The organism is Anabaena lutea FACHB-196 (assembly GCF_014698305.1).
Classification (GTDB): domain Bacteria; phylum Cyanobacteriota; class Cyanobacteriia; order Cyanobacteriales; family Nostocaceae; genus Anabaena; species Anabaena lutea.
Genome location: NZ_JACJST010000002.1, coordinates 1 through 57,671, shown reverse-complemented (window position 1 = coordinate 57,671; position 57,671 = coordinate 1). Strand labels below are relative to the sequence as shown.

General features: G+C 38.8%; 56 protein-coding genes (1 of these 56 running past the window's edge). 29 read left to right on the top strand and 27 right to left on the bottom strand.

Annotation, left to right across the window (positions count from 1 at the left end; translation table 11 throughout):
* The 10 genes from H6G59_RS02510 to H6G59_RS02470 form a co-directional block, all read left to right on the top strand.
* Nucleotides 1-538, top strand: partial view of a DUF3611 family protein gene (locus H6G59_RS02510; protein ID WP_190711603.1) — the 3' portion only. The gene continues 35 nt to the left of window position 1, outside the view; only the last 538 of its 573 coding nucleotides appear in the window; the start codon falls outside the window, past its left edge; the stop codon is at nt 536-538.
* A gap of 83 nt (nt 539-621) precedes the next feature.
* Nucleotides 622-1,902 (top strand): serine--tRNA ligase, encoded by a 1,281-nt coding sequence (serS, locus tag H6G59_RS02505; protein ID WP_190711602.1) that lies wholly within the window; start codon nt 622-624, stop codon nt 1,900-1,902.
* Between the two features lie 170 nt (nt 1,903-2,072).
* A complete protein-coding gene (locus tag H6G59_RS27565; protein ID WP_277924616.1) occupies nt 2,073-2,198 on the top strand; it encodes a hypothetical protein in 126 nt (41 codons plus the stop codon).
* Between the two features lie 9 nt (nt 2,199-2,207).
* Nucleotides 2,208-2,405: a cyclin family protein gene (locus H6G59_RS02500; protein WP_190711601.1), complete on the top strand. Its 198-nt coding sequence runs from the start codon at nt 2,208-2,210 to the stop codon at nt 2,403-2,405.
* 355 nt (nt 2,406-2,760) lie between these two features.
* Complete coding sequence (locus H6G59_RS27200; RefSeq protein ID WP_190711600.1) at nt 2,761-2,970, top strand: DUF2281 domain-containing protein; 210 nt, start codon at nt 2,761-2,763, stop codon at nt 2,968-2,970.
* Entirely contained in the window at nt 2,958-3,359 is a 402-nt protein-coding gene (locus tag H6G59_RS02490; protein ID WP_190711599.1) for a type II toxin-antitoxin system VapC family toxin, read from the top strand. The genes H6G59_RS27200 and H6G59_RS02490 overlap by 13 nt, the downstream gene beginning before the upstream one ends.
* Nucleotides 3,360-3,620: 261 nt before the next feature.
* The gene (locus H6G59_RS02485) at nt 3,621-3,863 is read left to right on the top strand and encodes a hypothetical protein (RefSeq protein WP_190711598.1); all 243 of its coding nucleotides are present in this window, start codon (nt 3,621-3,623) and stop codon (nt 3,861-3,863) included.
* Complete coding sequence (locus H6G59_RS02480; protein WP_071188385.1) at nt 3,856-4,239, top strand: PIN domain-containing protein; 384 nt, start codon at nt 3,856-3,858, stop codon at nt 4,237-4,239. The genes H6G59_RS02485 and H6G59_RS02480 overlap by 8 nt, the downstream gene beginning before the upstream one ends.
* Before the next feature lie 472 nt (nt 4,240-4,711).
* The gene (locus H6G59_RS02475) at nt 4,712-5,149 is read left to right on the top strand and encodes a DUF29 domain-containing protein (RefSeq protein WP_190711597.1); all 438 of its coding nucleotides are present in this window, start codon (nt 4,712-4,714) and stop codon (nt 5,147-5,149) included.
* 264 nt (nt 5,150-5,413) lie between these two features.
* Entirely contained in the window at nt 5,414-6,328 is a 915-nt protein-coding gene (locus tag H6G59_RS02470; RefSeq protein ID WP_190711596.1) for a polysaccharide pyruvyl transferase family protein, read from the top strand.
* A gap of 49 nt (nt 6,329-6,377) precedes the next feature.
* On the opposite strand, the gene H6G59_RS02465 is transcribed toward H6G59_RS02470, so the two are convergent.
* On the bottom strand, nt 6,378-8,474 hold the full coding sequence (locus H6G59_RS02465; RefSeq protein ID WP_190711595.1) for an amylo-alpha-1,6-glucosidase: 2,097 nt from the start codon (nt 8,472-8,474) through the stop codon (nt 6,378-6,380).
* A gap of 138 nt (nt 8,475-8,612) precedes the next feature.
* Between H6G59_RS02465 and H6G59_RS02460 the strand changes: the two genes are divergently transcribed.
* Nucleotides 8,613-9,224: a peroxiredoxin gene (locus H6G59_RS02460; protein ID WP_190711594.1), complete on the top strand. Its 612-nt coding sequence runs from the start codon at nt 8,613-8,615 to the stop codon at nt 9,222-9,224.
* Nucleotides 9,225-9,383: 159 nt separating this feature from the next.
* On the top strand, nt 9,384-9,920 hold the full coding sequence (locus tag H6G59_RS02455) for a peroxiredoxin family protein (RefSeq protein WP_190711593.1): 537 nt from the start codon (nt 9,384-9,386) through the stop codon (nt 9,918-9,920).
* Between the two features lie 96 nt (nt 9,921-10,016).
* On the opposite strand, the gene H6G59_RS02450 is transcribed toward H6G59_RS02455, so the two are convergent.
* From H6G59_RS02450 to H6G59_RS02415, 8 genes are all read right to left on the bottom strand, one after another.
* The gene (locus H6G59_RS02450) at nt 10,017-11,606 is read right to left on the bottom strand and encodes a beta-barrel domain-containing protein (protein ID WP_190711592.1); all 1,590 of its coding nucleotides are present in this window, start codon (nt 11,604-11,606) and stop codon (nt 10,017-10,019) included.
* Between the two features lie 98 nt (nt 11,607-11,704).
* Nucleotides 11,705-14,710, bottom strand: a complete 3,006-nt coding sequence (locus H6G59_RS02445) for a peptidase domain-containing ABC transporter (RefSeq protein WP_190711591.1) — start codon at nt 14,708-14,710, stop codon at nt 11,705-11,707.
* A 42-nt stretch (nt 14,711-14,752) separates the two neighbouring features.
* The gene (locus tag H6G59_RS02440; RefSeq protein WP_190711590.1) at nt 14,753-15,463 is read right to left on the bottom strand and encodes a peptidylprolyl isomerase; all 711 of its coding nucleotides are present in this window, start codon (nt 15,461-15,463) and stop codon (nt 14,753-14,755) included.
* Between the two features lie 547 nt (nt 15,464-16,010).
* On the bottom strand, nt 16,011-17,930 hold the full coding sequence (locus tag H6G59_RS02435; protein WP_190711589.1) for an FG-GAP-like repeat-containing protein: 1,920 nt from the start codon (nt 17,928-17,930) through the stop codon (nt 16,011-16,013).
* A gap of 325 nt (nt 17,931-18,255) precedes the next feature.
* Entirely contained in the window at nt 18,256-19,020 is a 765-nt protein-coding gene (locus H6G59_RS02430) for a COP23 domain-containing protein (RefSeq protein ID WP_190711588.1), read from the bottom strand.
* A 220-nt stretch (nt 19,021-19,240) separates the two neighbouring features.
* Entirely contained in the window at nt 19,241-20,287 is a 1,047-nt protein-coding gene (locus H6G59_RS02425; RefSeq protein ID WP_190711587.1) for a DUF1611 domain-containing protein, read from the bottom strand.
* Nucleotides 20,271-21,323 carry a dipeptide epimerase gene (locus H6G59_RS02420; protein ID WP_190711586.1) on the bottom strand — a complete coding sequence of 351 codons (1,053 nt, stop codon included), beginning with the start codon at nt 21,321-21,323 and terminating at the stop codon, nt 20,271-20,273. The genes H6G59_RS02425 and H6G59_RS02420 overlap by 17 nt, the downstream gene beginning before the upstream one ends.
* Nucleotides 21,324-21,509: 186 nt before the next feature.
* The gene (locus tag H6G59_RS02415; protein ID WP_199331910.1) at nt 21,510-21,767 is read right to left on the bottom strand and encodes a BsuBI/PstI family type II restriction endonuclease; all 258 of its coding nucleotides are present in this window, start codon (nt 21,765-21,767) and stop codon (nt 21,510-21,512) included.
* Between the two features lie 838 nt (nt 21,768-22,605).
* Between H6G59_RS02415 and H6G59_RS02410 the strand changes: the two genes are divergently transcribed.
* From H6G59_RS02410 to H6G59_RS02400, 3 genes are all read left to right on the top strand, one after another.
* Entirely contained in the window at nt 22,606-25,119 is a 2,514-nt protein-coding gene (locus tag H6G59_RS02410) for a U32 family peptidase (RefSeq protein ID WP_190711585.1), read from the top strand.
* Between the two features lie 111 nt (nt 25,120-25,230).
* Entirely contained in the window at nt 25,231-25,605 is a 375-nt protein-coding gene (locus H6G59_RS02405) for a KGK domain-containing protein (RefSeq protein ID WP_190711584.1), read from the top strand.
* 50 nt (nt 25,606-25,655) lie between these two features.
* Nucleotides 25,656-25,901, top strand: coding sequence for an HNH endonuclease (locus H6G59_RS02400; RefSeq protein ID WP_190711583.1), 246 nt, complete (start codon nt 25,656-25,658; stop codon nt 25,899-25,901).
* Here H6G59_RS02400 and H6G59_RS02395 read toward each other — a convergent pair.
* Nucleotides 25,898-27,343 (bottom strand): glycoside hydrolase family 13 protein, encoded by a 1,446-nt coding sequence (locus tag H6G59_RS02395; RefSeq protein ID WP_190711582.1) that lies wholly within the window; start codon nt 27,341-27,343, stop codon nt 25,898-25,900. The genes H6G59_RS02400 and H6G59_RS02395 overlap by 4 nt on opposite strands.
* A gap of 160 nt (nt 27,344-27,503) precedes the next feature.
* Here H6G59_RS02395 and H6G59_RS02390 point away from each other — a divergent pair, with 160 nt between their 5' ends.
* Both H6G59_RS02390 and H6G59_RS02385 read left to right on the top strand, forming a co-directional pair.
* A complete protein-coding gene (locus H6G59_RS02390) occupies nt 27,504-27,827 on the top strand; it encodes a CU044_2847 family protein (protein ID WP_190711581.1) in 324 nt (107 codons plus the stop codon).
* 6 nt (nt 27,828-27,833) lie between these two features.
* The gene (locus tag H6G59_RS02385; protein WP_190711580.1) at nt 27,834-29,666 is read left to right on the top strand and encodes a tetratricopeptide repeat-containing S1 family peptidase; all 1,833 of its coding nucleotides are present in this window, start codon (nt 27,834-27,836) and stop codon (nt 29,664-29,666) included.
* 32 nt (nt 29,667-29,698) lie between these two features.
* On the opposite strand, the gene H6G59_RS02380 is transcribed toward H6G59_RS02385, so the two are convergent.
* Nucleotides 29,699-30,370 carry a hypothetical protein gene (locus tag H6G59_RS02380; protein ID WP_190711579.1) on the bottom strand — a complete coding sequence of 224 codons (672 nt, stop codon included), beginning with the start codon at nt 30,368-30,370 and terminating at the stop codon, nt 29,699-29,701.
* A gap of 382 nt (nt 30,371-30,752) precedes the next feature.
* Between H6G59_RS02380 and H6G59_RS02375 the strand changes: the two genes are divergently transcribed.
* From H6G59_RS02375 to H6G59_RS02340, 8 genes are all read left to right on the top strand, one after another.
* Nucleotides 30,753-32,042, top strand: coding sequence for a glucose-1-phosphate adenylyltransferase (locus tag H6G59_RS02375; protein ID WP_190711578.1), 1,290 nt, complete (start codon nt 30,753-30,755; stop codon nt 32,040-32,042).
* Between the two features lie 54 nt (nt 32,043-32,096).
* Nucleotides 32,097-32,636: an AAA family ATPase gene (locus tag H6G59_RS02370; protein WP_190711577.1), complete on the top strand. Its 540-nt coding sequence runs from the start codon at nt 32,097-32,099 to the stop codon at nt 32,634-32,636.
* Nucleotides 32,637-32,810: 174 nt separating this feature from the next.
* A complete protein-coding gene (locus tag H6G59_RS02365) occupies nt 32,811-33,800 on the top strand; it encodes a DnaJ C-terminal domain-containing protein (RefSeq protein ID WP_190711576.1) in 990 nt (329 codons plus the stop codon).
* 158 nt (nt 33,801-33,958) lie between these two features.
* Entirely contained in the window at nt 33,959-34,777 is an 819-nt protein-coding gene (locus H6G59_RS02360) for a glycine-rich domain-containing protein (RefSeq protein WP_190711575.1), read from the top strand.
* Between the two features lie 111 nt (nt 34,778-34,888).
* Nucleotides 34,889-35,746 (top strand): DUF2207 domain-containing protein, encoded by an 858-nt coding sequence (locus H6G59_RS02355; protein WP_190711574.1) that lies wholly within the window; start codon nt 34,889-34,891, stop codon nt 35,744-35,746.
* 83 nt (nt 35,747-35,829) lie between these two features.
* A complete protein-coding gene (locus H6G59_RS02350; protein ID WP_190711573.1) occupies nt 35,830-36,495 on the top strand; it encodes a sigma-70 family RNA polymerase sigma factor in 666 nt (221 codons plus the stop codon).
* Nucleotides 36,496-36,501: 6 nt separating this feature from the next.
* A complete protein-coding gene (locus H6G59_RS02345) occupies nt 36,502-37,623 on the top strand; it encodes a DUF1822 family protein (protein ID WP_190711572.1) in 1,122 nt (373 codons plus the stop codon).
* A 27-nt stretch (nt 37,624-37,650) separates the two neighbouring features.
* A complete protein-coding gene (locus H6G59_RS02340; RefSeq protein WP_190711571.1) occupies nt 37,651-40,092 on the top strand; it encodes an ABC transporter substrate-binding protein in 2,442 nt (813 codons plus the stop codon).
* Nucleotides 40,093-40,198: 106 nt separating this feature from the next.
* On the opposite strand, the gene H6G59_RS02335 is transcribed toward H6G59_RS02340, so the two are convergent.
* The 9 genes from H6G59_RS02335 to H6G59_RS02295 all read right to left on the bottom strand — a co-directional run bounded on the left by H6G59_RS02335 (nt 40,199) and on the right by H6G59_RS02295 (nt 46,622).
* Nucleotides 40,199-41,200: a transaldolase gene (locus tag H6G59_RS02335; protein ID WP_190711570.1), complete on the bottom strand. Its 1,002-nt coding sequence runs from the start codon at nt 41,198-41,200 to the stop codon at nt 40,199-40,201.
* Between the two features lie 169 nt (nt 41,201-41,369).
* Nucleotides 41,370-42,800: a pyruvate kinase gene (gene pyk / locus H6G59_RS02330; protein ID WP_190711569.1), complete on the bottom strand. Its 1,431-nt coding sequence runs from the start codon at nt 42,798-42,800 to the stop codon at nt 41,370-41,372.
* Between the two features lie 165 nt (nt 42,801-42,965).
* On the bottom strand, nt 42,966-43,991 hold the full coding sequence (gene gap, locus H6G59_RS02325) for a type I glyceraldehyde-3-phosphate dehydrogenase (protein WP_190711568.1): 1,026 nt from the start codon (nt 43,989-43,991) through the stop codon (nt 42,966-42,968).
* A gap of 331 nt (nt 43,992-44,322) precedes the next feature.
* Entirely contained in the window at nt 44,323-44,541 is a 219-nt protein-coding gene (locus tag H6G59_RS02320) for a toxin-antitoxin system HicB family antitoxin (protein ID WP_190711567.1), read from the bottom strand.
* 6 nt (nt 44,542-44,547) lie between these two features.
* A complete protein-coding gene (locus tag H6G59_RS02315) occupies nt 44,548-44,970 on the bottom strand; it encodes a putative toxin-antitoxin system toxin component, PIN family (RefSeq protein WP_190711566.1) in 423 nt (140 codons plus the stop codon).
* Nucleotides 44,971-45,060: 90 nt separating this feature from the next.
* Nucleotides 45,061-45,468, bottom strand: coding sequence for an HNH endonuclease (locus H6G59_RS02310; protein WP_190711565.1), 408 nt, complete (start codon nt 45,466-45,468; stop codon nt 45,061-45,063).
* A complete protein-coding gene (locus H6G59_RS02305; protein ID WP_242038759.1) occupies nt 45,465-45,824 on the bottom strand; it encodes a hypothetical protein in 360 nt (119 codons plus the stop codon). The genes H6G59_RS02310 and H6G59_RS02305 overlap by 4 nt, the downstream gene beginning before the upstream one ends.
* A 160-nt stretch (nt 45,825-45,984) precedes the next feature.
* Complete coding sequence (locus tag H6G59_RS02300) at nt 45,985-46,353, bottom strand: clan AA aspartic protease (protein ID WP_127054577.1); 369 nt, start codon at nt 46,351-46,353, stop codon at nt 45,985-45,987.
* The gene (locus H6G59_RS02295) at nt 46,350-46,622 is read right to left on the bottom strand and encodes a hypothetical protein (RefSeq protein ID WP_127054576.1); all 273 of its coding nucleotides are present in this window, start codon (nt 46,620-46,622) and stop codon (nt 46,350-46,352) included. Before H6G59_RS02295 ends, H6G59_RS02300 begins: the two co-directional genes overlap by 4 nt.
* A 212-nt stretch (nt 46,623-46,834) precedes the next feature.
* Here H6G59_RS02295 and H6G59_RS02290 point away from each other — a divergent pair, with 212 nt between their 5' ends.
* The 4 genes from H6G59_RS02290 to H6G59_RS02275 all read left to right on the top strand — a co-directional run bounded on the left by H6G59_RS02290 (nt 46,835) and on the right by H6G59_RS02275 (nt 49,391).
* Nucleotides 46,835-46,978, top strand: coding sequence for a hypothetical protein (locus H6G59_RS02290; protein ID WP_190711564.1), 144 nt, complete (start codon nt 46,835-46,837; stop codon nt 46,976-46,978).
* 298 nt (nt 46,979-47,276) lie between these two features.
* Entirely contained in the window at nt 47,277-47,738 is a 462-nt protein-coding gene (locus tag H6G59_RS02285) for a hypothetical protein (RefSeq protein ID WP_190711563.1), read from the top strand.
* Nucleotides 47,739-47,914: 176 nt separating this feature from the next.
* Complete coding sequence (locus H6G59_RS02280) at nt 47,915-48,622, top strand: hypothetical protein (protein ID WP_190711562.1); 708 nt, start codon at nt 47,915-47,917, stop codon at nt 48,620-48,622.
* 238 nt (nt 48,623-48,860) lie between these two features.
* Complete coding sequence (locus H6G59_RS02275; RefSeq protein ID WP_190711561.1) at nt 48,861-49,391, top strand: lecithin retinol acyltransferase family protein; 531 nt, start codon at nt 48,861-48,863, stop codon at nt 49,389-49,391.
* 140 nt (nt 49,392-49,531) lie between these two features.
* On the opposite strand, the gene H6G59_RS02270 is transcribed toward H6G59_RS02275, so the two are convergent.
* The 7 genes from H6G59_RS02270 to H6G59_RS02245 form a co-directional block, all read right to left on the bottom strand.
* Nucleotides 49,532-53,110 (bottom strand): WD40 domain-containing protein, encoded by a 3,579-nt coding sequence (locus H6G59_RS02270; RefSeq protein WP_190711560.1) that lies wholly within the window; start codon nt 53,108-53,110, stop codon nt 49,532-49,534.
* A 66-nt stretch (nt 53,111-53,176) separates the two neighbouring features.
* Nucleotides 53,177-53,305, bottom strand: coding sequence for a hypothetical protein (locus H6G59_RS27560; RefSeq protein ID WP_277924619.1), 129 nt, complete (start codon nt 53,303-53,305; stop codon nt 53,177-53,179).
* 6 nt (nt 53,306-53,311) lie between these two features.
* A complete protein-coding gene (locus H6G59_RS02265; RefSeq protein ID WP_190711559.1) occupies nt 53,312-53,830 on the bottom strand; it encodes a DUF29 family protein in 519 nt (172 codons plus the stop codon).
* Nucleotides 53,831-53,959: 129 nt separating this feature from the next.
* Entirely contained in the window at nt 53,960-56,341 is a 2,382-nt protein-coding gene (locus H6G59_RS02260; protein WP_190711558.1) for a phosphoketolase family protein, read from the bottom strand.
* Nucleotides 56,342-56,666: 325 nt separating this feature from the next.
* On the bottom strand, nt 56,667-56,900 hold the full coding sequence (gene brnA, locus H6G59_RS02255; RefSeq protein WP_190711557.1) for a type II toxin-antitoxin system BrnA family antitoxin: 234 nt from the start codon (nt 56,898-56,900) through the stop codon (nt 56,667-56,669).
* Nucleotides 56,890-57,150, bottom strand: coding sequence for a BrnT family toxin (locus tag H6G59_RS02250; RefSeq protein ID WP_190711556.1), 261 nt, complete (start codon nt 57,148-57,150; stop codon nt 56,890-56,892). Before H6G59_RS02250 ends, brnA begins: the two co-directional genes overlap by 11 nt.
* A 70-nt stretch (nt 57,151-57,220) precedes the next feature.
* The gene (locus H6G59_RS02245; RefSeq protein WP_190711555.1) at nt 57,221-57,550 is read right to left on the bottom strand and encodes a helix-turn-helix domain-containing protein; all 330 of its coding nucleotides are present in this window, start codon (nt 57,548-57,550) and stop codon (nt 57,221-57,223) included.
* Nucleotides 57,551-57,671: the final 121 nt, after the last annotated feature.

Sequence of the window (57,671 nt, the reverse complement as noted above, 5' to 3'; positions counted from 1 at the left end):
CCGGATCATTGCCCAAATTTTTCGCTTGGCAGGTTGGATTAGTTTTTGGATTCAACTAGTACTGGGTGTTATCTCTGGGATCATAGTTTTATTATTCGCCATATTCAGTCAAAGAGCAGGTAGTCCCAACAATAATCCAGGAACTGGATTTGGTGTATTTCTGGCAATTTGTGGAATAGTGGTGTTAGGTGGGGGCATTTACCTAGCCTATCGTTACACTAGAATTGGCAAACAACTAGAATCCCCCAATCCTAGCAACCGCCCGCGTAAACTTGAAACTATGCAGGTAATCCGCTTGGGACTATGGGTGAATTTAGGAGGAATACTAGTGACTTTGTTGGGGGCGCAAGCAATAGTCGGTACACTAGTAGCGAGGTCTATATCTCCCCAAGCTGTAACTACCCAACTATTTGACCCCACCCGGATTATTAGCGGTTTAGATATGCTGGTAGTGCAGGCAAACATAAACACTGTCTCAGCCCATTTTGCCGGACTGGTTGTGTCCCTGTTTTTACTGAATCGCATTACTAAACCATGAAAAGTATGGATTTAGCATAATAATATTCATATTTTCTCCTCACAACTGACAACTGACCACTCACAAAAGATTGAGAGAAATTTGTGCTGGATATTAAGCAAATACGGGAAAATCCGCAATCGATTCAAGAACGGTTGAGCAGTCGTAGTGGTAAGTACGACATCCAACCCATACTAGAGTTAGATCAAAAGCAACGGGAACTGGAGGGAAAACGGAATCAACTCCAAGCCCGCAGCAACGAAATTGGCAAATTAGTTGGTCAAAAGGTGAAATCTGGTGTTAATCCTCAAGATCCAGAAATTCAAGCTTTAAAGGATGAAGGTAACTCTCTCAAAGCTACATTAAGCGAATTAGAACCCCAGGAAAAAGAACTAAAAGCCCAAATTGAGCAACTGGTTTTGGCGCTTCCCAACTTACCTAGTGATTCTACACCTATTGGTAAGAGCGAAGATGATAACCAAGAAGTACGCCGTTGGGGTGATGAATATCTGCCTCAAAACCCAAATATTCTCCCACATTGGGAAATTGGCGAAAAACTAGGTATTCTCAATTTTGAAAGAGCCGTAAAAATTGCCCAAAGTCGGTTTGTCAGTCTTATCGGTGCTGGTGCAGCTTTAGAAAGGGCGTTAATTCAATTTATGCTTTCTAAGCATATTGAAAATGGGTATATTGAGGTTAGTCCACCGTTGTTAGTAAATACAGATTCTTTAACGGGAACTGGACAATTACCGAAGTTTGCGGAAGAAAGTTTTAAATGTGCAGATGATGAATTGTGGTTAATTCCCACTGCGGAAGTTCCGGTTACTAACTTTTATCGGGGCGAAATTATTAACGCAGAAGAATTACCAATTTATCACTGTGCATATACGCCTTGTTTTCGTCGGGAAGCGGGAAGTTATGGACGGGATATGCGGGGTTTAATTCGGTTGCATCAATTCAATAAAGTTGAGTTGGTGAAATTAGTAAAACCGGAAAATTCTTTTGATGAATTAGAGAAGTTAGTTGGAAGTGCAGAGAGTATTTTACAAGCTTTAAAATTGCCTTATCGGGTGATTAATTTATGTACTGCTGATTTAGGTTTTGGGGCAACAAAGACCTATGATTTAGAAGTCTGGTTGCCATCTTCTGGGAAGTATCGAGAGATTTCTAGTTGTTCTAATTGTGTTGATTTTCAAGCACGACGGGCGGATATTCGGTTTAAGGAAGCTGGTAAGAAAGGGACGCAGTTTGTGCATACTTTGAATGGTTCTGGTTTGGCTGTGGGAAGGACTATGGCGGCGATTTTGGAGAATTATCAGCAAGCTGATGGGACGATTAAAGTACCGGAGGTGTTGCGATCGTTTTTAGGGAGGGAGGTTTTGTAACTGGAAGTGGTTGAGACTGGGAATAATTCCAAATAACATTAAGGGATATACGTAAATATTCTGTGTTGAATAAGTACGGTTATCCCTATATCGCTATTACTATTACTACCACTACATCAAAATTAGCCGAGGTTTAGAATCAGGTAAATTGCGCTATACGGAGTTAAATAATGACTCAAATATTTAATTGGCCTTTGGGTAATGGTGAATCCCTGAAATTTGAAGTTGTTGCAAATACAAATAACTACAGTTTCAACTGGAATAAAGTTCCTGGATTATATATTTTTGCATATTAGCAGGGAAATATGTGGTATCCACTATACGTTGGACAAACAGATGATTTTAGTTCCCGTCTTCCAAACCATGAGAGACTTCCTCAAGCTATACAAAGAGGTGCAACTCATATTCATGTAGCTATTATTACTCAGCAACGTCAGAGAGATATCTTAGAGAAAATGTTAATACCATACCTTCAGCCTCCATTAAATGATCATTATAGATAAAGTCTGATCGCTCATCTCGTAGGGTGCGTTACATTTCATTAACGCACCTGTTTTTATTAAAATTTAACTGTCAGAATCAGGATAACCAGGATTAAAGGATTAACAGGATTATATTTGATATTGATATTCTGGGATGTTTGGATTAGTGCGATTTCTGAAGATGTAGATGAATTTTAATAAAACATCCTGTACATCCTCAAATCCTGTGCATCCTGATTCTGACAAAATGCAATTTCAGAAAATGTAGATTAATTTTCATAAAACATCCTCTACATTCTCAAATCCTGTGCATCCTGATTCTGATAAAAAGTGAAAATCTATAATATAATTACATTATAATCCTAAAGGTGAAACTATGACTATTGAACAAGCAGTTTTAGAAAACTTCCGAGAATTACCAACAGAAAAACAACAAGAAGTTTTAGATTTTATTCAATTTCTCAAACATAAATTACCAACAAAAAAACGCCGTACTCCTCCTGATGCTATCGCTGGTAAAGGTAAAACATTAGGTGATATTGTTAGTCCTATTGTCAATGAAGAAGAGTGGGAATGTCTCAAATAATAGTCCTTGATACTCATATCTGGTTCTGGTTTATTAATCAGGAATTTCAAAGATTTCCTACCCACTGGAGAGAAGTTATTGAAACGGCTGACGAGGTAGGTATTTGCGTTATTTCCTGTTATGAAATAGCACTTGCACAACAACGAGGAAGATTAGAATTACCTTGCACTGCTAATCAATGGTTTCAGGAAGCATTAGAAGCATCAGGTATTACATTATTTCCCTTGACTGCGGAAATTGCTTGTCGTGCTGTAGATTTATCTACTGTTCACAAATATCCATTTGACCGTTTAATTATTGCTACCACACTAGAGTATCAAGCAAAACTAGCCAGTATTGATGGTTTATTTTCTCAATATCCTGAACTTAATACTTATTTGATGCAATAGTTGGCTCATCTTGTAGGGTGCGTTAATGAAATGTAATGCACCGTTTTTTATTAATATTTAACTGTCAGAATCAGGATATCCAGGATTAAAGGATTAACAGGATTATATTTAAATTTGATATTATGGGATATTTGAATTACTGCGATTTCTGAAGATGTAGATTAATTTTAATAAAACATCCTGTACATCCTCAAATCCTGTACATCCTGATTCTGAAAAATTTGGTATAATTAACATAATCATTTACTAATTAAGTAAACTATGAAAACACTAGACATAAAAGTAACTATAACAAATGATGGCAAATTATTAGTCAATTCTCCTGTAGATATACCAATGGGAGAATATAACGCTGTTCTTGTATTAGAAGATAACCCAATTGATCATCATGTTCAAACTTCTGTACAAAATGCTCAGACTATTTTTAGAAAATATATTCCTGCTAATAGACAACTTTCTGAAGAATTAATTCAGGAACGGAGAGAGGAAAGTTTAAATGAGTGAAGTTGTTGTAGATGCTTCTGCTATTTTAGCTTTACTCAATCAAGAAACTGGTAGCGAAGAAGTTTTAAAATTTATTGGTAAAGCTGCAATTAGTACAGTGAATTTATCCGAAGTTATAGCAAAATTAGCCGATGCAGGAATCCCTGAAGAAGATATTAGACAGATTATTTATAATCTCAATCTTGAGGTTATTAATTTTAATGAAGAACAAGCATTAAAAGCAGGAATGTTGCGCCCAAATACTAAATCAATTGGGCTTTCATTTGGGGATAGAGCTTGTTTAGCATTAGGTATTATTCTTAATCAGCCTGTTCTCACAACTGATCGGTTGTGGGGTAGTATTAATGTGGGGGTTGAAGTTAGAGTAGTGCGTTAGGTGTTAATAAAATGTAATGCACCGTTTTTTATTAATATTTAACTGTCAGAATCAGGATATCCAGGATTAAAGGATTAACAAGATTATATTTGATATTGATATTATGGGATATTTGAATTACTGCGATTTCTGAAGATGTAGATGAATATTAAAAAAACATCCTGTACATCCTCAAATCCTGAGCATCCTAATTCTGACAAAAAAATGATTTTCAGGATTAATTTTCATATCTTTATCCTGTACATCCTCAAATCCTGAGCATCCTGATTCTGACAAAAAAGGATTTACAGGATTAATTTTCATATCTTTATCCTGAAGCTCCTCAAATCCTCATTCAGACAGTAGAAAAAATCACGAATTTTTTAGCTAAAATTAAAGGATATAAAACTACCATATTTGCTCATTACTCTAACTAATCGTGGAAAAGGATTACAGGCTACAGGTTTACTCGATACTAGAGAGGTGATAAATCATGACAGCAGCATGGAATGAACTGGTATTTCAATCGCCATACTTAGCTGTGGTAAAGGCAAAGCAATTGCTACAAGAGGGAAAAATGACAGAAGTTGATGACATTTTGGAGAATTTATTAGAGTCAATGGGGCGCTCAGAAAAAAGGGCAGTGATTAGTCAATTAACTCGACTGATGCTGCATATAATTAAATGGAAATGCCAAACTGAAAAACGTAGTCCTAGTTGGGTGATTTCTATTCGTTCAGCAAGGAGAGAAATTGCAGATAGTCAAGAGGAAATGCCAAGTCTCAATCGAGAGTTTTTAGAGTCAATTTGGGATAAGTGTTTTACATCTGCGAAACAGGATGCTAGAGATGAAATGGGTAAAAAACCAGAAATTATTGCTTTAAGTTGGGATGAGGTTTTTGAAGAAATCTATACACTTTGGGAGGATTAGAAAATTTATCTCTAGGAAAAAACGATTTTGGCAAAGAGTTGGAAAATTACTCATTACTAAAAGCGATAGCTACGCTTGCCGAAAGCATCGCTCATCTCGTAGGGTGCATTAATGAAATGTAACGCACTGTTTGCTATTAATATTTAACTGTCTGATAGCGTAGCGTGGCGCAAGCCATATCAGGATATCCAGGATTAAAAGATTAACAGGATAATGGTATTTTATGATACTATAAACAGGAAAAAATCTTCTATTCTGTTAACGATGAAACTTTACTATTGCAAGTATCCAGAGGGCAGGCAAAATTTTGGAGATGCGCTTAATCCTTGGATGTGGGAGCAGCTGCTTCCAGGGATTTTGGATGAAGATCCCAGTTCTGCTTTTATTGGTATTGGTACTCTAATTAACGACGCACTGCCAAGACGCACTCCTCAGGCAAAACATAGAGTTATCTTTAGCACTGGTGTAGGTTATGGAAAAGATTTACCTGTAATTGATGAGTCTTACCACATCTACTGTTTACGAGGACCAAACTCAGCAAAAAGCCTAAATGTAAGCAGTGATTTGGCAATTACCGATGGCGCACTCCTACTACGTAAGTTAATTGATCAAAGTTCGGTTGCTAAGAAATATAAATTCTCCTATATGCCTCACTACGATTTGGCAGGAGATGGCTGGCAAAGGGTTTGTGATCAACTGGGGTTTGGCTATATCAGTCCGTCCTGGGAAATAGAGGATATTTTGACAAAAATTCGGCAAACAGAAGTACTTATTTGTGAAGCAATGCATGGAGCGATCGTTGCAGATGCCCTAAGAACACCGTGGATTCCAGTCAAGACAAATTCCTCAATTCTGCCCCTCAAGTGGCAAGATTGGTGTGCTTCCATGCAACTTGAGTATCAGCCTTATTCCCTTGGACGCTTCTATCAACCTCGTTCTTCAACAGGTGGATGGGCTAAAGTCAATACTTCTATTCCGTGGGATCATCTCCTGACTCCAGCCCGACGAATACAAGAGTGGCTACGACAACAAAAAACAGCACAGGAACTGTCTAAGTTGGTAAAAACAGCCAAGCCCATTCTGAGTAGTGATGCTCGTATTGAGGAAATGTTGACCCGATTAGAAAGCTGTTTGGAGCAGTTTAAACTTGATTTTGCTGAAGGTAAGTTCAAGGTTTAGGTAGAGCAAGCTTGAAGAAGGCAGAAGTGCTATCGCTCATCAAATCCAATCATCTAAAATGCCGAATCACCTCAGCCACAGACCAAGCTTGAGCGATCGCACCCCTAGATATATGCGGTGCATCACCATCAAAAATTTCCGAAACTGAATTAATACAAGCACTAGAGAGAAAATGATTAATTAGCGGTTCCCAATTAAAAGGTAATTTTTCCTCTGGGTAAAAACGTTCCCACGCCCGGATATAAGCACCAATCAACCAAGTCCAGACAGTACCTTGATGATAAGAGCGATCGCGCTTTTCTGAATTCCCCTCATATATCCCTACATATTCTGGATCACCCGGATCAAGACTACGCAACCCATAGGGAGTCAACAAACAGGAAGTAGCCAAATCTAATACTTGACGACCTTGCTGCTCAGAAAAACCGCAATAGTGCAAAGATAACGCCAAAACTGCATTAGGGCGAATTTGCGAATTCCGTCCATCATCTGGATCAATAAAGTCGTAAAAATAGCCTAACTGGGGATTCCAGAACTTTTGCAACGAAGCTTTTACCTGTTCTGCTTGCTGTCCATAGCGTTGGGCTTGATTATTTAACCGTACAGAATTGTCTAAATCTATTTGGCTCAAACGTTCTGCCCATTGACTCAACCAACATAAAGCTGAATACCATAAAGCATTGATTTCTACTGGTTTACCACGACGGGGAGTAATAGGTAATCCCCCAATTACCACATCCATCCAGGTAAGAGCCACACCATTAGCATCCCAACAAATTAGCCCATCAATGGCATCCACCTGGATATTGTAGCGAGTACCACCAACAAAGGCTTTGTGAATTTGCTGCACAACTGGGAATTGCTCTACTAAAAACTGCCAATCTTCAGTAGCTTCTAAATAAAGTCCTAAAGTTTCAATCCACCACAACGCTGCATCAATACTGTTGTAAAACGGTTCGCTGTCAGCATTGGGAAAGGCATTGGGAATCAGTCCATGACGACAGTAATGCCCAAAAGTTTTTAATATACCTTTAGCTAAATCAAAGCGTTGTGTAACCAGTGTCAATCCCGGTAAAGCAATCAAGGTATCTCGTCCCCAATCATTAAACCAGTGATATCCAGCAATTACTGTCGGCCCGGCAATGGAAGCACGATAGACTATAAATTGATCACTGGCTTTAAGTAGTTTTTGCCAAATTCGGGACTGGTGATTGGTAATTGGTAATTGGTTTTTTTCCCCCTGCTCCCCTGCTCCCCCTGCTCCCCTGCCTCCCCTGCCCCCTGCTAAGAGTTCTCCTGCTTCTTCTCGTCTCCAGCCAAAAATTTGCGAAAGTCTCTCTTGTTCTGCTTCTACGGCCTCTGCAAAGCTTTCCGAGGAGAGCATCGGTTGTTGAGGATTGGGTAAACCTACGTTTGCTTCTAGGGTGATTGTATCTCCTGGTTGGAGATTAGCTATTAAATAACCGGGACTATAGAGGTCTTCTCGATCTCCTAATCCCCGTTTTGTTTCTTCTGGTAAACCATAATTCCAATACCAAACTCCATCTGCTTGATATTCTCCTTGTGTCCAACGCAAATGCCAAGGTGTACCAAATTCCCCACCAAAGTTCGCTTGTAGACAAACTAGGTGTTGACTAACCAATTGGGAAAATTGTAATTTCTCGTTTTCAGTTTGCTGATGATGAAAATTGCGATCGCCTATTAACAGTCTTAACCTTAAAATCCCTACATCCTTACCCTCATAGCGATACTGGATTAAAGTCCTTTGGGCATTGAGCATTGGTAATTTCTCCCTACCTTCCTCTACCCACCCATAAGGCATCACCAACTGTCTACTTAACTGCCAATTCTCCTCACCCCAAAGCCATTTGGGAACCGGGTTAACATCAAAATTGTGCAGCATTGTATAGCCTTTTGGCTCAATTTGACCACTACCCCAAAAATTTGTTCCCAGTGCTATAACTTTTCCTGGTATTTCTAGACTTGCTTCCAAGTGAGAAAGCAGTAATTTTCGTCCAGCAGGAGGATTTGTAGCTGCAAACAACCAACCATGATAAGTTCGTGTCCGAACATCAGAAATTGTACCACTGGCAAAACTACCCAAGCCATTGGTAAGTAACCATTCTCTTGTGTCTAAATCAGTCATTAGCTACTCAAAATCGTTATGACTATGATATAGTTGTAATAGATCGTAATTAAACTGTGATAGCTTGGCTGGGTGAGTTTTCACTGACCCAAATTACAACGCTAAAAAATGGATATAAGTTGAAGGAGAACTAGGTTAATGACCCTTACTTACGGAACAGAAGGAAGCCTCCGCGTTGGCCAACAGGCTCCAGACTTTACAGCAACAGCTGTAGTAGATCAAGAATTTAAGACCATTAAACTTTCCGACTATCGCGGCAAGTATGTCGTCCTGTTTTTTTACCCCTTAGACTTTACCTTTGTTTGCCCCACTGAAATCACAGCATTTAGCGATCGCTACGAAGAATTCAAGAAGCTTAACACGGAAGTACTTGGTGTTTCCGTTGATAGCGAGTTTTCTCACCTAGCTTGGATTCAAACAGATCGCAAATCTGGTGGTGTCGGTGACTTAAATTATCCCCTAGTTTCTGACATCAAGAAAGAAATTAGTAGCGATTACAACGTCCTCGACCCAGCAGCTGGTATTGCTTTGCGTGGTCTGTTTATCATTGATAAAGATGGTGTTCTCCAACACGCTACCATCAACAACCTAGCCTTTGGTCGCAGTGTTGATGAAACCCTGCGGACACTACAAGCACTTCAGTACGTTCAGTCTCACCCCGATGAAGTTTGCCCCGCAGGTTGGCAACCAGGTGACAAAACCATGAATCCTGATCCAGTGAAATCCAAAATTTACTTCTCTGCTGTTTAGGAAGTAGCAGGCAGCTATACTAGAGGCAGGAGTTTTTTAACTAATTACTAATTCGTAATTCGTAACTCGTAATTAAAGAGGGTACAAGCCCCCATTGATTGTAACTACGAATTACGAATTATCAATTACGAATTATGTTGACTTATTCAATTAATTTTTATGCTTACCTCAACAGATTTTACTGGTTTATTTAATGAGCGCTTCTTCCGAAATTTTTTACCAAAACCAGCATTAGATGAGATCAGACTGGGAGTAGGAACGCCAGATTTTAAATTGACAGATATTACAAATAATCGCACTTTAAAACTATCAGATTTTAAAGGCAAACAATCTGTTGTAATTGCCTTTACGCGGATTTTTACCGAAAAACAATATTGTCCATTTTGCTATCCCCACATCAAAGATTTGAATGAAAAATATGAGCAATTTCAAAATCGCGGCATAGAAGTTTTGTTGATTACTAGTACTGACAAAAAGCAAAGTCAAATAGTTGTCAAAGATTTAAACTTGAAAATGCCCCTGTTAAGTGACCCAAGCTGTTATGTATTTCGTACCTATCAAGTAGGACAAGCTTTAGGAGCGCCTTTACCAGCACAGTTTGTATTAAATCAAGAAGGAAAATTAATCTATCGACATTTATTCTCCTTCTTAGATCACAATGCTTCTGTAGAGACATTGTTAGAACAATTTAACTAATTGCAGATATATCGAAACTTGAGTCAGATACAGTCAGTAAATCGCAAAACTTGTAGGGGCGGGGTTTCCCCGCCCTTGATTGTGTTATGTACTGTATTAACGCACCTCGTTCAGACTCTCTAATTGCTTGGTAAACATTTCAGTAAACAAACTCATTACTGTTCTTTCTTCACGCACTTTAATATTGGCAGTAATGGACATACCCGACTGTAAAGAGATGTTTCTACCTTGCATTCCCAGGGATTGTTTATTCAAACTGACTTTAGCTGGAAATCTGTAAAATTGATGATTTTGATCTGGAGGTAAAGCATCTGAAGCAATATCAATTACCTTACCTTTGATATCTCCAAACTCGCTGAAAGGAAAAGAGTCAATTCTTACATCTACGTTCATACCTTTGCGTACAAACCCAATATCTTTATTGGTGATAAATACCTCAGCTACATATTTATCATTTGGCACGATTTGCAGTAGCTTTTGTGTGGGGTTAGCGACAAAGCCAGGGTTTTTAGCTTGCATATCAAATATAGTTCCCGCAACAGGAGCGCGGAGTTCTTGATATTTGACATTTAATTGTGTTTGGGAAATCTTGCTGGTGATATCTGCCAAACGCTGCTCGTTATCGAGAACAACCTTCATAAACTGACTATCAATTTCCGCAATGCGTTTTTTGTTGTCACCTATCCTATCCAAAACGTTTTTATCAGAAGCTGCTACTGTATTAGTTGCTTCCTGTTGTCCTTTCTGAATATCAAACTGGAGGCGTTTTTCTTCTTCAAATAATTGTGAAATTTCTGCCTTGAGAGTTTGTACCTGTTGTTGCTGATTCAGGTATTGAAGCTGAGAAATTCCCCCTTCTACTGCTAATATTTTGAGTTTATCTAAAATACCTTGTTGAATTACCAAACTATTTTGAGTATCTTTTCTTTTTAGGATTGTTTGAGATAGTTGTTTTCTGGTTTTTTCAACTTCTAACTTAGCTGCGGCAGACCGAGAATCTAATTCTGTTTTAGCGGTAATGAGAAGTTGTTCTTCATCGATTCCGTTTCCTGGATTAGGTACTGAATTTCTTAATTGAGCGCGCAGTAGTTCATTTGCTGCTACTAATGAAGCTCGACTTTTGAGAAGAAAAGCAGCTTCGGCTGGCAATTTACTCTGTAAAAAGTCCAATTCTGATTCTATACCTGTACTTGCTCCCATTAAGCGTCGATAAATATTATTTTCTTGAATTAAGGCACTGCGAATTTTATTTAACGAACTTAATTCAGCTAAGGTGGCAATAGAATCGAAAGTCAAGAGTAAGTCTCCTGGCTTTACTGATTGTCCATCTTTAACATAAACGGCTTTAACAACACCGCTAATAGGAGCTTGTACTTCTTTGACTGTTCCCTCTGGTTTTAATTGACCTGTTGCGGGAACTGTTTGCTCAATTTTCGCAAAATTAGCCCACACAATCCCAAAACAGGCTAACCCCATTAAGGTGATCATGATGGTACGTGACCACATGGGAGATTGACGCAAGACTACAGACTGATCAAAGCTATCCTGATAAGGATTAATTAAAGAATCTTTTTTAACCTTTTTTGGAGGTGTTAGTAGTTGTACAGTTTGCTTTTTTCCGTTGCCGTTACCGTTGCCGTTACCGTTGCCGTTACCGTTGACGTGATTACCATTAAGTTGAGTCATAACAATTTTAGATTTTAGATTTGAGGTTTGGAATTGAAAATTTAAGTCAATAGTTTAAATAAGTGATTTCCAGGGTGAGGAAACCCCACCCCTAAAAATTACAAATTGACTTCTTGCTGTTGATAAAGGTAGAAATAATGCCCTTTAGCCGCCATTAATTCTTGATGGCTACCTTGCTCCACTACCCTACCGGCATCCATGACGATAATCGCATCTGCATTACTAACAGTATTCAGACGGTGAGTAATAAAGAAGACGGTAGTACCTTGAAATGCTCTAGCTAAATTGAGTCCTATTTGTCTTTCGGTGGGATAATCTAAGGCGCTGGTGGCTTCGTCCAACACTAATAATTTGGGTTTTTGTAAAATCGAACGAGCGATCGCAATTCTTTGTCTTTGTCCACCAGAAAGGGCTGAACCTCTTTCACCTACTCGTGTGTTGTAGCCATTGGGTAAGTTCATGATAAATTCATGGGCTACAGCAATCCGCGCGGCTTCGATAATTTCCTCGGTTGTCGCTTCAGGATTTGTCAGAGCAATGTTTTCTTGAACTGTGCCATCAAACAACAACGGATCTTGAGGAACGACACCAATTTGCCGACGTAGGGAATAAAGTTCTACTTTGCTAATGTCGTAACCATCGATTAAAATTCTGCCGGACTCGATGTTATAAAGTCTCAGCAGCAACTTCATCATTGTGCTTTTACCTGAACCACTCTGTCCAACAATACCGACAAATTTACCAGCCTGGAAATCGAGGCTAACATTGTTCAGTTGCAGTGGTCCACTGGGAGCAAATCGGAAAGAAACGTTTTCATATTTAACTGCACCAGAGATTGCAGGTAAGGGAATGTTGTTTTTGTCTATTTCTGCTTCTTGTGGTGTATCAACAATGTCGCTGAGACGTTCTAAAGATAACCCAGTTTCTTGGAAGTTTTGCCAGATTTGTGCCAAACGTAATATTGGGCTAGTAACGTAACTGGAGATAATTCTAAAGGCGATTAATTCCCCTAGGGTTAACTCTCCTTGTAATACCAAATAAGCTCCTACCCACAAAACTAGTAAGCTGCTGAGTTTGTTGAGAAACTGACTAGTTGAATTAGCCAGGGTGGAAGTGATCACAGTTTTAAAGCCTGCGGCCACAAACCGAGCGTAACGTTCTTGCCAGGAAAAGCGCGATCGCAATTCGATATTTTGCGCTTTCACTGTTTGAATGCCTGACATGACTTCGACCAAATAAGATTGAGTCTCGGCGTTGCGTTCAGCTTTGGCTCGTAACTGTCTGCTGACTGTGGGGGCAGCAATTAATGTAATCACCACAAATAGGGGAATTGTTCCTAAACCGACTATGGTTAGTTGCCAACTGTAAAACAGCATGACAACGATATAAACTATCGAGAACAATGCATCTAATCCCACGGTTAACGCCGTACCTGTGAGAAACTGGCGAATATTTTCTAATTCATTGATGCGAGTAGATAGTTCACCAACTGGTCGCCGTTCAAAATAGCGGAGTGGTAATCGTAGTAAGTGGTCAATAATTTGTGACCCCAAACTCATATCAATGCGGTTGGTGGTATCTACAAATAAGTAAGTCCGCAATGTAGTTAGTATTGCTTCAAATACACCAACTGCTAGTAGTAAAACCCCTAAAACATTCAGGGTACTAATACTATTTTGGACGATGACTTTATCAATAATTAACTGAATAACTAGGGGATTGGCTAAAGCTGCTAGTTGTACGAAAAAGGAAGCAATGAAGACTTCTATGAGAACGCGACGGTATTTTGATAAATATGGTAAAAACCAGCGCAAACCAAAGCGTTCTTGGGGTGTTTCTTGGGTAGCACTGAGCAATAATACCCTGGCTTGCGGCTGCAAATTACTGTCATCAGTTTCTAATTCTTCTAGTAGTTTGCCCGGTTTGCAGCGGATAATCCCTCTAGATGGCACACCCAAAACCACTGTATTGGCATCTACTGCATAGATAACTGCATAACTATCACTATATTGAATTAGTGCTGGTGTAGGAATGCGTGTGATGGAAGCAGCGGGAACATCTACTAATTGAGATCTGAGTCCGATTAATTCGGCTAAATAAGCGCAAAGTTGAAAGGATATGCCAGTTTGGCGTTTAATTTGCTCATTTAAGATGCGACGAATTACCTCTTTCCGCAAGGGAATTTCTAAGTGCTTGGCAACCATTTGGAAGCAAGCAAGGGTAGAATTTAATTCGCCCTGTCCGCGAAAAAATGGGTAGTTTTGATGTTTTTGCTTAACTTGTGGTGTGTCGGAAGGTGATGGTAAAACTTCCTCTGTTGTGGCGTAGGGAATTTCTAACTCATCGATAATTGCTCTTTGATTGGCTGGAATTTCCGGCTCTATTTGATGATCATCCAGGAATAATAAATCTATGGGATTGATACCAACTAAACGAGCGGGAACATTCCCCGTTACTTCCAAAACATCTTTGGCGCTGGTAGATTCTAACCGAGAACCGGGGGGAAAATTAGTTACTATACCACCACCGCTAACAAACCAGATACTACCACTGTCTAGTTGGCTAAAAGGGGTTTTTCCTGGTGGGAGTTGATGTATTTTCGCGCCTAATAAAGCTTGTTGAGAGATTTCTTTGAGATTTAAACCAGCGTTAGCTTGTTGGGCTAATTGCGGGCTAATAACATCGAATAGTTCTATCAGGTGACTAGAGTTTTGACGCGCATTGGCAAATGCTGGATTCTGGGACAGAAGACGTAAATAATCTACTGTGCTGAAAGTTAAGCAGATGACTTCGGTGGATGCGATCGCTGTTTCACAAGCAATCTGCCGCAATAAACTAATCTCGCCAATGATTGCTCCGGGTTCTAGTATTTTTAAGGTAATTGGCAATTGTGTTTGGGGATCATATGCCAACAGCCTGACTCTTCCTTCGTAAAGAATTGCTATGCGATCAGGTAGTTTTTCTTTACTGATTATTTTTTGACCTATCCGGTAGCGTAAAGCTTGCTGTTGTGATAATAGATTGTTTGCTTCCGCTGCTGATAATTGCTCAAATCCTTCAACAGTGATGAGAAAGTCTTCAAAAACGTTCTTAATATAAGTCATGTTTATGAAAATTAATTTACTATGGTTAATATTTCAGCCAATTCATCCTTCTGATGGTTGAATTTGCCAGTTTTGTGCAGCTATTTGTGTTTGTAGCCAACCCTGGAAACGTTCGTTTAGCAATCGTTGACGCGTCGGTCTATCCAGTTGAGCGGGTAGTAGTCTTTCTAATCTCACAATCACGATCCGATCTCCTATTTGAGTCGGCGGAAAAACTTGCTGTGGTTGGCTAACAGATAAAATTTTGACTAGAGATTGATGAAGAGATTGTAATTCTACAGGACCGACTAAACCATCTGTTTGAGCTTCAGGGCCTTCGGCGTATTCCCGCGCTAGTTGAGCAAAGGACTGTTCTCCTTCTTGAATGCGGAAGTAGATTTCTTGGGCAATACCGATATCAGAAGTGGTAATTAAAGAATAGATAACTCGATCCAACTGCGCTTTGCGTTGGTAAAAGTAAGAGTCTAAATCTAGTCCCCAAGTCGCTTCTTTAAACTTTTCTAGTTTTAATTGGCGAATAGCGACAGTATTTAACTGTTCGGAACTTATTCCCTGTTCTTGTCGCCCTTGATATTGTTGGGCTAACTGTTCACAGGCCAGTTGCTCTTCTTGTGGCGTACACTCAATCTGTGCGATCGCTTGATCAATCACCACCTCTCTGAGCAATAGTGGCATTAACTGGTATTTTGCCAATGATTGCAGAACTTCTGAGGCTGTGAGTATGCTATCGCCAAATTGCAGTACTGAATTCATATCACTTGTAAGCAGAGTTACCACCGTTATTAATTGTTGTCCAAAAATATAGTAGAAACAGATTGCAGGCAGTTTATCTATGGGTTAAGGTTACGTAGTTATCTATAACTTCGTCCCATTTTTCTTACTACGCGCTTAGATGCTTGCTATAAATCATAGCAATAACCGAATATGCTCTTGTCAAACTTAATAACAAGGACATCCGTATTTGGATATTATCGTACCAAACTATCACAATTTTTTGAATTTGCAAGCTTAAACTGGCAGTAAATCAACAAAACTTTCAAATCTAGCCGGTAACTTCACGAAATCAATTATCTCCTAACAATACCTTCACCAAGTTCTGAAAAGCTTTACTGAATCAGCGTCTGTGGCTAGACAAACATCGGATCAGCCGGAGATGAGGCTGGTCTTATTGTGTGGCTAAAAGCCTTACAGCCAGAGGAGATTGGCTTTTTGCTTAGACCCCCACTCTGTTAAAGTGAGGGCTTGTTGGTGAAGGTTTTGTGTGTATAGCCAGGACTAATATGAAATTAGACTTCTTTCATTAGGCAATAACAAAGAAGTCACTATTACTAAGAGTAGGTAGTCCAGAGAATATGGCAATTTGAATCTTATTACCAGCGCCATTCCCGTCAGCATCAAAGAACAATGCACCATTGCTAGTGTTGTAAATAAATCTTTGTGCGCCAGTATCAGCTGTTGTTATCCCTGCACCAGAACGGAAAGCAGAAACATCAAGAACCGCATTTGCAGTCAAAACATTACCAAACCCACTAGCAGATATTTGAATAACGTCAGTACCTACTAATGAAAAGTCTTGAATTCTATCAATCCCTTCATTTGTGCTATTGAAGCGGAAAATATCATTACCGGCACCACCAAACAGGGTGTCATTACCCAAACCACCAATTAGGGTATCATCACCTGCATTACCGTAAAGATAGTCGTTGCCACCATTACCCGTTAGGATATTATTGCTAGCATTACCTGTGAGATTGTTATTTAGGACGTTACCTGTACCGTTGATATTGTCGGTTCCAGTTAAAGTTAGACGTTCTACGTTGTCGCTTAAAGTGAAGTTGACAGAGGAGTTAACTGTGTCTATGCCACCATTAATATTTTCGGTAACTGTGTCACCCACATTCTCAACAAAGTAGGTGTCATTGCCGTTACCACCAATTAGCTCATCAGCACCTTCACCACCAAAGAGGTTGTCGTTACCATCACCACCAATTAGGGTATCATCACCAGCTTCACCGTAAAGAGAATCGTTACCACCACGACCATCAAGAATATTATTGCCACTATTACCTGTGATGTTGTTATTCAGGTTGTTACCTGTACCGTTGATATTGTTGCTTCCAGCTAAAGTCAGACGTTCTACGTTGTCGTCTAAGGTGTATGTGACTGAGGCTCTAACTGTATCTGTGCCACCATTCAAACCTTCGTCAATTTCGTCACCTATATTATCAACAACATAGTAATCATCGCCGATATTCCCAACAAAATTGTCTCCGGTAGTTGTATTCAACAGCACCGAAATAGTGTCGTCGAGTTCGTTACCTACTACGAGATCAAGTTTGCCATCATCGTCAAAGTCTGCTACAGCTAAAGTGCGAGAACCATCTGCGGCTGCATAGTAGGTGGCAGCGCCGAAATTGCCTGTGCCATCGCCTAATAGTAATGAAATATTATCATCATCACTGTTTGCTACTAATATGTCGAGGAGTCCGTCACCATTGATGTCGGCTATAGCTACTGAGCGAGGTTCTGTTCCTACGGTGAATTCAGCGGGAGTACCAAAGGAAACTGGTTGACCAAAGCTACCTGTACCTGACCCTAATCGTACAAAGACTTTGCTTTGACCAGATCTGACCTGTGCCAGGTCTAAAATGCCATCATTGTTGAAGTCAGCGAGAGCGATCGCACGGGTAGTATTACCAATATTATAATCAAAAACAGTTGAAAAGTTGGATACACCATCGCCCAAGAAGATTGAGACATTATTGCTGGAAAGTGTACCTGCTGCCAGGTCTAAAATGCCATCATTGTTGAAGTCAGCAAGAGCGATCGCATTCAGTCCACTCAGTCCAGAAACATCATAGTTGGGATAGTTGGGGTCTGAGTTGAAAGCACCTGTACCATTACCAAATATGATGGAGACATCACTGTTAGCAACAGAAAGATTTGACAAGTCTAAATTTGCTGATGCTAAGTCTAGGTTGCCATCACCGTTCAAGTCTAATACAGCTATGGAAACCGGATTCCATGTAGACCCTACACTATAGCTACCGAATAAGTTGAAACTACCTGCACCATCACCCAATAAGATGGAGACAGTTTTATCACCAGTATTTGCTACTGCTACATCGAGCTTGCCGTCTTTGTTAAAATCTGCTACCGCTACAGAATAGGGGCGATCTCCAGCGGATAAATTGTTGGGTGCGCTAAATGATATTGTCATTTATTTGTTCCTTATTACAGTTTTAACACTGTATTGATTTAAACTGAAAGCAAAATTTGTCCGGATGACAGTCACTTAGACATTAATAGTCTTACTTCTGGCTCTTGACAAATCTTGCTTTTTTTTAATTTCTCATCAATTACTGTAGGATGAAAACCTTGAATAGTCGAGACATCGCATGATATTTTTACTAAAAATTTATACTAGTCAGTTTTTAAAACTAACAACAGGCAAAAGCTTCTTTATAGATACATACAAAGAAGCTAAAACTGTATTTATTAATAATTATTTCATCGCCAACAAGCTAATTAAGATACAGCATACATCAGCGGAATAACTGAGGATTGAGGATAGTACGGTTCTGTGGTGGAGACTGACGACGGATAGATACTCCATTTCTGAGATTTTTCGCTGTACCACCATCTTTGGGATCTAGGAAAGGTTTCAAATTAATGCCACTTTTGGATGAATTTACCCGGTTGTTACCACCTAGGAGGGTGCGACCTAAATTGAATAATTCGTTTGTGCCTCCTCTAGAGCGATTAGTATAAGTATTAACAGCTACGGTTTGCTGTCCGTTGTCAGCATTGGCTAAGTTGTTGAAAACACTGCTGCGAATAGCGTAGGGGTCTTTATCACGGGGGACTGTGAGCAGAATTCGACAAGCGGAGTTAGCTTCAGTAGTGACGCAGATGATGTTTTCGTTATTTTCTCTGGCTATATCTAGTTCTTGTAAGCCATCGGGGCGATATAATTCTAAGCGAGAAGCGATCGCTTCACAACGCTTTTGGGGAGTCCAACCACCACCGAGAGAAGCAGGTGCAGCCCAAGCAAAGAATTGCCCTGGTTGACTTTGTGGTTGATACATGACAGTGTACTTGCCATCGTAGAATTGGCAGCTAAATCTTGCCCCAGTAGCAGATGTGGTATCAATAGGCGTATCTGTAGATGTATCAACTGGTGTTGATGAGCCTGATGGTACTGTTGGTACAACAACACTGCCAGTTTGGGCAAAGGCTACAGAATTACCAATAAATAAGGATAAGCTCAAACTACTCAAAAATAAAACCTGACGTGGTGACAATAACATAACTCAACCTCTAAAATCTCTTCATATCTCCAGTGACGGAGAATTTTAGAATTGGTTCATTTTAGAAGTGTATTTTTTCTTCTTGTTGAGAACTTACGCAGGAGTTACGGAATAGCTAAATGCAGATAAGACAGAATAAAGGACGGAATAATGAAGAAAGGGAGAGTTTTTGCGTAAGTCCTTTTTTAATTTTTAATTCCGACAAAACGGTACTAGTGCCTTAACTCTGCATGACTGCATCTAACAACACACCACCACCATAACGCACCGGATCTGTACAAGGTAGACCGGTTTCGGCTATAGTTTGAGCGATCGCATCCTTAGACCCAGATTCATCTAAATATCTAGTATTCAAAGCTATCCCCACCACAGGAACTGTAGCAAAAGCACCCCCCGCACTAGCCACCATTTCATACATCCGAATTACTTCTGGTAAAGATGGAATGGGGACATGAGGATTATTGCGGTTATGAGTTTGTCCAGCTTGATGAACTAGTATTAAATGCGTTGGTTGAGAACCACGAATTAGAGGTAAAGTGGCAGTTGAACCAGGATGTAACAGAGAACCTTGTCCTTCAATTTGCAGAATATCGTAGTGTTTACCAAACCGCATCACCAGCTGTTCTACAGCACCAGCAGCGAAGTCTACACGTACAGCATCCAAAGCCACACCATCACCTTCTAACATTAAACCAGTTTGACCAGTTGCCAAAAACTTGGAACGCCAACCTCGCAATTTTGCAGCCCAATGTAATTCTAAACTAGTGGACATTTTGCCAATAGCCATATCTGTACCCACCGTCAATACCCGACGACAGGGAAGAGTCCGTGCTAACCCCGAAGCTACATCTAAATTAGCTGGTTCTTTTCTTACATCCCAAATGATTTGTCCTGGTTTCAGTAGGGCATTTAAATCCGGGATATTAGCTAGAGGGGTGTGTAAACCATTTACTAAAGACATTCCTGCTTTTAGAGCATCTTTAATGTCAGGCCAGTAATCGTCTGGGACTAAACCACCTTTGGGAGCGATACCAATTACCAGCACTTCTGGCTGATACTGTAACGCTGCGGCTAATGATGCCACAATCGGCACATCGCGCTTGATACCTGTTAATTCTGGTAAAGATTTACCAACAGATTCCCGATCTATGACTGCGACAACTGGGGCTTCACTGTAGCGTAAAATTGATAACCCCGTTTTACCATTAGCCCCATTCAGCCCTTCATGCAGTAAAATTGCTGTTTTTTGATTAAGCGGCAAACGCACTATATTGTACCCCCAAACCAGGTAAATCGTTCGGCAAAATTCGCCCTTCTTTGACTAATGCACCCGTAAATGGGTCATCAATTAAGTTAAGGTGACTATCTAAATCTAAATAATCAGCTAGGGGTGCAAGCTGTGATGCTGCTGTATTTGCCAGAGTACTATCAGAATAACAGCCAAACATCACTTTTAAATCATGCGCCTTTGCTGTATGTACCATTCTCATTGCTTCACTCAATCCCCCAGATTTCATCAGCTTGATGTTGATACCATCTACATAATTGGCTAATTCGGGAATATCTGCGCTAGTAAAGCAACTTTCATCGACAAAGATGGGTAAAGGTGAATGCTCCTTGAGAGTGGCTAGATGTGTTTCCTGTCCACGTGGTAATGGCTGTTCTATATATTTTATACCCAAATCAGCTAACCAAAGAGACATAGCGATCGCATCTGCTAAACTCCAACCTCCGTTAGCATCTACAAATAGCTCTTTTCCGGCAATTTCTTCACGCACAGCTAATAGCATTTGTCTATCGGCATTTATCCCTTCGCTCGAACCTAACTTGACTTTGAACAAACTCACATCCATAAATTGTAACCAGTCTCTCGCCCTAGCCGCTGCACCTGCTGGGGAATTAATGCCAATTGTTACCGAAGTGGGGACTATAGCATCTCGATTTAACCCCCAGATTTGCCACAGAGGTAAGTTTACACACTTACCCATCCAATCATACAGCGCCATATCTACAGCCGCCCTCACAGCCGAAGGAACCCGCTTTTGAGTTAATAATTCTTCAATTTCCTGCCTTTGCCAAGGGTGGAATTTTTGCAATGTCGGTGTAATCTGCCGCAAACTCTCTTGGATTATCTCAGTAGATTGTCTATGATTACCAACACCAAAGGGTGATGCTTCTCCCCAACCTGCAATTCCATCTTCGGAAATTTGCAGCCATACATTTGTCGTTTGTGCCGTTGTTCCTCGACTAATTGTTAAGGGAAACCGTTTGTTAACAGTAAATATTTTGACATTTATTTGCATAAATATACTATTGTACCGAGTTAGGGCAAGAAAACAGTTTAGTTCCTGATTGTAGATTATTTAGGGTGTCTGTTATACTTTTTTACATTTTACTATCAATTTTTTATACAACTATTGATAATTTTCTATTTTTGCTAGAGTGAGAGGTATCAGCAGTTTTGTATGATTTATAGTTAGATATTATCTCTATACTTGATCAGGTTGCAAAAGATGTTCACCATTGAAATGAATCAAATGAGTTGCATCTTCCGCTACCCATACATCAGTTTCCCAGGAAATTTCTGATAAATATTCTTTTATTGTTTTGCGGTTAAGGAAAGCTGTCACTATTACCAGCGGTATTTTAGAATTTTTGAACAAATTTTGTAGTTCATTTTTGCGCTTGACATCAATTAGACCATGTGATGTCACAGATTCAATTAAAACTGACCAGTAATGATGCAGTAAACCTTATTGAACAGGTCATTGAGAGTATTCATCAAATTTTGTAGGGTATTCAAACCAGATCCCCGACTTCTTATTTAATCATTGCAATAACCTATGAACAAAAAGTTTGGGAGATGAAACTTTCCCAGAGAAAAAACAGTCTCTATTAATATACCAAAACCACAGGAGTTTCTGATGTTGAAACTGTCAAAATTTATCGCTGGGAACTTAGCAACCCTAACCTTATGTTCTACATTTGTAGTCACTCTCTCAAAACCCGCAATATCTGGTGAACTAATTATGGATAGAAATTGTGGTTTTAATGAGAGAACCAAAGAGACTTTTACAAAACTAACTCCCCCAAATAGAGGATATATTTGGTTAACAGATCACTTTAAATCCAATAATCGGCCATACTACTTACAAGTAAATACATTTCCTGACAATACAGGAGTATTCTGTTTAGGAATTGGTAGACAGTTATCCAAAAGACTGAAAAACGCTGAAATACTGCAAAATAAATTGATTGAAAAATTTGAGCGAGACAAATCTAAACTCAACCATTATATAGTCACAGTTAAAGGGAACAAAAACGAAGATTTTTTGAGAACTACCTATAGAGTAAACCTGAGTAACCCCCAAAATCCAAAAGTAACCCCAATTCTGAGGGTATATAAGAAATGAGGTGTTTTTTCTGAAGTTAGGTATTCAATTATAAAACTCAAATCCCCGACTGCTTACACTGGTTAATCATTTATTGAAATCATTAAATGAGAAGTCAGGGATCTTAACCTTCCCCCAACCACCCCCCAACTTAGATACAATCTATAAACTGACATCACTCTGACTAAAGCAAATGACAAGCATCTCTACACCTATCCTGAAACTCCCCGAACTCCTAGCACCTGCGGGTAATTGGGAATGCGCGAAAGCCGCAGTAGAAAATGGTGCAGATGCGATTTACTTTGGTTTAGATAAGTTTAACGCCAGAATGCGGGCTGAAAATTTCACGGAAGCAGATTTACCTGAAATAATGGAATTTCTGCATCTGCGGGGAGTCAAAGGTTACGTCACCCTGAATACCCTGATTTTTCCGCAGGAACTGACGGAAGCACAGCAATACCTCAAAACTATCATTTCTGCGGGTGTTGATGCTGTCATCGTTCAAGACGTGGGTATTTGTCGTCTGATTCGTCATCTTTCTCCTGATTTTCCCATTCACGCTTCCACTCAAATGACAATTACCAGCGCTGCGGGGGTAGAATTTGCAAAATCTCTCGGTTGTCAATTGGTAGTTTTAGCGCGGGAATGTTCGATTACAGAAATTAATAAAATTCAACAACAAATTAGCCAAAAAAATACTTCTTTACCTTTAGAAGTTTTCGTCCACGGTGCTTTGTGCGTCGCATATTCAGGACAATGTTTAACCAGCGAAGCATTAGGAGGACGTTCTGCAAATCGGGGAGAATGCGCTCAAGCTTGCCGAATGCCTTATGATTTAATTGCAGATGGGGAAATTGTCAATTTAGATAATCGCAAATATTTACTTAGTCCTCAAGATTTAGCAGGGTTGGAAGTTTTACCAGAATTAGTAAAATCTGGAGTTACTTGTTTAAAAATAGAAGGACGTTTGAAAGCACCAGAATATGTTGCTAACGTTACCCAAGTTTATCGAAAAGCGTTAGATAAAATAATGAAAACGAATGTAGAGAAGTTTCATGAAACATCTCTACAACAGAAATCATCAGGGTTGCGTAAAGACCAATATAATTTAGAAATGGCATTTTCTCGCGGACTTTACACAGGTTGGTTTGAGGGAATTAATAATCAAGAACTTGTTCACGCCAGATTTGGAAAAAAACGCGGTGTTTATTTAGGAGAAGTTACCCGCATTTACAATGAACAAATTACCGTGAAACTGGAAGCACCAGTTAAACCAGGTGACGGGATTGTTTTTGATTGTGGACATCCAGAAACCAAGGAAGAAGGGGGAAGAATATATGCAGTTATCCAAAAAGGTAAAGACGCAATATTAAGTTTTGGCAAAAATAATTTGAACTTTCGACGGATAAATATAGGTGATAAAGTTTGGAAGACAAATGATCCAGAACTAGATAAACAAATCCGTCAAAGTTATGCTGGAGAAAATCCTCAATTTCCTAAACCTATTAATATAGATGTGTATGGGGAAATTGGCGAGAAATTAATAGCGATCGCTCGTGATGAATTTGGTAATATAGTTCAAGTAGAATCAGAAATATTGGTGGTAGAAGCACACACCAAACCCCTGACTACAGAGAGGATAAAAGAACAATTTGGACGTTTAGGGAATACTCCTTTCTATTTAGACACTTTCATCAATCATCTCAACGGTAATATCATGTTACCCGTGAGTGAATTAAACCGAATGCGTCGGGAAATAGTCTCCCAATTAGAAGAATTAAGAAAGAAACCCAAACTTTGGCAATTAAATCATCACGCAAAATGGCAAGATTTAATTACTTCTAAATCTACACCTATCCCAGCTTTACCTTCCCTGATTGTTTTAGTTAGAAATATCCAACAACTCAAAGCAGCATTAACAGCAGATATCAAAACAGTTTATTGTGAATTTGAAAATCCTCGCAATTATCAAGAAGCAGTAAAAATAGTGCGGGAATATGAAGAAGATGTCAGCATCTTTGTCGCACCACCCCGGATAACTAAACCTGGAGAAACTTGGATTTTAAAACAAGTTCTCGCTGCTAATGCTGATGGTTATTTAATCAGAAATTATGACCAATTAGAATATTTTGCCAATGAAAGATGTATTGCTGACTTTTCCTTAAATATTGCTAATCCCTTAACAGCAGATTATTTAAAACATCGCTTTAATTTAGAAAGATTAACAGCATCATACGACTTAAATATTAACCAACTCGAAGATTTAATTACAAATTACCCAGCACAAAATTTTGAAGTCACAATACATCAACATATACCCATGTTTCACATGGAACATTGCGTGTTTTGTGCTTTTCTCTCTACAGGAACAGATTACACCAACTGTGGTAGACCTTGCGAAAAACAAGAAGTCAAAATTAAAGACAGAGTAGGTAGTGAACACATCCTCAAAGCCGATTCAGGATGTAGAAATACAGTATATAACGGTACTGCACAAACTGGTGCAGAATATGTACAAAGATTAATAAGTTTGGGTTTACAAAATTTGAGAATTGAATTTCTCAATGAAACCCCAGAACAAGTGATCAAAACAATAGATTATTATCAACTACTTTTGCAAGGAGAAATCACAGGTTCTCAAATTTGGAGAGAGTTGAAATTGCAAAATCAATTGGGTGTAACTCGTGGTTCTATGAGGGTGATGTAGCTAAATTAAGTGGTGAAAAAGAGGTATAATATTTTGGGTTCAGGGTTTTTCTGTTTTCACCCAGGATTTATTTTTTCACGCAGAGACGCAGAGGCACAGAGAGGGAGAGATATGGAAGATAAGTTTAAGTTGATAGAGTTTAATGATGATGATGTGATTGAAAGCAATGATTGGACTTATAAATTTAGTAAATTGAAACAAGCGTTAGAAAAAGTGAGCGCTAATACTAGCTTTTTGACAGCTTTCTGGAATGTATTAAGAGAACAAAAGATTTACTATATTGAAAGGCATAACTATTATAATACCGAATGTTTTACAGAAGGTATGGATGTCAAAATACTAAACTTAGGTTCTCAATCTTGGAAGAAAGGTAAATTAAAATTTAAACTCAGCATTGAATTTTACGTTGAAGAAGAAGACACACAAATCCAAGAACCAGAATCACCTCTTGATGACTTACGACGCATGATAAATGAAACTACATAATAACTCTTATTTTCTCTCTGTGTCTCTGCGTCTCTGCGTGAAAAAACATCATGACCAAAACTCCACGAATCCCCATACCCCCAGAAGTCAGAACCTACGTTTTCCAAAGGGATAAATATCAGTGTCAAAGCTGCGGTAAAGTCTCTGGAGAAACTCATCTCAGCATTGATCATATTATCCCTTTGTCTCGTGGTGGTAAAAACGATATTAGTAATTTACAAACTCTCTGCTTAACTTGTAATCAGCAAAAAACAAATAATATCGACAATCGCTTTCACCGACATTTCGATATTTAACCCAAAATGCAACCAGTACGCGGTGGAACGGTTAAACCCATCAATTTACCATTCCATTCCACCTCTCCATTACCAAATAAAACTTGATGAGGTTGAGTTTGTAAACTACTACAATCTACATTACCCTTTGCAGTTTCTGTACCCACATTCACAGCAATAATTAATTCCTCAGTTTCTAAAGTTCGCGCAAAGATATATAATTCTCCTCGTGCATAAAGAACTTGATATTCACCAATTCGCAAAGCTTCGTATTTGTGACGTAGAGAAATTAATTGTTTGTGAAGATTGAGAATTTCTAAATTCCAATTTTCTGCTGACGGAAAACCACGACGACAATCGGGATCTAATCCACCAGGTAAACCAACTTCATCACCATAATACACACTTGGCGCACCAGGAAAAGTCAATAAAAGTAAAGTTGCTAATTCAAAACTTGCAATATCACCACCAGCAATGGTTATTAATCTGGCTGTATCATGACTTGCGAGTAAGTTGAGTTGTGTTAGCTGAATTTCCCAAGGATAAAGTTTTAATAAATCCTCAATTTTGGCGGCATATTCAGTCGCAAATAATGGTGGATGGGTTTGATAATCACGTCCTTTTACTTCTTTTACGTTTACACGATCTCCTGCTGTAAATGCAATAGTTGGACCAGTAAATAAATAATTCATTACTCCATCAAATTGCGTTCCATCTAACCACTCGCGGGAATCTCTCCACACTTCTCCGACAATATAAGCATCGGGATTTATGGCTTTGACTCTTTGCCGAAATTCTTGCCAAAAACCAGGAGTTTTGATTTCAAAAGGTACATCCAAACGCCAACCATCAATACCGAATTGAATCCAATATTCGGCAATTCCCATAATGTATTCACGTACTTCTGGGTTATTATGGTTAAATACTGGTAAAGAACGAATTCCCGCCCAACCTTCGTAGTTAGCCGGTGCATCACCTGTGTATGGTGCAAGTGGCCAACCTTGGATTTTAAACCAATCTACCCAAGGTGAATGCGGTCCATTTTCTAATATGTCGTGAAAAAAGAATATACCCCGACTCGCATGATTAAAAACGCCATCCAGAACTACTTTAATATTGCGTTTATGTGCAGCATCTAGCAATTCTTTAAATGCTTCATTTCCTCCCAAAATTGGATCTACTTGATAGTAATCATGGGTGTGATAGCGGTGATTACAAGCAGATTGAAAGATGGGGGTAAAGTAAATGGCGTTAATTCCTAAACTTTGAATATAGTCTAATTGTTCTAAAATTCCCCATAAATCCCCACCTTTATAACCTTGGAGTGTGGGTGTTGCATCCCAATCTTCCCATTTTGCATTATTTAATAATTGTTTATGTGGTTGTTGGCTTTTAGCGAATCTATCGGGGAAGATTTGGTAGAAAACTGCGTGTTTAACCCAGTCTGGTGTTTGAATCTGCATAATTAGTGGATATAAATTTACATGATTGTCACAAATTTTAACTTTTATAGAAGAAGATGAACGCCGCTGTTAAAATTTAAATTTTATTCATCTATCCTAAGATAGAGTGTGATTAAATAAAATCATCACACTTATTAAAATTTTAAGAAAGGTTAAATTCGTGAAACGCTTAATTCAATTTCCCTTAGAAGATGGTACCTACATTCTCGTAGAAATAGACGAACCCGAATCAGAAGAAGGACTGAGACGCATTGGTAGAGAAGAGGATATTCTTCGTAAGACAGAACAGACTTTTGAAGCTGCATTGGAAAGAATTAAACCCATCGCTAATACGATCATGAATAAGCTACATCAATTAAATCAGCCTGCTGACGAGGTGGAAGTTAAGTTTGGTATCAAAATGAGTGCTGAAGCGGGGGCAATTATCGCCAGTGCTAGTGTTGAAGGTAACTATGAAATTACACTTAAATGGAAGAAAAGTTAACCATTTATGAACACTTCGTTTGAGAGAGCAAAGCAAGCTGTTGTCAGGATTTTTACTTATAAAGGTACAGTAGTAGGTACTGGTTTTTTAGTCCATGAAAACTATGTCATTACCTGCGCTCATGTCGTGGCTCAAGCATTGGGAATTAATGCAGATAGTAAAACCAGACCTCATGAAGATATATTTTTAGATTTTCCTTTAATTAAGTCAGATGTTAAATTAACAGCTAATGTGGTTTTGTGGCGGCCTATTCCCCCCAAAGGTGATACTTCAGTTACAGGTAAAGAAGACATTGCTGTATTGAAATTAAATAATCCTCCACCTGCAAATGTTAAACCTGTAAAACTATTTGTAGAAACAAATTTACGAGGAGATGAATTTCTCACTTTCGGTTTTCCTTTAAACCACGATGATGGTTTAGAAGCAAGTGGAAAATTAGGAGGAAAACAAGCCGCAGGTTGGGTACAAATAGAAGGTGGAGAAGTGGGAACAAGACTAGAACCTGGTTTTAGTGGTGCGCCTGTTTGGGATGAACAACTTCAGGGTATAGTCGGAATGGCTGTTGCTGCTGATGAAAGGCGTAAAGAAGCTAAAATTGGTTTTATGATTCCTGTGGAGGAAATTGTTAGAGTTTGGCCAGCTTTAGGTAAGTTGACTCATCCTCAATTGAGTTTAGATAAAAGAAAAAACTTAAAGTTGAGGTTTTTAGTAAGTTTAGTTTTATTCCCTGTTTTCTCCATAGCAGTATTTTACTTTATATCTAACTGGGTAAGTAACCCAAACTGTTTTGAAAAAGCACATCGAGAAGGGAGAAAGGCGATTGCCATTTTTGATTTTCATACATCTTCTGGTAATTCTGCTCTTAGTCCCTTGTTAGAAAGTCAAATTCAACAAAATTTACAGTCATCCCCATTAATGAATACTAAAGTTTGTTATATTAAAACACATACATCACCACCTAATAATGCAGAAGATGCTCAAAAACAGGTTAGTCAAGCTGATGTAGTTATTTGGGGAACCCGTGGTGGTTCTACTATACAAGTATTTGTGACTACAGTTAAATTGAAACCTATTAAATATTTGTCTAAGCTTTCTTTATCAACAGCTAACTCTGATTTGCAAACGGAAGACTGGCAGTATTTGGTATCTATAATTACTGCCTATAACCTAAGTCGTATTTATGTAGATCAAGGCAATTTTTCAGAAGCGACTCAGTTACTTAGTTTAGCTCTTACTGAGCAGCAAAATATAACAGATTTTGACTTAAAAAAGCCAGAAAATCGACAATATTTAGCAGAAGCATATTACTGGTTAGGTTGGTGGTATGAACACGAGGGTAAAATCAACTGTCTGATTGATAAAGATAGTTGTCACAAAGCCTTAGCAGCTTATAAAGAAGCATCTAAATTTTCTCCCCAAGATTTTACATTTTGGATAAATCAGGCATTAATTCTTACAAATATGGAAAACTTATCTGAGGCAATCAAAATTTACACTTATATCATTACATCTAAATTTGCAGAAGAAGACAAGTTAACAGCCATGATAAATCGAGGAAATTTATATTTGCAAGAAGAGAAATTCCCACAAGCTATTTCTGATTTGACTATTGCTTGCAATCAAATGTCACCAAGTCTTAATTGTTTACGGTCTTTGGGTTTGGCTCAATTACAAGCAAAAAAATTCCCAGATGCTAATCGCACATATAAAATAATTATCGCGGAAATATCTAGTAATTCCCATAACAAGGCTGAGATAATTAATGAATTAAAAACTTTGGCTGCTAAAAAACCTCAATTGGCAATAAATATTAATCAAATTATTAATACAACCCAATAATCTGACTGAATTTAAACTCATTCTTCTCTTTTTTATCCTCTCCTCCAAGGTTTTTTATTTCCAAAAGCATCTAAAACCCAATCAGATGCGTCACCATTGCAGAACCATCTTTTATAAAGAGTACCTTCATAATAATCAGGTTTAATTACACAGCCAGAAAATAAAAAATTCCTAACTGAATTTATAGTTTCTCCTAAATCATCTAATAAAGCTAGAGAATTAATAGGAAGACTTGCTTTCTTTTGTGTCATGGAGAAAAGAATCTTAAACGACGTTATTCTTCCATCCTCAGTTAATTCGCTAAGTTCATCTAATCTATGAGAAAGTTTTTGCAAAAATTCTAATTGCAAATAACTACTTTCCTCATGAGCATCAATTTCTGCTTTATCATCTTTTTCTTGTTCATCTTGCTTATGCCATTGCAAATAATATTTTTCTTTAAAAGATTCTTTATTACCACTCAATACATATTCCAACTCAATACCAGTAATTTCTACTTCTGCATCTCCACTATCTACCAATTGTTTCATATCTATATGGTTCTTAGCCAGATACTTAATTACTTCTATAATTTTTAGTAAATCCAGTGCATTAAGCTTTTCTCCTACTTTTAGAGAATCTATTTTTAGTAAATTTTGGAAAGGTTTTTGATCTAGAAAACTCTTGTTTATATCAATTTCTGATAAATTGTTATTTGGTTTCATTTTTAGGGATTTAATTAAATTAATTCAGGTCTTCTTTGATTTTATATCAGCAAGGTTATTTGTAAATAAAGTATTTTAGATAAATACGCATAAATTTAATAATTTTAATGTAGATAATATTCTTTTATTTCAATTTAAAAAAATATATGCTAAATAAATACTTTCGCTATAGTGATCGGCTAGTTTTGAACTTTACTCCTTTACTGTGCGATCGCATCCCATTCTCCCCATCTTTCCCCATCATTAATACATCAGTTCTACTTTCCGTACCTAAGCCCCATCTCAAAAATTCCTTCCCAAGATTCTTTGATCCCCCCTTATCAGCTGCCACATACAGTCCTAAACTGTAGGTGAGAGTTGAAAGGCAGTTCGGAGAAATTTTGTGAAAAAAGTCTTAGCAATCATTCTTGGTGGGGGTGCGGGTACTCGGCTTTATCCGCTAACCAAACTCCGTGCTAAACCAGCAGTACCAGTTGCTGGGAAGTACCGCTTAATAGATATCCCTGTTAGCAACTGCATCAATTCAGAAATCTTTAAAATCTACGTTCTCACTCAATTTAACTCAGCTTCTCTAAATCGTCACATTGCCCGTGCTTACAACTTCAGTGGGTTTAGTGATGGTTTTGTGGAAGTGTTAGCAGCACAACAAACCCCAGAAAACCCGAACTGGTTCCAAGGTACGGCTGATGCTGTGCGTCAGTACATCTGGATGCTACAGGATTGGGATGTAGAAGAATTTCTGATTCTTTCTGGTGATCACCTATATCGGATGGATTACCGTCAGTTTATCCAGCGCCACAGAGATACAAATGCTGATATTACCCTTTCTGTCATCCCCATAGACGATCGCCGTGCGTCGGATTTTGGCTTGATGAAAATCAACGATTCTGGTAGGGTGATTGATTTTAGCGAAAAACCCAAAGGTGAGGCTTTAGCCCAAATGCGTGTAGATACTACCGTACTGGGGTTGACAAAAGAACAAGCCGAATTACAGCCATATATCGCCTCGATGGGGATTTATGTCTTTAAAAAAGATGTTTTGATCAAGTTATTGAAAGAATCTTTAGAACGGACTGATTTTGGCAAGGAAATTATCCCTGATGCGGCAAAAGATCACAACGTTCAAGCTTTCTTGTTTGATGATTACTGGGAAGACATTGGAACCATCGAAGCTTTTTATGAAGCGAATTTAGCTCTAACCCAGCAACCAATGCCGCCCTTTAGCTTTTACGATGAAAAAGCACCAATTTATACTCGCGCTAGGTACTTACCCCCATCGAAACTGCTAAATTGCCAAATCACAGAATCGATGATTGGCGAAGGTTGCATTTTGAAAAATTGCCGGATTCAGCATTCAGTGTTGGGAGTGCGATCGCGGATTGAGTCAGGCTGTGTGATCGAAGAATCCCTACTCATGGGTGCAGATTATTACCAACCATCTGTAGAACGCCAATGTAGCCTAGAACAAGGCGATATCCCTGTAGGCATTGGTACAGACACGATTATTCGCCGTGCCATTATTGATAAAAATGCCCGCATCGGTCATGATGTGAAAATTATCAATAAAGACAATGTGCAAGAAGCCGAACGAGAAAGTCAAGGCTTCTACATTCGCAGTGGTATTGTCGTTGTACTGAAAAATGCCGTAATTCACGACGGTACAATCATCTAAAAGTGCTGAGTCATGAGTCATGAGTAACGAGTCATGAGTAACGAGTCATGAGTTATGGATCAAATTTCTAATTATTCTTCACTCCTAACTACTCACTCAACACTCCCAAATTTGCACTCAGTACTCAGTACTCAGAACTTGGTACTCTTGTTACTGATTGGTCTTCCTGGTAGCGGTAAGTCAACGTTAGCAACACAATTACTAGCAGAATGCCCCCAGATGCAGCTAATTTCTACGGATGCTATCAGGGGGCAACTCTTTGGTTCAGAAGCGACTCAAGGGGCGTGGCTGTTGATTTGGAGAGAAATACAGCGGCAATTTCAACAAGCTATAAGCGCAAATCAAGGGGTAATTTTTGATGCTACTAACGCCAAACGATGCGATCGCCGTGAACTCATTACCCAAGCCCGTAATTTTGGTTTTACTCACATTACTGGAATTTGGGTCAAAACCCCAGTTTGGCTGTGTTTAGCACGCAATCAAAGGCGGATTCGCCAGGTTCCAGAGGAAATCATTTTCCGAATGCATCGCCAACTCCGGGATGCACCCCCCAGCGTAGAAGAAGGATTAGACAGGCTCATTTACATTCCTTAAAGCCCAGGAGTACGGGAATTGCCCTGGCAGTATGAGCGAGAACCCCACTTGAGTTTTGAGATTGTTTGCTAATTTAATATCAGAATCTTTTGCCCAGAATTATAGTAGCTGGACAACAGTAAATCTCATATCTTAGAAAAAAACATAACAGAAATTTGTATAGGAGGCTGGTAGATGGCTGCAACCGACTTTAAAGACTATTACGCAATTTTAGGAATCAGTAAGACTGCCACTCCAGAAGAAATTAAACAAGCTTTTCGTAAACTCGCCCGCAAGTTTCACCCAGATGTCAACCCTGGTAATAAACAGGCAGAGGCAAGCTTCAAAGAAGTTAACGAAGCTTACGAAGTGTTATCAGACCCAGATAAGCGCAAAAAGTACGACCAATTCGGTCAATACTGGAAACAGGCTGGCGAAGGCTTCCCCAGTGGCGGTGCTGGCGTTGATATGAACGGTTTTGACTTCAGTCAATACGGCAGTTTTAATGACTTTTTAAATGAATTATTTGGTGCTGCTGGCCCTCGCAGTGGACGACAAAGTTATTCTTATCGCACTTCTACCAGTAGACCTAGTAGTGGTGTTGGCGGTTTTAATGATTTTGGGTTTCCCGATGCTGGTGTAGGTGCTACCCAAGATACGGAAGCGGTGATCAAGTTAACTTTTGCAGAAGCATTTGCTGGAGTGCAAAAACGTTTTAACTTAGGTAACGAAACAATTGATGTCCGCATTCCCGCTGGTGCTAAATCTGGTACTCGTCTCCGGGTGCGAGGTAAGGGTCAAATCAACCCCATGACTCAACAACGAGGAGATTTATATTTAAAGGTGGAACTCCAACCCCATTCTTTTTTCCAAATTGAGGGTGATAATCTAGTTTGTGAAGTGCTAATTACACCAGATGAAGCTACATTAGGTGCGGCTATTGATGTACCCACACCCGATGGCAATGTCAATGTTAAGCTACCGGCAGGTGTGCGTTCTGGTCAATCTCTGCGCTTACGTGGTAAGGGTTGGCCTCTAGCTAAAGGTGGGCGTGGTGATCAGCTTGTAAAAGTAGCGATCGCACCTCCAAAAGACCTCAGCGCCCAAGAGCGGGAATATTATGAGAAAATCCGGGCTATCCGTACATATAACCCCCGTAGTCATTTGGAGCAAGTTAAATTATAACCACCATCAAACTGAACCATTTTCGCTAGTTCATCTTGGAGACGGGAAATTTCCCGTCTTTATATTTTTTATATTTGTAAAGTTTTGTAAAGATATAGATAACATAACTCTGCTTTGACAGAAGAACTCATAGAACCAAAAATTAATTCCCAAAATCTATGAATCTTCAACCAGCAGAATTATATCAACGCCTTCAAGAATTTTCTTTAGATGAAAAAAATGTTTCTTTCTCTTTTAGTCAGAGATTAGCAAGGGAAAATAACTGGACAATTGAATATACTCAGCGTGTAATTGATGAATATAAAAAGTTTGCAGTTATTGCTGTTTTCGCAGGACATCCAGTTACACCATCTGATCAAGTAGATCAAGTTTGGCATTTACATTTAACATATACCCAATCTTATTGGGATGATTTTTGCAGAATATTGGGTACACAACTAGATCATGGACCCACTCGTGGTGGTGACAAGGAATATAATAAATTTAATAATTGGTATCTGAAAACTGTAGCCAGTTACGAACAGTTTTTTGGAGAAACTCCACCCATAGATATTTGGCCAGCTTCTCATATTCGTTTTGATAAAGAAGCTAATTTTCAGCGTGTAGATACTCACAAAAATTGGGTTGTACCCAAACCTGTATTTAAGTTACCAAACATAAATATTTCTCGTTTTCTTCCCCAAAGATTTTATCTAGCATTTTTGTTTACCTTGACATTAATCCTCACCAATTCTCAGATTTTATTAGCATCAAATAATAACAATTCCCAAAATTCACAAACTTCTGTATTACCCTTGATTTTCTTCCTAGGTTTTGTTGGTTTATTGATATTTATCATATTTGGTTCTCGCCGTGGCGGTGGTGGTAGTGGTGGTAGTGGTGGTGGTGATTACTCTACTAGTGACTACTCTGGTGGTGGTGGCTGCGGTGGTGGTGGTTGCGGTGGTGGTGGTGGTGGCTGCGGTGGTGGTGGTTAATCGTTTTCTAGGCTATTGATTTTTGTCTCACGCAGAGGAGCCAGTGCGTTGGGCGGCTCTGCCGACTTATAGCAACTGGCGTAGCGCAAAGAACGCAGAGAAAAGGAAAATATGAATAAATTTTTGATGAGAAGAATTGGGTTTTCTTTAATAGCTGTATTAATGACAGTTCTGATTACATTTACCCATGCTGTTGCTCAGGAATTGCCATTTTATTGGGACTATATCAATGTTAACATCGACGTGCAATCGAACGGAGATATGTTAATAACAGAAACGCAAAAGTATGTATTCAAATCTGATTACTCCACCCAAAGATATCGCTATATTCGTTTGGATAAATTTGATGAAATTAAGGATGTGACGGTTGAAGAAAATAATCAAATTATTCCTAGTGAAACCGGAATTGAAAATAATCAATTTTGGATTCGTTGGCAACATCAATTAAAACCACTAGAAACACATATATTTGTTTTAAAATATCGTGTAGTTGGTGGGTTACAAATTAATAATGATAATACTCAGGTTTACTGGAAAGCGATTTTTGCAGATCGCAAAGCCCCAGTTCAAGCAGCAAATGTGCAAGTACAATTACCGGAAGCGTTATCTGGTAAAGTCTTGGAATTTAAAAATTTTGGCACTGCGGCTACAGCCCGTCAAGTAAATCCGAAAACATTCGAGTTTGTTGCTACTCAGCCTATTCAACCACAAGAAAACTTAGAAATTCAGATTACATTTCCTAGCAACATTCTCAATATCACTAAACCTAATTGGCAACAAGGTAACTTCTGGAACATTATAAGCTTTTTGTTTCGGATAATTATGATGATTTTGCTTGCGCCATTAGCCATTGTTATAGGTTTATTTATACTGATGGTTGTTGTGCAGATTGTTTTTTTCATAATACAATATATTGCTATGGTGATTGTTATGGCAATCATGATAATAAGCAGCATTATCGGTAAATGATGTACAGATGTATATGATTTCTAGATTTATAGCAATCTCAAAAAAATGGTATTATGTATCACGATTAAAAATAACCTAATCAAATGGATGAATTAGAAGCAAAAATCCTCCAACTTATTCAAGAAACCTGTCAACATCCTAGCGGTAGTCTTGCCCGTCAAAAAGGACTCAATCAGATTATTTTACTGATTCAACAAACAGGTAAATTATTGCGCGGAGTTGGTATACCTGATGCAGAAGAAGCTTTGCAGGAAACTTGGTGGTTTTTTTGCCGAAATCTTTGTGAAGCGACTACCGCAAAAGAATCTTATAATCCTGAAAAAAGTAGCATTATCACTTGGATTAATAATTACTTAAGTTATCGTTTACAAGATAAACGAATTAATTATTATGAACAAAAAAATAAATTAAATTTATTCCTAGAAGACAATGAACAACAAATAGATCCTACAAATTTAATTCCTGCACCACCCGAACCAAGACCAATATTAAATGAAATTAACGAATGGTTAAAAACAAATTCTCTAGAACTACAACGTATTCATATAAGAGATCGTCCTGATGTTAATTGTTACGTTTTAATTGCCCGTCGTTTACCACCGGAAACACCTTGGATAGATTTATCTAAAGAGTTTGCTATACCTGTAGCAACTCTGAGCAATTTCTATCAACGTCAGTGCTTTCCCCGTCTCCTCAATTTTGGTAAATCCCAAGCTTATTTTGATAGCGAAGGTTATTTTGATATATAGTACGTTATGAATTATCCTACTGAACAGCAAAGCATTTCTATTCCTATTTCTGCAAAGTTCCGAGATACAGCCTTAAAATTTGCCCAAGAACAACCAACTCAAGAAAAAGCTAAACTAGTATATCTGAATACTTTAGCTGTGCAAGTTGTAAATAATTACTTGCAAATGTTAGATATTTCTACCGCAATAGAAGCTAGTTATAGTTGGGACTGTTGGGGAAGAATGGGTGGAGATGTGGCGGATTTATTATTAACTGGAATTGGACATTTAGAATGTAGATATATCAGAACAGGAGAAGAAATTTGTTATATTCCTCCTGAAGTTTGGCATCATCGTTTTGGTTATGTGGTGGTAGAAATTAATCAAACCTGCCAAGAAGGTAAAATTAGAGGATTTTTACCCGAAGTTAATACAACCGAAATAAATCTAGAACAGTTACAAACATTAGAACTTTTCATAGAACATTACCATGATTTTTCAGGTGTGCAATTAAGACAATGGTTAGAAGGAATATATACATCCCAATGGGAAAGTATTGAGGAATTAGCTTTACAAAAAAGTCCACAATTAGCCTTTCGTTCTTTAAAAGTGCGGGGGTTTGAAATAGACACACCCAAAAAAGTTTGGCAAGTTATTGAACAATTATATCCTCAGCGCAGTTGGGAAAAAATCTTACCATCAACATTATTACCTAATTTAGATGTAGAAGTAACAGATATTCTTGTTCATCTTTTACAAACTAGCAATGATGAAGAAATTCGTTGGACTCTAGCAGAAGTTTTATGGACAATAGCACCAAATCATCCTGTAATTACTGCTAGACGAATTATGGATTTAGGAATGCAGTTAGCAGGAAATCCTGTGGCTTTAATGGTGGCTATTTTACCCAAATTAGATAAAAGTTTTGCTGTGCTTTTGCGGGTATATCCAATGGGTAATCAGACTTATTTACCAGCAGATTTACTATTGTCAGGATTATATGAAAATGGACAGCCTTTTTTAGAAGTGCAAGCTAGACAACAAAGAGATAATTACATTCAATTAAAATTTTGTGCTGAACTAGGTGAAAAATTCCAAATTCGGGTTACTCTAAATAATGCAACCATTACAGAAAAGTTTGTCATTTAATCAGACGAATCAATTAAGGTAACAACAGTGGGTAAGCTGGTAATATTCGAGATTGGGGAAGGTAGTTTTGAAAAAGGATTTCCTGTCAAAATCAGAATTAGGGAAGACGGTAAACCTCATTTTGCGGAAATTTCTGGTAGATTTCCAGCAGATTTAGAAATTCCTCAAACTTATTATGAATGGCAATCAGCTTATTATAAGTTACCTGGGAATTGGTTAATTACTGTTCCGCAAACGCAAATAACTAATGTATCTACTACAGAAGTTTGTGATGCTGCTGCTCAAAAATTCCAATCTAGTTTTCATGATTGGTTAAATCAACCATCTGTAAGAAAATTAGAAAGGCAATTTTTACAAAAAATCGGTGAATGGGATAATGTCCGCTTTATTTTAGAAACACAGGATTCACTGTTAAGAAGACTTCCTTGGCATTTATGGGAGATATTTCATACCAGTCATATTCAACCAGAGGTTGTGATTAGTTCAGAGTATAAACCATCGAAAATTAAATTAAAAAGTCCAGTGAAAATTCTGGCTATTTTAGGAAACAGTGAAGGAATTGATCTTCAACCAGATTTACAAGCATTGACAGCAAAATTACCAGGTGCTATTATTGAACCTTTGCTGCAACCTTCACGTCAAGAAATAGTAAATAAATTATGGCATCAATCTTGGGATATTTTATTTTTTGCTGGACATAGTTCTAGTCAAGAAGGTGATAGTTGGGGAGAAATTCAAATTAATGATAATGAAAGTTTATCACTTTTACAGTTGCGTCATTCTCTGGGATATGCTGTAAAAAAAGGATTGAAATTAGCAATCTTTAATTCTTGCGATGGTTTAGGATTAGCACGCAATTTAGCTGATTTGAGAATTCCTTATACAATTGTGATGCGAGAACCTGTCCCGGATATTGTCGCTCAACATTTTCTAGAATATTTTCTCACAGTTTTTGCATCTGGTGAGTCTTTATATACTTCTGTTCAACAAGCGCGTGTGCGTTTACAGGAAGAGTTAGAAAATCAATATCCTTGTGCTTCTTGGATACCTGTAATTTTTCAAAATCCAGCCGCAGCATTACTTAAATATCCCCAACCTTGCAATTTACAAAAGATCGCTTTACAGTCAGTTATAGCTACGATGTTATTAGTAATAATGGGTGCTGTTTTATGGTTGAGTTTAAAGGAAATTAAATTGCAAAATCGGTTTAGTTATGGAGAGAAAATATTATTTAGTTCGGTGATTAATTTAGATAAGGAAAAAGCTATAAAAGCATTTTGGTGGAAAAATTACAATCAAGCTATTAAAAAATTTACTACTTATTTACAAGAGTATCCCAATGATCCAGAAGCGAGAATATATTTAGAAAATGCGAAGATTAGTAATAAAGAAGTAATTAAAATTGGTGTGGCTGTACCGATAGGTAGTAATCCTCCGGTAGCGCAAGAAATTCTCCGAGGAGTTGCACTAGCTCAACAAGAGATAAATAATGATGGTGGGGTGAATGGTAAGTTTTTACAAGTACAAATTGCCAATGATGATAATAACCCAGAAATTGCTCAACAAGTTGCTCAAAAATTTGTAAACAATGCAGATATTTTAGCGGTAGTTGGTCATAATAGTAGTGATGCTAGTCTACCAGCTTCTAATATATATCAGGCTGGAAAATTGGTGATGATTTCACCAACTAGTAGTTCTACAAAATTAACTGACCGTCAAGACCGAACTAATGGTAATTATATTTATAGAACTGTAATTAGTTTCACTGCAACTGCGGAAGCTTTGGCTGAATATGCGAAAAAAACTGGAAAAATTAAGATTTTAATTTGTAGTGATTCTAAAGCCGCAGATCAGTCTTTTGAACAAGTTTTTGTTAATGCCATGAATACGAGAAAGTTGGAGTTAATTAATGATATTAAGTGCGATTTTGCTGCTGATAACTTCCAAAGTGAGAAGATTATTCAAAGTGCAATTGAGCAAAATGTAAGTACTATTCTGCTTAATCCTCAAGTTGACAGAATTAATCAAGCTATTGAACTCGCTAAAAGCAATCAAGGCAAGTTTTTATTATTAGGAAACCCCAGTTTAGAAACCAAAAAAACTCTTGCTGCTGGTGATGCAGTTAATGGTATGATTATGGCAGTACCTTGGAAAATTGATGTTTTGTATAATCAGGAATTTGTACAAAATGCAAATAGGCTTTGGGGTGAACAAAACTTAATTACTTGGCGTACAGCTATGGCTTTTGATGCTACTAAAACAGTGGCTATTGCTATCCAAAAAAAGGGTAGTAGGAGAATAGATATTCAACAAGCTTTAAGTAATAATTTCTCTTTTCCAGGTGTTACAGGGACAATTAGATTTTTATCATGGGGCGATCGCACGGGTGATAGAATCGGTAAAGCTGTTTTAGTCCAAATACAACCAGATTCCAGTACACCCACTGGTTACAACTTTGTAGCAAAATAGGTAATTGGTGAAAGGACGGGCAAGATGCCCATCCCATAAGATTAGATAATTTATTTTCTGAACAAAACCCTAAAGAGGTTAAAGGTAGCTCAATTATCTCAAATGATTACGCTGTCACCTTTTGACTTTCAAGACGAGCCAAACGCTCTGCTAGTAGTTGTTCTAAAGAAATCAAAGCCTTAGTAAAACCATCAATACCTTCTGCAAGTTTATCAGATGCCATCCGGTCAGAGGCGTGCATCTTGTCGAAGGTAGCTTTATCAACAGAGATTTTTTCTATTGACAAACCTGTTACCTTTGCGGGGTCAAGTTTGCGTGGTAATTCGGCTTCAGTGTTTTGCAGTTCTGTTAACAAACCAGGAGAAATGGTTAATAAATCACAACCAGCCAGTTCAGTAATTTCGCCGATGTTACGGAAGCTGGCTCCCATAACTTCAGTTTTGTAACCGAATTTCTTGTAGTAGTTATAGATTTTGGTGACTGACAATACACCTGGATCTTCCGCTGCGGGGTAGTTGTCCCGTCCGGTATCTTTCTTGTACCAGTCAAGAATGCGACCGACGAAAGGAGAAATGAGAGTGATACCAGCTTCAGCACAAGCGATCGCTTGGTGAAGACCAAATAGTAAAGTTAGATTACAGTGAATACCTTCTTTTTCCAAAACTTCCGCCGCTTTGATACCTTCCCAAGTAGCAGCAATTTTAATCAAAACCCGCTCTTTAGCAACACCAGCAGCTTTATATTGAGCAATCAAATCCCGTGCTTTAGCTATAGTAGCTTCTGTATCATAGGATAACCGTGCATCAACTTCAGTAGACACCCGACCAGGGATAATTTGCAAAATTTTCAATCCAAAGGATACCGCCAAACGGTCAAAAGCTAGAGAAACTACCTCTGATTGGGTAGCACCTGCACCTGCATCTTTTTTAGCTTTGAGTAAAGTTTGATCAACAATTTCTTGATATTCCGGCATTTGTGCCGCAGCTGTAATCAGTGAGGGATTGGTGGTAGCATCTTGGGGCTTGAACTTGTCGATAGATTGGATATCGCCGGTATCCGCTACTACTACGGTTACTGCCCGCAATTGTTCCAGTAAATTCTTAGGCATAACATACTCCGTGATTTTTTTGGTTTAGGATTTACCCAATCCCCAATTATTTAAACTCTTTGATCTTCCACAAAATTCCGATTCTGGCAATTTTTCTTAACGATTGCCTAATGAAAGCCGGTTAAGTAAGGTAGAAACTGCTTTCTTCCTCAGCCCCATTTTAGATGCCTCATGCCGTAATTGGCTGTCCAATCGAATGCACTTTAATTAAACTAGTTGTTCCTGATTGACCAACTGGGATACCAGAGGTAATGACCACTTTATCACCGTCCTCAGCAAAACCCCCTTCCACAACGCTGTTGACGACTTTCATAAACATTTCTTCCGCACTATGTACAGGTGGAATCAGTAAAGGTTCCACACCCCAAGATAGTGCTAACTGACGGTAAGCAATAGCCTCCGAGGTAAGAGTAATAATCGGAGTCAGAGGACGATATTTAGAAATCAGTCTGGCTGTATTCCCGGAAGTGGTGTTACAGAGAATTGCTTTAGAACCGGTTTCATAAGCAATCCGACAAACTGCTTGTGCTACAGATTCGGTAACGCTCAGACAACCAGCTTCATGATTCCAGGAATGTCTACTACCCGGTTTGATAGCCTTTTCTGTTTCCACAGCTATATTGTGCATCATCTGCACAGCAGCAATGGGATATTCTCCCACAGCTGTTTCTCCAGAGAGCATGACGGCATCCGTACCATCTAAAATAGAGTTAGCAACGTCGGTAGCTTCTGCGCGGGTGGGATCTGGGGCGCTAATCATCGACTCTAGCATTTGGGTAGCGGTAATGACCGGCTTACCAGCTTGATTACAGCGACGAGTAATGTCCTTTTGAATGAGAGGTACTTGGTGGATAGGTACTTCTACACCCAAATCACCACGAGCAATCATAATTGCGTCAGCAACTTCGAGAATAGAATCTAGCTCTTGTACAGCTTCTGCGCGTTCGATTTTGGCAATGAGGCGAATTTTTGCACCAGCAGCTTCAATCATTCTTTTAGCGGGTTCGAGGTCTTGAGGCGATCGCACAAAAGAAACTGCAACCCAGTCTACACCTAACTGAATCCCAAACCGCAAATCCATTAAATCCTTTTCTGTAATCGAACTCACAGGTAAAGGAGTTGCGGGTAAATTCACACCCTTATGAGTCGAAACCAAACCTCCAATATTGACATGAGCGCGAATTTTATCAGCATCACGACTCGTCACAGTCAGTTTCACCCGACCATCATTGATTAAAATTGGTTCACCAGGACGCACCATAGCGAACAAAGTCGGAAGCGGTAGCGGTAATTCATCAATAGTTTCACCCTTTTCTTGCAACAAAAAGGTCACTTCGCTACCAGATTCCAGCATCAATCCTTCCGGTGGTAACTTACCCAGACGGATTTTCGGACCACATAAATCTTGCATAATAGCGATCGGTCTTTGTAACTCGCTACTAATGCGTCTTAGATGGTGAAAAGTTTCAGCATGGGCTTCATAAGCCCCATGAGAAAAATTCAACCGTGCCACATTCATTCCTGCTTCTACCAAAGCTTGTAGCTTCTCAGGTGCAGAAGTAGCAGGGCCAACAGTACAGATAATTTTAGTTCGACGCATAACAAAAATAGGGAGTAACGGTAAAGTAGCGCACCCCGTTAAGCCCGTTTCACTTTAAGATTGATACAAATGGACAGACGCGGGGATGGGAGGATGGGGAGATGGGGAGATGGGGAGAATAACCTTCTAACTCTTGCCTATTCCCTGTTCCCTGTTCCCTGTCATCTAAATCAACCCTTCCTTCCGTGCCATTGACAACATCAAATCAACAACACGATTGGAATAACCCCACTCGTTGTCATACCAGGAAACAACTTTGAAGAAGTTGGAATTAAGTTCAATTCCTGCACCAGCATCGAAAATGCTAGAGTGGGCATCACCTTGAAAATCAGTGGATACCACCTCTTCATCGGTGTAACCTAAAACACCTACCAATGTACCTTCAGCAGCTTTCTTCATCGCTGCACAGATTTCTTTGTAACTGGTAGCTTTAGCAGTTTTGAAAGTCAAGTCAACCACCGAGACATCGGGTGTAGGAACTCGGAAAGCCATACCAGTTAACTTACCTTTCAACTCTGGTAACACCAAAGCCACCGCTTTAGCAGCCCCTGTAGCAGAGGGAATAATATTTTGAGCCGCACCTCTTCCACCGCGCCAGTCTTTTTTACTGGGGCCATCTACCGTGGGTTGGGTGGCTGTTGTCGCGTGGACTGTAGTCATCAGTCCTTCAGTTAAACCGAAGTTATCATTAATAACTTTAGCAATAGGAGCCAAACAATTTGTAGTGCAACTTGCATTGGAAACAATTAAATCCTTTGCAGGGTCAAACAGATGATGATTTACACCCATCAACAATGTTTTAACCTTGTCTGGTTCTTTTGTAGGTGCAGAAAGTATTACCCGCTTTGCACCTGCTTTGAGATGGTTTTCTGCACCAGCGTAATCTGTGAAAAGTCCTGTAGATTCCACAACATAATCTACACCTAATTTAGCCCAAGGCAATTCCGCTGGATTTCGCACTGACACACAAGGGATAAAACGACCATCAATGACCATTCCATCTTCCTTCGCTTCTATCTTGCTCTTTAATTTACCGTGTGTAGAGTCGTACTTTAAGAGATAAGCAAGATTATCTGGTGGTACTAAATCATTAATTCCCACAAATTCAATGTAGGGGTTAGTAAGACCAGCACGAAGCACAAGTCGTCCAATCCGACCGAATCCATTAATACCAACTTTCAACTTCGTCAAAATTAAACCTCCTGTTTTTGGAACTGCAACCAAGGATGATTGGCCGGGTTAATTCTAATCTGACTTAGCTAATCGTTACAGTCACAAAAGGCATAAAGCTGATTTAGCTGGCATATTTTAAGGTTTAGTTATTAATCATTGATTGAATACTCAGTTTAACTATCTGTGTATCTGTGTTAATATTTCACCTTTTATCTAATTTCCAACGCCTCTGAGTAACTGTGTCAAATAAGCGATGTCTACGACAGGCTATTCGGTATCGCACTTTTGGTAATGGGGTGGATGTGGGCGATCGCCTCCGGTTAGTGTTTGCATAATTGCTCAACAAGCTCTATTCTGTCAGAGTATCAAGTTTATCCAGTATTCTTAATCCTTCCTCTGGGTTACCAGTTGCAGCCATTGCTTTAAATCTTGTGTGGGCATCAAATTCTGCTAGAGCTATGGTAGAAAGTTCTTCAATCAATTTATTGACACTGATACCTTTGGCTTGAGCAAGTTCTTTCAATCTATTATGCTTATCATCTGGTAAACGAATAGTTAAAGTTGCCATTTTTGTTTAACTCCTAATAATTTCTTCGGGTCTTAATATTGATAAGTTAGGAAATAACAATTCAGCATTTTGGAAATCTTTGACATTATGAGTGGCAATAATTTGAGCATTTCCGGCAACTGCTAATTCAATTAAGTGATTGTCACCTTCGTCTTTTAAATTAGGTCGCCATAAGTAATAGATATAAACCCATTGATTTATGCTCACGAATGATGCAAGTAAAGCAGAAATTTCTTCAGTAGTTAAAGGGCATTTGGCGATAATTTGTGAGCGATGAATAACTGACTCATACTCCAAAAATAAAGCATTTCCCATCAAAGGCTGATATTCTCTTTGCAAACAGCGTCGGATTAGTTCTCTACTAGAACCTTTAGAGCTAATCAGCGCACTAATAAAAACGCTGGTATCAACTACAATTTTAATCGCCATGCATCTACGATAGCATATACGCTGTCATGAAATTCATAACTAACAGGACTTACGCAACTGGCACAGCGATAGCGAAGCGATCGCATAAACCTAAGAATACTGCTCTGCCCAAATTAATCTGCTTCGTTCTTCTAAACGCTCCGATTGATTAAATTGGAGAATTGCAACAGTTACTCGTCCAATTGCTGTCAATGCTGCAATCTCTGCTCCATTCAGCTGAAAATGGTCGCTCCATTTTTGAGTCCTGGGATTGAAAAAGGGTGTTAGTTTACCCGTTTCAGGATCGATTGACCCCAAATCAGTACCCTTTGCACGATTACAGTATGGGCAAGCGAGAGCTAAATTTTCTGCTTCAGTAGTACCACTATGTTTTTCGGCAATAATATGTTCCATCTCAAAGCTAAATAATGCAGCACTCTGAGGAAATAAACAGTACTCACACCTTTGGTTCGCTCGTTCAATTACCAGTTTCCGCAACTGGGCTGATACATAAGTCATGGGTTTTGGCGTAATTGCTCGAAAACATGAGCTTTTGCCATACGGACAAGATGTTCTATGGTCAGATAGCGTTCTAGTTCAGCTTCACTTTTGGCTGAAAGCGTTCCTGCTTTACTTTGTGAGAGCAAATCGCTTACACGAGTCTGAAATTCCGGTGAGGGTCTGATTCCCAAAATTTGTTCTGGTGTAGGCTGACTAGCCAGCAACGCAATAATCTGTTTTTCATCGAGAAAATTGCCAGACTTTTCGCTCAATAACTCTTGTAAACCGCGTTCTACTATCTCTTGTAAGCGGTCTTGGAACTGCTGTAATTGCTGTCCTAGTTCCTCAGATACTTCAACAGTGATTTGCATCATCTAGCTCTGTTGTTTTTAAATTTATCTACTAGCTTAAGTCTAGCTACAAATCAATCTATTAGTTGAATTTTATAGGTATCGTGTATGGCTAGTTACTGCGATCGCACTTTTGGTGATGGGGTGATGTGAGCGATCGCTAATACCTCTTTTTTAGAGGAGGTTACAAAATTTCATCAACCAAAACAGTACCACCTTCACAGAAATCTATGCTGAGGTGATAATCTTCAAGTAGTGCCGTTCCCAGCAGGGGACGACGACCCATCGCCAGCACTACAACATCACGCTCAATACCGTTCCATATAATTTTTATTGCATAAGCATTTGTCGCCACCTTGGAGTTATCGGCGAGATTCGCTTGAATCTTAGCAATGTAAGGCAAGCCAAGTTCTGCAACCATATTGGATGGTAAGGTGAGGAAACCTTCAAAACCTGTATCGACAACGAACTCGATTTCTACATCTGAATTTCCTTCTGAACAAACCAAAACACTCATTCGTGCTTGAAGTCCAACAACCATTCCGTGTATCACTGCATAGTCCTAACTAATGAACCACCAACAGCATACACGGCATCATAGCCAATTCTTTCTGCCCAAATTGCCGCATCAGCCTGTTTAGCTTGCAAACGACGGCTTGTTACTATCAGATCGTCGCCTATCTCATATTCACCGGTTTCAACATTAATGGAGATCAGTTTACCAATATTCTCTGTTATCTCAACTTGGGGACGAATATGCATTTGGTATAGTTCTTTACCGCGTTGGATAATTTCCTCGTCACTTAATTTAGGGTAAGGCATATACAAAACCTCTCAGGTAAATCAGAACTTCATCAGCATCTCTAATGGTGACGATGGGCAACTCTATGTTAGCAGGTAATCTCAACCGTAAACTGTTGCAAGTGCCATCTGCAAAGTAACGAAATCAAGCGATCGCATTCTGAGCAACTATGTCAAATGAGCGATCGCAGTTTTGCTGATGGGGTTGAAATAAGCGATCGCATTCTTAGCCAATGTGTAAAATAAGCGATCGCAGTTTTGCTGATGGGATTGATGTCGGCGATCGCACTTTTGATGATGAGGTTAATGTGGGCGATCGCTCTCTGGGCAACTATCTCAAATCAGCGATCACACTTGTGATGATGAGGTTGAAATAAGCGATCGCATTCTCAGCAATTATGTCAAATAAGCGATCGCACTGCTGATGATAGGGTTGGTGTGGGCGATCGCACTTTTGATGATGGGGTGATGCGATCACTCTCGTTTTTTATAAAAACCTTAAGTTGAAATTAACTTGCTAAAGTTGCCTTGAATAAATAGAGGAAAGTACGCAAACTAGAATATGTAACAACTACATCACACTGTACAAATAAATAGCCCAAACTACAAGAACCACTATTTATTTTAGTGCTGATTGGGAGTAAGTCTTACAAAACTTTCTTGAAGGTGTATTTTATGGTAGTAGAACCTCTAACTGCGGCAGTAGTTGTCTCTTTATTTTTCTCAGAGGCAATCAAAGAAGGTGGAAAAAACTTTGGTAAAGGTGTTACAGAGACATTTACTAAACTGGCAGACACCATTCGCAACAAATTTAAAGAAGCAAAATTGGAAGGCGTACTGATAGAAGCGGAAAATGACCCTAATGAAGAGAATAAGGCAGATTTTCAAAAGAAATTACAAAAACAGATGGATTCTGATGAAAAGTTTGCTAATCAACTTAAGGAATTAGTAGAGCAACTAAAAGAAAAAAATGAAGGGGTGTTTCAAAAAATTCTCAGTGCTAATGAAGCAACTAGGATAGAGGCAGAAAACTTAATTCAAGAAGCTCAAGGGAATGGTCGGACTACACAAGAAGCTATCAATAATAACAAAATTACTGGAGAGATTATTGTGAAAGGTTTAACTCAAAAAAGTTAAAGCCACAATTATTCTATTTTATCTCAACTGGAGTTAAAACTAAAAACGCATTTTTTCTTTGAAATTGCCATACCTCCAATAGAACCTACCAGTTCACTATATCTAGTTTGGAGGCATTATGTGCCTCCAATATGTGAACTTTTATCGTGATGTTACTAAGAGATGGAAGTTAGTATATGAATAAAAATAACACAAATCAATCTGCTGTTGGTAACAATGAAGTTGGCGGGAATTTAGTAATTAAAGGACATCTAAAACAGGATTCTCGTGATTATTCCATTAACATGAAATTAGTTGAAAAGAATAGTTATGTATTTGCTACACTTTATCCTGAAGAAACATATCCTCATGATGATGAGAAACACTTCGGACTACGGAAAATTGAGAGAGTTGCGGTAGACGCTTATAATTGGTTTACTGCACATATTGACATCATTTTTAATAATTCATATCCAAATGGAGAGCTTAATACATGGAATTTTGAATACGTAGAGGAACTTTCTTACAAAATATATAATGCAGATTATATTACAGATTTTGGAATTGATTTCAGTATTGATTTTCTTCCAGATAATCTGCCAGATAACTCTCATAAGATAGGAATTTATAATCCACATACAGGAAAATATCACTGGAGAATACGGTTATTTCTAGAGGAAAATGGGAATGTAAGGCATATAGAAAGTATTAAAAATACCTGTCCTGTTTCTCCAGGTGATAAAACTCCCAATTTCCTGGAAGTACTATTGCAATTGGGTGATAGTTTTTTAGAAGAAACATTTCAAGTTATTGAACTAGGGTGTGAGGAAATAGCAGAAAGTTTAGAAAAAAACACAGAAGCAATTGTATCATTTATTGATTCTGTGTTTAATGATGACTGGTAAAAACAATAGAACATCTACAGACATTGAATCAAATGTAGAATAAATGATAGACAGCATCAGCAATATTTTTGATGTTTAAGTATGAGTTGATATATAGGACTCCTATTTGAATTTTGAACAGAACTCCGTACATACTGAAAGTCTCCTTCCCTATTCCCTGCCTCCATGAAAAATTCATGAATCAAATCGGATCACTATAGTATGCAAAAAACTTAAACATAGAAGGAATTATTAAATTATGGAATCTATACCTATTCAACCAGGCGATCATATTGGGTATTTTAGTCACACTCACTATCATCATGCTATTTACTGTGGTGATATATCTTATAGAAATAGACAATACAAACAAGTTGTGATTCATTATGAAGGTAAAAATAAAAGGGGACAAATTAGAGGGCTTGCCTTCCACAAGTTTGCTCAAAACCGGGAAATATATATTTTTCCGTATAAAAAAAATGCTTGCTTTGCACCTGAAACAGTCATTGAAAGAGCTATAAGCAAACTAGGTGAACCAGAATACAATCTCTTTGGAAATAACTGTGAACACTTTGCCCATTGGTGCAAAACGGGTAAAACTATTTCAGGGCAAGTTAATAATGTTATTTATCTTCTTGGAAACTTGGGAGGTGGTGTACTAACAGGAGCATTTCTACCGCTTGGTGTTCCCGTAATTGTTGGAATGGGAATTGCTATGGCTGTTGGATGTACAAGTGGGCATTTAGCAACAGAGTTATTGATGGGTTCAACAGATTACGATCTGGAATAAAAAATTGGTGCTTAATAGTAAGTGATTTACCAAATATGATTTGATAACGTAAATAATCTCCAGATCTTTAGTTAAGGCGATCGCTCTCTTCCCAACTTTATCAAAGAAGCGATCGCCCTCTTCCCAACTCTCCCAAAACCCTACCCCAAACCCTCCACCGCCCCCAAAGCCAACAAAGCCGATCGCTGTGCTGCTGTTAACCCAGTCACCCCCCTGATATTCATCCCTTCATAAAGGCGATCAACCTTCAGAGTTTTCATATACTCAAAAGTTTCCATATCCCAAAATTTAATTCCCCCATCTTGACTAGCATGAACCAAGATATTACCAACAGAATTAAAGGAAATAGAACATACTCCACTACTATAAGTATCCAGCACCTTTAAACAAGTAAAATCACTGATATCCCATAGGCGAATTGTTTGATCAGAACTCGCGGATGCCAAGATACAACTATCTGGACTAAAACTCAATGACCAGACGGTAGAAGTATGTCCTGGCAACACTTTTACGCAAGTAGAGTTACTGGTATCCCATAATCGAATTGAGCCATCAATACCACCACTAGCAAGTATTTTACCATCTGCACTAAAACTCACTGACCAGACTGCATCAGTGTTACCAGACAGAGTTGTTATACATTTACCTTCACCCACATCCCACAACTTAACCAAGCAGTCCTGACTAGCTGTAGCTAAAGTATTACCATCTGGACTAAAACTCACTGACCAGATTTCACCTGTGTGACCTTCTAGTGTTTTTATACATTTATGCTTGTGAATATCCCACAACTTCACGCTCGCGTCCCTACTGGCACTAACCAACGTTTGACCATCTGGACTAAAGCTAACTGATGTTACTCCACCGCTATGACCATATAAAGTTGTAATACAATCACCAGAAATAACATCCCATAGCTTAATGCTGGTGTCATCACTGCAACTTGCTAAAATATTACCATCGGGACTAAAGCTAACTGACCATACCCAATCTGCATGACCTGGTAAAGTTTTAGTAGAGTACCCAGATTCAACATCCCATAGCTGAACTAAACCATCACAACTACCAGTTGCCAACAGACTATCATCAGGGTGAAAACTGACAAATTGCGCCCCACTGGAATGACCCTGTAAAGTTCTTACACACACACCTTTACTTACATCCCAAAAGCGCAACTGAGAATCTCTACCAGCACTAAATAAAATGTGATCATCTGGACTAAAAATAACTGAGTACACTTCACTGGTATGTCCGTGTAAAATTTTAACGCACGTACCTTGCTGCACATTCCACAACCTGATACTGGAGTCATTACCACTTGTAGCTATGGTTTGACCATCTGAACTAAAGCAAACTGACCACACCCAATTTTTATGACCATCAAATGTTCTGATGCAAGTACCTTCACTCACATCCCATAACCGAACAGAGTGGTCACTACTACCACTGGCAAGAGTTTTACCATCTGGACTAAAACGAACTGAGCATACCCTATCATCATGACCTGACAGAGTTTTTATACAGATACCTTTATTGATATCCCACAAGCGAATATCGGAATCTTGACTACCACTGGCTAGGATAGAACCATCTGGATTAAAACTAACTGAAAACACCCAACTATTATGACTTTGCAATATTTTGAGACATTTACCTAAATGGATATCCCACAAACGAATTGAATTGTCTTGACTACCACTTGCTAAAGTTCGACCATCGGGACTAAAGCTGACAGACCATACTATCCCTGTGTGTTCATCGAAAGTTTTTAGAAAGTTTCCTGTTTGTGTATCCCACAATTTAATTAATCCATCAAAACTACCACTTGCTAAAGTTTTTCCATCTGGACTAAAGGCGACTGTCCAAATAATCCCTTCATGTCCTTTCAATGTCAACAAGTTTTTTCCATCTGCGATTTGCCATAAATGAATTTGCCCATCCATATCACCTGTAGCTAATAGTTTTCCATCTGGACTCAAGGCAAGTGAAAAAATACTCTTCAAGCTTGCAGCAAATACAGACTGATCAAAAGCAGTATGTTGGAAATTAACTCCAGCTAAATTTACACGCTGTAAGTCAGCTTGCCTAATGTTCAAATTTGAGAAGTCATACCCCTGTAAATTTATTTGCAAATGCGTTAACAAGTTGAGAACATTGCCCCCTGCATACCCAGTTAATATTGCAGCTTGATGTCTTTGCTGCTCCAATACATCCTGCAACAAAATTACCAGCTGTTGTTGAGAGCCTATGTCTAACAACAATTGCTCCAGCAAGGGTTGTACAATTAATTGCTTTTGTGTCTCCCGGATATAGTCTTTGGCTGTTGCTTTGATTAAAGCATGGGTTTGGAATAAGCCTAAACGGACAGACTTTTCCCCTACTAATTGTTGACAAACTTGTTTAACCAATCGCTGTGTCGTATATGCCATCACGACTGGTTGTAGAAAGAAATGCTCGCCGGTTTTTTCAATTAATGATCTTTGTAATAGAGATTTAATTGCTGAAGGTACGAGACGTTTAGAAGAAGATGTCACTATATCAGCAACTAACTCGGCAATGGATACAGGCTCTCGATTAATTGCCAGCCAATACATTACTTCCTCTTGTACTGCTGACAAATTATAGAACTGCCGTTCTAATAAGTCGCCAATGTCCTCAAAAATTAGTATCCCATGTTCCACACACTCTAAAACCGGGGCAATTCTACCGTCGAAAAGCTCTTGGGTTCCGGCTGCTACTATCTTGAGCGCTAAGGGATTACCCCCGTAATGCTCGATGAGTACTTGCCATTGTTGTTCTGTACCCGTGAATTGTCCTTTTTGCTGGAATAACTGTTGTCCCTCGGTAGGATTTAATCCCTTTAATGGGAACGATCGCACTCCTGCTCTTTCCCCTTCTAACGGTACCATTTCTCTAGGTTTTTCTCTGGAAGTGAACAGAAGGCAACTAATATGGGGTACTTCCCCAACGCGCTTCAGTAATTGACCGTATCCCTCATAACCAGGACGACATTGCCCTGCTTGACCACCAGCGAGAATTGTCTCTACATTGTCTAAAATCAGCAGACATCGGTTTGATTGCAAACATTCCATCAGCTTTGCTAGTTTGCCATCAAAGCTTTCGGGTATCACCATCTCCTTTTGCAACGCCGACAGCAAAGATTGCAGGATGTTGGTTATTTGCTCCTCTACTGGTGGTGCATTTTGCAGGCTGCGCCACACCACTACCTCAAATTCGCTTTGAATTTGCCGCCCCAACTTCACCGCTAAAGTGCTTTTACCAATACCGCCAATTCCCAGCAGTCCAACTAAACGACACCGTTCTTCTAATATCCACTGTCGTAGCTGCAATAATTCTTCACTGCGACCAAAAAACACAGATACATCCGGTGCTTCTTGCCAATCATACTGTGGGTTTGCTTGTCGAGTTTCCAGTTTTTCTAAGGTCGAGGTAGGCCGGGTATAATCTCTTTGAGATAACTCCAAACCAAAGGCAGCGAAGGCAAACTGCAAGGAACTTTTATCTACAGGTTCCAAGCGTGCCAAAATTCTAGATATAGTGTGTAGAGCTAAACGAGTGCGATAACTAAGTTCTTCTAAAGAGAAACTATCTCCACCATTTTCGTCAAACTCGGCTTGAGTTTTGGCAGCTTGAAATTTATCCCAGCCTTTGAGGGTGAGGATTACACCCCGCCTACGTCTGCTTGGTTGTTGTCTCATCAACGTTACCTAAAACGGAGTAGATGCGTCGTAACTAAACGATACTGGGGTATTCTAACGATACATTCAAAATTCTGCCAAATGGCGTAAAATAGCTTGTTTACTCATCCCCTCTAACTCACCAACAATAGCCAAAGCATCGGTATAACGTCCTTGTAAAATACTATTTCTGCGGTCTGTTAATTCCTGCGTCATATTCGATTACCTTTTGCCTAACTTCCAATCTTCACCACCAGGTAATTGAATTAAAAGTTGAGCAATAGCGGCTGGTAACTCCTTAATAGAATGTGCATAAGTCAATTCTATAAATTTAAAAGCAGTGGAAATTATCTGGTTTTTATCTACCATTTCCGCCAATTGAAATTCATTATAAATTCCATTTAATACTTCTACACTTGCATCACGAATAGCTTCTTCAAATTCATCTTCTAATATTAAGTCCCATTCATCTATTTTTACGTAATAAGAGGTTTTGTTATCTTGCAAATTCATTTTTTTAATTTCTCGGAGGGAATTGCGAATAGAAGCAGTCCAAGAATTTGTTAATTTTTGTTCTATTTGATTTTTAATCAAATGAATTAACATAACTTTCAAAAATGATTCAATATTCCGTAAAATAGCTTGTCTACTCATTCCCTCTAATTCGTCAACAATAGCCAAAGCATCGGTATAACGTCCTTGCAAAATACTATTTCTAAGATCTATTAATTCCTGTGTCATTTTTATAACCTCCAACCCGACTAATTATAATATAACAAAAACTCCGCGTTCCTCTGCGTTTAAATATTTCCCTAAATTTCCCCTCAAAAAAAGTAGAGACGTTTCAGGCAACGTCCCCACCTTCTCATCCTAATAAGTCCACTTCCAATCGCGGATTTCTGGCATATCTTCGCCGTGAGTCTCGATATAATGCTTATGTTCAATCAACTTATCTTGCAGTTTTTGCTTCACATAAGCTGCTTTATAACCTAATTTTGGTACACGATCAATGACATCCATAACTAAGTGGAATCTATCTAAATCATTCATCACCACCATATCAAAAGGTGTCGTTGTTGTTCCTTCTTCCTTATAACCACGGACATGAAGATTTTTGTGGTTAGTATGACGATAAGTGAGACGATGAATTAACCAAGGATAACCATGAAACGCAAAGATAATCGGTTTATCGGTTGTGAAAATAATATCAAAATCTTTGCTGCTTAAACCGTGGGGATGTTCACTTTGTGGCTGTAGTTTCATCAAATTAACTACGTTCACTACCCGCACTTTTAAATCTGGGAAGTGCTGACGCAAAATATCTACTGCTGCTAAAGTTTCCAAAGTAGGAATATCCCCAGCACAGGCCATGACTACATCTGTTTCTCCATCTAAATCACTACTAGCCCATTCCCAAATACCTAAGCCTTTGGTGCAATGTTTAATTGCGGAATCCATGTCTAAATATTGTAGTGCAGGTTGCTTGCCGGCAACAATAACATTGACATAATGACGACTTCTTAAACAATGGTCAGTAACAGATAGCAAAGTATTAGCATCAGGTGGTAAATAGACGCGCACAATTTCGGCTTTTTTGTTCATTACATGATCAATAAAACCAGGATCTTGGTGAGAGAAACCATTGTGGTCTTGTCGCCAAACGTGGGAAGTAAGCAGATAATTTAAAGATGCAATTGGTCTTCTCCAGGGAATTTCACGAGTTGTTTTCAACCATTTGGCGTGTTGGTTGAACATGGAATCAATGATATGAATAAATGCTTCATAACAGGAGAAGAAACCATGACGACCTGTAAGCAGATATCCTTCTAACCAGCCTTGACAATTGGTTTCACTGAGGATTTCCATGACTCGACCGTTGGGTGATAAATGGTCGTCTTCGGGGAGAGTTTCGGCAACCCAAGTACGGTCTGTGACTTCTAATACGGGGTCGATGCGATTTGATGCGGTTTCGTCGGGGCCAAAGACGCGGAAGTTGCGGCTTTCCTGGTTGAGTTTCATGATATCCCGCAGGAACTTACCACTAACTTTAGTCGCTTCTGCGATCGCTTTCCCAGGAGAAGGAACAGGTACAGCATAATCTTCAAATTCGGGCATAATCAAGTCACGCAGCAAAATACCTCCGTTGGCGTGGGGATTATCACCCATGCGGCGATGTCCTTGGGGCGCTAGTTCTGCGAGTTCGGGAATTAGTGTACCGTTAACATCAAAGAGTTCTTCTGGTTTGTAACTCTTCATCCAATCTTCTAGAAGTTGCAGATGTTCCGGTTTACCAGCTATATCACTAAAAGGGACTTGGTGCGATCGCCAATAGTCTTCTGTTTTCTTCCCGTCAACTTCCTTCGGACCCGTCCAACCTTTAGGAGTCCGCAAAATAATCATCGGCCATTGCGGTCTTTCTTTGAAACCATGTACCCGTGCTTCTCTTTGGATACCTTGAATTTCGGGAATGATGGTATCTAATACTGCTGCCATTTTTTGGTGAACTTCAGCCGGGTCGGAACCTTCCACAAAGTAAGGTTTATAGCCATAGCCAATAAATAGGCTTTCTAGTTCATCGTGGGGTATCCGTGCTAATACTGTAGGATTCGCAATTTTGTATCCATTTAAATGCAGAATTGGTAAAACCGCACCATCAGTAACAGGGTTGAGGAATTTGTTAGAATGCCAACTGGTAGCTAATGCACCGGTTTCCGCTTCTCCGTCTCCGACAACCGCAGCGACAATTAAATCAGGGTTATCAAAAGCCGCACCAAAGGCGTGAACTAATGCATAACCTAATTCTCCTCCTTCATGAATAGAACCGGGGGTTTCTGGGGCGACGTGGCTAGGAATACCACCAGGGAAGGAGAATTGTTTGAACAGTTTTTGCATCCCTCCAGCATCTTGGGAGATGTTAGGGTAATATTCGCTATAAGTTCCTTCTAAGTAAGTGTTGGCGACGAGTCCGGGGCCACCATGTCCGGGGCCTGCTATGTAAATTGTACTTAAATCGTACTTTTTAATGACTCGGTTGAGGTGGGCGTAAATAAAGTTGAGTCCTGGGGTAGTTCCCCAATGTCCTAATAGTCGGGGTTTGACGTGTTCTTGTTTGAGTGGTTCTCTCAGTAGAGGGTTGTCGAGGAGGTATATTTGTCCGACTGAGAGATAATTGGCTGCACGCCAGTAGGCGTTGATTTTCTGTAATTCTGTATCTGATAATGGCTTTATTTGTGGAGTGCTGGTAATGGTCATTTTAAACTCCAAAATGGTATTTGCACGATTGGCGTCAGTGTATTGATTTGCTGACTCTGTGTCATCTTACCTGTGATTAGTTTTTTCGGTGGGATGTTACAGATTTTTTTTATTTCACGCAGAGTCGCAGAGTCGCAGAGAGAGGAATTAAGATAAGTTTTCTAATAACCGCCAATTATCTAATGTTAATGAATAGCCTAAATGTTGAATTCTTTGATATTGTTTACGTTTTCGCCAACCTAATTTGTTCCATGATGAATTTGACCTCTATTCTATGGGTTTATCTAATTGTATGATAGTAGTTTGGGACTCATGTTAAATTTAACTAACCAGTTCTCACCTTTTTATCAAGGCGTTCAGCCAGCCATAATTTAATAATAGAATCAGAAGTTACACCTAAACGTTTTGCTTCTTGTTCTAATGCTTCTATCATCCACACAGGAAAATCAATATTAACTCTTTTTTTTGCATAACCGGGACGACGTGCTTGAGATAGGTCTAAAAACTCAGTTATATCTTCATCATTATCAAATTTAGTATCAAATTCTTCAGCTTTCATAAATATTTACCTCTTCAGTACGAGAACGACAAACAGAAATAATCCTTATTTTATCACTCCGATAGGTAATGACTGCTGACCAATGTTTATCAGCTATTTTACCAATTACTAAAAATCTAGTTTCATCGGTTGTGCGTGCGGGTATTTCTAGACGATTTGGATCTGTCCAAAGTTTTTGTGCTTCAATAAAATCAATGTTATGTTTAGTTTTATTTGTGGCACTTTTGTTAGGATCAAATTCAAATTCCATAACTTAAAACCCTAACATCAAAAATTACTGGTTCAACTAGCAATACTGACACGGAATTATATTAATAATATTAGGCTATTGTCTGATAAACAACATTAATTTTAGGTTGAGATTTTTCTGTTTGTTGATTTGTTACCATTATTTCTATATTTTGTCCTAATTGTATTAAGTAAGTTAATAAATTTTCAATGGTAAATTCTTTGAGAATACCATTGCTTAAATTATTGATTTGTTCAAGTTCTAAGCCTAAAATTTGTGCAGCTTGTTGTGGTGTAATTTGTTGCTGTTCTAAAATATCAGCAATGACAGAAGCTAATTTAACTTTGGCTAGTTTTTCTTCTGCATTCGCAAAACCTAAATCTTGAAAGATATTGCCAGAACTGATTGTATAATCTAACATAAACCTTGTAAAATTAATTACAGGGTAAGCTCATCTAATTTGGTATAGTATGAACTTGACAAAAGAAACAAGATAAGCAGCAGGAAGCAGAGAAAAATTTTACTTGACATGACAGCAAAAG

Coding starts and splice junctions, on each gene's coding strand:
- H6G59_RS02320 (WP_190711567.1), bottom strand. CDS start 44,541: ATGGCAACTTTAACTATTCGTTTACCAGATGATAAGCATAATAGATTG.
- H6G59_RS02270 (WP_190711560.1), bottom strand. CDS start 53,110: ATGAGACAACAACCAAGCAGACGTAGGCGGGGTGTAATCCTCACCCTC.
- H6G59_RS02465 (WP_190711595.1), bottom strand. CDS start 8,474: ATGACTGATTTAGACACAAGAGAATGGTTACTTACCAATGGCTTGGGT.
- H6G59_RS02450 (WP_190711592.1), bottom strand. CDS start 11,606: ATGACTCAACTTAATGGTAATCACGTCAACGGTAACGGCAACGGTAAC.
- H6G59_RS02435 (WP_190711589.1), bottom strand. CDS start 17,930: ATGACAATATCATTTAGCGCACCCAACAATTTATCCGCTGGAGATCGC.
- H6G59_RS02460 (WP_190711594.1), top strand. CDS start 8,613: ATGACCCTTACTTACGGAACAGAAGGAAGCCTCCGCGTTGGCCAACAG.
- H6G59_RS02265 (WP_190711559.1), bottom strand. CDS start 53,830: ATGACACAGGAATTAATAGATCTTAGAAATAGTATTTTGCAAGGACGT.
- H6G59_RS02380 (WP_190711579.1), bottom strand. CDS start 30,370: ATGAAACCAAATAACAATTTATCAGAAATTGATATAAACAAGAGTTTT.
- H6G59_RS02345 (WP_190711572.1), top strand. CDS start 36,502: ATGAATTATCCTACTGAACAGCAAAGCATTTCTATTCCTATTTCTGCA.
- H6G59_RS02305 (WP_242038759.1), bottom strand. CDS start 45,824: ATGATGCAAATCACTGTTGAAGTATCTGAGGAACTAGGACAGCAATTA.
- H6G59_RS02370 (WP_190711577.1), top strand. CDS start 32,097: ATGGATCAAATTTCTAATTATTCTTCACTCCTAACTACTCACTCAACA.
- H6G59_RS02485 (WP_190711598.1), top strand. CDS start 3,621: ATGAAAACACTAGACATAAAAGTAACTATAACAAATGATGGCAAATTA.
- H6G59_RS27560 (WP_277924619.1), bottom strand. CDS start 53,305: ATGACGCAGGAATTAACAGACCGCAGAAATAGTATTTTACAAGGACGT.
- H6G59_RS02445 (WP_190711591.1), bottom strand. CDS start 14,710: ATGACTTATATTAAGAACGTTTTTGAAGACTTTCTCATCACTGTTGAA.
- H6G59_RS02245 (WP_190711555.1), bottom strand. CDS start 57,550: ATGTTAGATTATACAATCAGTTCTGGCAATATCTTTCAAGATTTAGGT.
- H6G59_RS02400 (WP_190711583.1), top strand. CDS start 25,656: ATGACCAAAACTCCACGAATCCCCATACCCCCAGAAGTCAGAACCTAC.
- H6G59_RS02290 (WP_190711564.1), top strand. CDS start 46,835: ATGTGTAAAATAAGCGATCGCAGTTTTGCTGATGGGATTGATGTCGGC.
- H6G59_RS02420 (WP_190711586.1), bottom strand. CDS start 21,323: ATGCAAATAAATGTCAAAATATTTACTGTTAACAAACGGTTTCCCTTA.
- H6G59_RS02440 (WP_190711590.1), bottom strand. CDS start 15,463: ATGAATTCAGTACTGCAATTTGGCGATAGCATACTCACAGCCTCAGAA.
- H6G59_RS02280 (WP_190711562.1), top strand. CDS start 47,915: ATGAATAAAAATAACACAAATCAATCTGCTGTTGGTAACAATGAAGTT.
- H6G59_RS02410 (WP_190711585.1), top strand. CDS start 22,606: ATGACAAGCATCTCTACACCTATCCTGAAACTCCCCGAACTCCTAGCA.
- H6G59_RS02260 (WP_190711558.1), bottom strand. CDS start 56,341: ATGACCATTACCAGCACTCCACAAATAAAGCCATTATCAGATACAGAA.
- H6G59_RS02360 (WP_190711575.1), top strand. CDS start 33,959: ATGAATCTTCAACCAGCAGAATTATATCAACGCCTTCAAGAATTTTCT.
- H6G59_RS02350 (WP_190711573.1), top strand. CDS start 35,830: ATGGATGAATTAGAAGCAAAAATCCTCCAACTTATTCAAGAAACCTGT.
- H6G59_RS02285 (WP_190711563.1), top strand. CDS start 47,277: ATGGTAGTAGAACCTCTAACTGCGGCAGTAGTTGTCTCTTTATTTTTC.
- H6G59_RS02335 (WP_190711570.1), bottom strand. CDS start 41,200: ATGCCTAAGAATTTACTGGAACAATTGCGGGCAGTAACCGTAGTAGTA.
- H6G59_RS02395 (WP_190711582.1), bottom strand. CDS start 27,343: ATGCAGATTCAAACACCAGACTGGGTTAAACACGCAGTTTTCTACCAA.
- H6G59_RS02500 (WP_190711601.1), top strand. CDS start 2,208: ATGTGGTATCCACTATACGTTGGACAAACAGATGATTTTAGTTCCCGT.
- H6G59_RS02385 (WP_190711580.1), top strand. CDS start 27,834: ATGAACACTTCGTTTGAGAGAGCAAAGCAAGCTGTTGTCAGGATTTTT.
- H6G59_RS02295 (WP_127054576.1), bottom strand. CDS start 46,622: ATGCCTTACCCTAAATTAAGTGACGAGGAAATTATCCAACGCGGTAAA.
- H6G59_RS02250 (WP_190711556.1), bottom strand. CDS start 57,150: ATGGAATTTGAATTTGATCCTAACAAAAGTGCCACAAATAAAACTAAA.
- H6G59_RS02405 (WP_190711584.1), top strand. CDS start 25,231: ATGGAAGATAAGTTTAAGTTGATAGAGTTTAATGATGATGATGTGATT.
- H6G59_RS02315 (WP_190711566.1), bottom strand. CDS start 44,970: ATGGCGATTAAAATTGTAGTTGATACCAGCGTTTTTATTAGTGCGCTG.
- H6G59_RS02470 (WP_190711596.1), top strand. CDS start 5,414: ATGAAACTTTACTATTGCAAGTATCCAGAGGGCAGGCAAAATTTTGGA.
- H6G59_RS02455 (WP_190711593.1), top strand. CDS start 9,384: ATGCTTACCTCAACAGATTTTACTGGTTTATTTAATGAGCGCTTCTTC.
- H6G59_RS27200 (WP_190711600.1), top strand. CDS start 2,761: ATGACTATTGAACAAGCAGTTTTAGAAAACTTCCGAGAATTACCAACA.
- H6G59_RS27565 (WP_277924616.1), top strand. CDS start 2,073: ATGACTCAAATATTTAATTGGCCTTTGGGTAATGGTGAATCCCTGAAA.
- H6G59_RS02355 (WP_190711574.1), top strand. CDS start 34,889: ATGAATAAATTTTTGATGAGAAGAATTGGGTTTTCTTTAATAGCTGTA.
- H6G59_RS02310 (WP_190711565.1), bottom strand. CDS start 45,468: ATGACTTATGTATCAGCCCAGTTGCGGAAACTGGTAATTGAACGAGCG.
- H6G59_RS02480 (WP_071188385.1), top strand. CDS start 3,856: ATGAGTGAAGTTGTTGTAGATGCTTCTGCTATTTTAGCTTTACTCAAT.
- H6G59_RS02365 (WP_190711576.1), top strand. CDS start 32,811: ATGGCTGCAACCGACTTTAAAGACTATTACGCAATTTTAGGAATCAGT.
- brnA (WP_190711557.1), bottom strand. CDS start 56,900: ATGAAAGCTGAAGAATTTGATACTAAATTTGATAATGATGAAGATATA.
- pyk (WP_190711569.1), bottom strand. CDS start 42,800: ATGCGTCGAACTAAAATTATCTGTACTGTTGGCCCTGCTACTTCTGCA.
- H6G59_RS02275 (WP_190711561.1), top strand. CDS start 48,861: ATGGAATCTATACCTATTCAACCAGGCGATCATATTGGGTATTTTAGT.
- H6G59_RS02475 (WP_190711597.1), top strand. CDS start 4,712: ATGACAGCAGCATGGAATGAACTGGTATTTCAATCGCCATACTTAGCT.
- H6G59_RS02430 (WP_190711588.1), bottom strand. CDS start 19,020: ATGTTATTGTCACCACGTCAGGTTTTATTTTTGAGTAGTTTGAGCTTA.
- H6G59_RS02490 (WP_190711599.1), top strand. CDS start 2,958: ATGTCTCAAATAATAGTCCTTGATACTCATATCTGGTTCTGGTTTATT.